At 67.0% G+C, this 55,279-nt stretch carries 55 protein-coding genes (2 of these 55 cut by a window edge); 28 read left to right on the top strand and 27 right to left on the bottom strand.

Annotated features, from left to right (window positions below; translation table 11 throughout):
- Both ACX9OW_RS13885 and ACX9OW_RS13880 read left to right on the top strand, forming a co-directional pair.
- Nucleotides 1-1,983, top strand: the 3' portion of a protein-coding gene (locus tag ACX9OW_RS13885; protein ID WP_459062403.1) for a TonB-dependent receptor. Its footprint begins 1,011 nt before the window's first position; only the last 1,983 of its 2,994 coding nucleotides appear in the window; the start codon falls outside the window, past its left edge; its stop codon occupies nt 1,981-1,983.
- A 552-nt stretch (nt 1,984-2,535) separates the two neighbouring features.
- Complete coding sequence (locus ACX9OW_RS13880; RefSeq protein WP_111187243.1) at nt 2,536-3,144, top strand: DUF998 domain-containing protein; 609 nt, start codon at nt 2,536-2,538, stop codon at nt 3,142-3,144.
- Between the two features lie 93 nt (nt 3,145-3,237).
- Here ACX9OW_RS13880 and arr read toward each other — a convergent pair whose 3' ends face one another.
- Together arr and ubiK are read right to left on the bottom strand one after the other, a co-directional pair.
- Nucleotides 3,238-3,672 (bottom strand): NAD(+)--rifampin ADP-ribosyltransferase, encoded by a 435-nt coding sequence (gene arr / locus ACX9OW_RS13875; protein ID WP_459062402.1) that lies wholly within the window; start codon nt 3,670-3,672, stop codon nt 3,238-3,240.
- 125 nt (nt 3,673-3,797) lie between these two features.
- Nucleotides 3,798-4,049 carry a ubiquinone biosynthesis accessory factor UbiK gene (gene ubiK / locus ACX9OW_RS13870; RefSeq protein ID WP_053518135.1) on the bottom strand — a complete coding sequence of 84 codons (252 nt, stop codon included), beginning with the start codon at nt 4,047-4,049 and terminating at the stop codon, nt 3,798-3,800.
- Between the two features lie 154 nt (nt 4,050-4,203).
- On the opposite strand from ubiK, the gene ACX9OW_RS13865 reads away from it, so the two are divergent.
- The gene (locus tag ACX9OW_RS13865; protein ID WP_005411374.1) at nt 4,204-4,542 is read left to right on the top strand and encodes a P-II family nitrogen regulator; all 339 of its coding nucleotides are present in this window, start codon (nt 4,204-4,206) and stop codon (nt 4,540-4,542) included.
- 147 nt (nt 4,543-4,689) lie between these two features.
- Here the strand turns inward: ACX9OW_RS13865 and ACX9OW_RS13860 are convergent, their stop codons facing one another.
- Complete coding sequence (locus tag ACX9OW_RS13860) at nt 4,690-5,349, bottom strand: RIO1 family regulatory kinase/ATPase domain-containing protein (RefSeq protein ID WP_053518133.1); 660 nt, start codon at nt 5,347-5,349, stop codon at nt 4,690-4,692.
- 447 nt (nt 5,350-5,796) lie between these two features.
- Between ACX9OW_RS13860 and ACX9OW_RS13855 the strand changes: the two genes are divergently transcribed.
- A complete protein-coding gene (locus tag ACX9OW_RS13855; protein WP_065181515.1) occupies nt 5,797-6,702 on the top strand; it encodes an aspartyl/asparaginyl beta-hydroxylase domain-containing protein in 906 nt (301 codons plus the stop codon).
- Between the two features lie 80 nt (nt 6,703-6,782).
- Here ACX9OW_RS13855 and speE read toward each other — a convergent pair whose 3' ends face one another.
- Nucleotides 6,783-7,637: a polyamine aminopropyltransferase gene (speE, locus tag ACX9OW_RS13850; protein WP_053520374.1), complete on the bottom strand. Its 855-nt coding sequence runs from the start codon at nt 7,635-7,637 to the stop codon at nt 6,783-6,785.
- A 206-nt stretch (nt 7,638-7,843) separates the two neighbouring features.
- On the opposite strand from speE, the gene speA reads away from it, so the two are divergent.
- A complete protein-coding gene (gene speA / locus ACX9OW_RS13845) occupies nt 7,844-9,733 on the top strand; it encodes an arginine decarboxylase (protein WP_459062401.1) in 1,890 nt (629 codons plus the stop codon).
- A gap of 43 nt (nt 9,734-9,776) precedes the next feature.
- A complete protein-coding gene (locus ACX9OW_RS13840; RefSeq protein WP_065174355.1) occupies nt 9,777-10,097 on the top strand; it encodes a DUF6122 family protein in 321 nt (106 codons plus the stop codon).
- A 27-nt stretch (nt 10,098-10,124) separates the two neighbouring features.
- On the opposite strand, the gene ACX9OW_RS13835 is transcribed toward ACX9OW_RS13840, so the two are convergent.
- From ACX9OW_RS13835 to ACX9OW_RS13825, 3 genes are read right to left on the bottom strand one after another with little or no spacing between them, the layout of a single operon-like run.
- Nucleotides 10,125-11,468 carry a sensor histidine kinase gene (locus tag ACX9OW_RS13835; RefSeq protein WP_459062400.1) on the bottom strand — a complete coding sequence of 448 codons (1,344 nt, stop codon included), beginning with the start codon at nt 11,466-11,468 and terminating at the stop codon, nt 10,125-10,127.
- Complete coding sequence (locus ACX9OW_RS13830; RefSeq protein WP_053520370.1) at nt 11,465-12,124, bottom strand: response regulator transcription factor; 660 nt, start codon at nt 12,122-12,124, stop codon at nt 11,465-11,467. The genes ACX9OW_RS13835 and ACX9OW_RS13830 overlap by 4 nt, the downstream gene beginning before the upstream one ends.
- Entirely contained in the window at nt 12,124-12,414 is a 291-nt protein-coding gene (locus tag ACX9OW_RS13825; protein WP_053520369.1) for a PepSY domain-containing protein, read from the bottom strand. Before ACX9OW_RS13825 ends, ACX9OW_RS13830 begins: the two co-directional genes overlap by 1 nt.
- Before the next feature lie 147 nt (nt 12,415-12,561).
- On the opposite strand from ACX9OW_RS13825, the gene ACX9OW_RS13820 reads away from it, so the two are divergent.
- A complete protein-coding gene (locus tag ACX9OW_RS13820) occupies nt 12,562-12,996 on the top strand; it encodes a PepSY domain-containing protein (RefSeq protein WP_368866058.1) in 435 nt (144 codons plus the stop codon).
- 77 nt (nt 12,997-13,073) lie between these two features.
- Here the strand turns inward: ACX9OW_RS13820 and ACX9OW_RS13815 are convergent, their stop codons facing one another.
- The 3 genes from ACX9OW_RS13815 to ACX9OW_RS13805 all read right to left on the bottom strand — a co-directional run bounded on the left by ACX9OW_RS13815 (nt 13,074) and on the right by ACX9OW_RS13805 (nt 15,394).
- Entirely contained in the window at nt 13,074-13,556 is a 483-nt protein-coding gene (locus ACX9OW_RS13815; protein WP_074900053.1) for a hypothetical protein, read from the bottom strand.
- A gap of 125 nt (nt 13,557-13,681) precedes the next feature.
- Nucleotides 13,682-14,890: an NAD(P)/FAD-dependent oxidoreductase gene (locus tag ACX9OW_RS13810; protein WP_164151940.1), complete on the bottom strand. Its 1,209-nt coding sequence runs from the start codon at nt 14,888-14,890 to the stop codon at nt 13,682-13,684.
- 9 nt (nt 14,891-14,899) lie between these two features.
- Nucleotides 14,900-15,394, bottom strand: coding sequence for a lipocalin family protein (locus ACX9OW_RS13805; protein ID WP_053520408.1), 495 nt, complete (start codon nt 15,392-15,394; stop codon nt 14,900-14,902).
- A gap of 182 nt (nt 15,395-15,576) precedes the next feature.
- On the opposite strand from ACX9OW_RS13805, the gene ACX9OW_RS13800 reads away from it, so the two are divergent.
- Nucleotides 15,577-15,825 carry a hypothetical protein gene (locus ACX9OW_RS13800; RefSeq protein WP_053520409.1) on the top strand — a complete coding sequence of 83 codons (249 nt, stop codon included), beginning with the start codon at nt 15,577-15,579 and terminating at the stop codon, nt 15,823-15,825.
- A 113-nt stretch (nt 15,826-15,938) separates the two neighbouring features.
- Nucleotides 15,939-18,359, top strand: coding sequence for a DUF3772 domain-containing protein (locus tag ACX9OW_RS13795; protein ID WP_263176248.1), 2,421 nt, complete (start codon nt 15,939-15,941; stop codon nt 18,357-18,359).
- 419 nt (nt 18,360-18,778) lie between these two features.
- On the opposite strand, the gene ACX9OW_RS13790 is transcribed toward ACX9OW_RS13795, so the two are convergent.
- Both ACX9OW_RS13790 and ACX9OW_RS13785 read right to left on the bottom strand, forming a co-directional pair.
- Nucleotides 18,779-20,884: a phosphoglycerol transferase I gene (locus tag ACX9OW_RS13790; RefSeq protein ID WP_459062399.1), complete on the bottom strand. Its 2,106-nt coding sequence runs from the start codon at nt 20,882-20,884 to the stop codon at nt 18,779-18,781.
- 282 nt (nt 20,885-21,166) lie between these two features.
- Entirely contained in the window at nt 21,167-22,810 is a 1,644-nt protein-coding gene (locus ACX9OW_RS13785) for an ABC1 kinase family protein (protein WP_227255316.1), read from the bottom strand.
- Between the two features lie 210 nt (nt 22,811-23,020).
- Between ACX9OW_RS13785 and ACX9OW_RS13780 the strand changes: the two genes are divergently transcribed.
- A complete protein-coding gene (locus tag ACX9OW_RS13780; protein ID WP_111186575.1) occupies nt 23,021-23,947 on the top strand; it encodes a DUF808 domain-containing protein in 927 nt (308 codons plus the stop codon).
- Between the two features lie 52 nt (nt 23,948-23,999).
- Here ACX9OW_RS13780 and ACX9OW_RS13775 read toward each other — a convergent pair whose 3' ends face one another.
- A complete protein-coding gene (locus ACX9OW_RS13775; protein WP_053519859.1) occupies nt 24,000-25,538 on the bottom strand; it encodes a GGDEF domain-containing protein in 1,539 nt (512 codons plus the stop codon).
- A 105-nt stretch (nt 25,539-25,643) separates the two neighbouring features.
- On the opposite strand from ACX9OW_RS13775, the gene ACX9OW_RS13770 reads away from it, so the two are divergent.
- The 3 genes from ACX9OW_RS13770 (at nt 25,644) to ACX9OW_RS13760 (ending at nt 27,495) form a co-directional block, all read left to right on the top strand.
- Nucleotides 25,644-26,279 carry a Rossmann-fold NAD(P)-binding domain-containing protein gene (locus ACX9OW_RS13770; protein ID WP_065174362.1) on the top strand — a complete coding sequence of 212 codons (636 nt, stop codon included), beginning with the start codon at nt 25,644-25,646 and terminating at the stop codon, nt 26,277-26,279.
- Nucleotides 26,279-26,986 (top strand): helix-turn-helix transcriptional regulator, encoded by a 708-nt coding sequence (locus tag ACX9OW_RS13765; protein WP_459062398.1) that lies wholly within the window; start codon nt 26,279-26,281, stop codon nt 26,984-26,986. The genes ACX9OW_RS13770 and ACX9OW_RS13765 overlap by 1 nt, the downstream gene beginning before the upstream one ends.
- A 122-nt stretch (nt 26,987-27,108) precedes the next feature.
- Nucleotides 27,109-27,495 carry a VOC family protein gene (locus ACX9OW_RS13760; protein ID WP_065181521.1) on the top strand — a complete coding sequence of 129 codons (387 nt, stop codon included), beginning with the start codon at nt 27,109-27,111 and terminating at the stop codon, nt 27,493-27,495.
- Nucleotides 27,496-27,665: 170 nt separating this feature from the next.
- On the opposite strand, the gene ACX9OW_RS13755 is transcribed toward ACX9OW_RS13760, so the two are convergent.
- Genes ACX9OW_RS13755 through pdhA form a run of 4 tightly spaced genes read right to left on the bottom strand, consistent with a single transcriptional unit; the run spans nt 27,666 to nt 31,545 of the window.
- The gene (locus tag ACX9OW_RS13755) at nt 27,666-29,051 is read right to left on the bottom strand and encodes a dihydrolipoamide acetyltransferase family protein (protein ID WP_459062397.1); all 1,386 of its coding nucleotides are present in this window, start codon (nt 29,049-29,051) and stop codon (nt 27,666-27,668) included.
- Nucleotides 29,048-29,401, bottom strand: coding sequence for an SH3 domain-containing protein (locus ACX9OW_RS13750; RefSeq protein ID WP_053519854.1), 354 nt, complete (start codon nt 29,399-29,401; stop codon nt 29,048-29,050). The genes ACX9OW_RS13755 and ACX9OW_RS13750 overlap by 4 nt, the downstream gene beginning before the upstream one ends.
- A 1-nt stretch (nt 29,402) precedes the next feature.
- Complete coding sequence (locus ACX9OW_RS13745; protein WP_053519853.1) at nt 29,403-30,470, bottom strand: alpha-ketoacid dehydrogenase subunit beta; 1,068 nt, start codon at nt 30,468-30,470, stop codon at nt 29,403-29,405.
- Entirely contained in the window at nt 30,463-31,545 is a 1,083-nt protein-coding gene (gene pdhA, locus ACX9OW_RS13740; RefSeq protein WP_053519852.1) for a pyruvate dehydrogenase (acetyl-transferring) E1 component subunit alpha, read from the bottom strand. Before pdhA ends, ACX9OW_RS13745 begins: the two co-directional genes overlap by 8 nt.
- Nucleotides 31,546-31,880: 335 nt before the next feature.
- Here pdhA and ACX9OW_RS13735 point away from each other — a divergent pair, with 335 nt between their 5' ends.
- The 4 genes from ACX9OW_RS13735 (at nt 31,881) to ACX9OW_RS13720 (ending at nt 36,322) form a co-directional block, all read left to right on the top strand.
- The gene (locus tag ACX9OW_RS13735; protein ID WP_053519851.1) at nt 31,881-32,756 is read left to right on the top strand and encodes a tryptophan 2,3-dioxygenase; all 876 of its coding nucleotides are present in this window, start codon (nt 31,881-31,883) and stop codon (nt 32,754-32,756) included.
- A 179-nt stretch (nt 32,757-32,935) separates the two neighbouring features.
- Nucleotides 32,936-34,435 carry a peptide MFS transporter gene (locus tag ACX9OW_RS13730; protein ID WP_053519850.1) on the top strand — a complete coding sequence of 500 codons (1,500 nt, stop codon included), beginning with the start codon at nt 32,936-32,938 and terminating at the stop codon, nt 34,433-34,435.
- Nucleotides 34,436-34,451: 16 nt separating this feature from the next.
- Complete coding sequence (locus tag ACX9OW_RS13725) at nt 34,452-35,051, top strand: thioredoxin family protein (protein ID WP_053519849.1); 600 nt, start codon at nt 34,452-34,454, stop codon at nt 35,049-35,051.
- Between the two features lie 131 nt (nt 35,052-35,182).
- Complete coding sequence (locus tag ACX9OW_RS13720) at nt 35,183-36,322, top strand: hypothetical protein (RefSeq protein WP_459062396.1); 1,140 nt, start codon at nt 35,183-35,185, stop codon at nt 36,320-36,322.
- 43 nt (nt 36,323-36,365) lie between these two features.
- Here the strand turns inward: ACX9OW_RS13720 and ACX9OW_RS13715 are convergent, their stop codons facing one another.
- Nucleotides 36,366-36,860: a MarR family winged helix-turn-helix transcriptional regulator gene (locus tag ACX9OW_RS13715; RefSeq protein WP_065174367.1), complete on the bottom strand. Its 495-nt coding sequence runs from the start codon at nt 36,858-36,860 to the stop codon at nt 36,366-36,368.
- 129 nt (nt 36,861-36,989) lie between these two features.
- Between ACX9OW_RS13715 and hppD the strand changes: the two genes are divergently transcribed.
- Nucleotides 36,990-38,102, top strand: a complete 1,113-nt coding sequence (gene hppD / locus ACX9OW_RS13710; protein ID WP_227255313.1) for a 4-hydroxyphenylpyruvate dioxygenase — start codon at nt 36,990-36,992, stop codon at nt 38,100-38,102.
- A gap of 83 nt (nt 38,103-38,185) precedes the next feature.
- Nucleotides 38,186-39,484: a homogentisate 1,2-dioxygenase gene (gene hmgA / locus ACX9OW_RS13705; RefSeq protein WP_459062395.1), complete on the top strand. Its 1,299-nt coding sequence runs from the start codon at nt 38,186-38,188 to the stop codon at nt 39,482-39,484.
- Nucleotides 39,485-39,487: 3 nt separating this feature from the next.
- Here the strand turns inward: hmgA and ACX9OW_RS13700 are convergent, their stop codons facing one another.
- Nucleotides 39,488-40,012 (bottom strand): hypothetical protein, encoded by a 525-nt coding sequence (locus ACX9OW_RS13700; protein ID WP_459062394.1) that lies wholly within the window; start codon nt 40,010-40,012, stop codon nt 39,488-39,490.
- Between the two features lie 121 nt (nt 40,013-40,133).
- Between ACX9OW_RS13700 and ACX9OW_RS13695 the strand changes: the two genes are divergently transcribed.
- Nucleotides 40,134-40,790, top strand: coding sequence for a hypothetical protein (locus tag ACX9OW_RS13695; RefSeq protein ID WP_279941867.1), 657 nt, complete (start codon nt 40,134-40,136; stop codon nt 40,788-40,790).
- Between the two features lie 73 nt (nt 40,791-40,863).
- Nucleotides 40,864-41,829, top strand: a complete 966-nt coding sequence (locus ACX9OW_RS13690; protein ID WP_053515544.1) for a sodium:calcium antiporter — start codon at nt 40,864-40,866, stop codon at nt 41,827-41,829.
- Nucleotides 41,830-41,893: 64 nt separating this feature from the next.
- On the opposite strand, the gene ACX9OW_RS13685 is transcribed toward ACX9OW_RS13690, so the two are convergent.
- The 8 genes from ACX9OW_RS13685 to ACX9OW_RS13650 all read right to left on the bottom strand — a co-directional run bounded on the left by ACX9OW_RS13685 (nt 41,894) and on the right by ACX9OW_RS13650 (nt 49,663).
- Nucleotides 41,894-42,283 carry a Na+/H+ antiporter subunit G gene (locus tag ACX9OW_RS13685; protein ID WP_053515546.1) on the bottom strand — a complete coding sequence of 130 codons (390 nt, stop codon included), beginning with the start codon at nt 42,281-42,283 and terminating at the stop codon, nt 41,894-41,896.
- Nucleotides 42,280-42,564: a K+/H+ antiporter subunit F gene (locus ACX9OW_RS13680; RefSeq protein WP_053515548.1), complete on the bottom strand. Its 285-nt coding sequence runs from the start codon at nt 42,562-42,564 to the stop codon at nt 42,280-42,282. Before ACX9OW_RS13680 ends, ACX9OW_RS13685 begins: the two co-directional genes overlap by 4 nt.
- Entirely contained in the window at nt 42,561-43,067 is a 507-nt protein-coding gene (locus ACX9OW_RS13675; protein WP_180875583.1) for a Na+/H+ antiporter subunit E, read from the bottom strand. The genes ACX9OW_RS13680 and ACX9OW_RS13675 overlap by 4 nt, the downstream gene beginning before the upstream one ends.
- A complete protein-coding gene (locus ACX9OW_RS13670; protein WP_053515551.1) occupies nt 43,064-44,599 on the bottom strand; it encodes a monovalent cation/H+ antiporter subunit D in 1,536 nt (511 codons plus the stop codon). The genes ACX9OW_RS13675 and ACX9OW_RS13670 overlap by 4 nt, the downstream gene beginning before the upstream one ends.
- Complete coding sequence (locus ACX9OW_RS13665) at nt 44,596-44,973, bottom strand: Na+/H+ antiporter subunit C (protein ID WP_053515553.1); 378 nt, start codon at nt 44,971-44,973, stop codon at nt 44,596-44,598. The genes ACX9OW_RS13670 and ACX9OW_RS13665 overlap by 4 nt, the downstream gene beginning before the upstream one ends.
- Complete coding sequence (locus tag ACX9OW_RS13660) at nt 44,973-47,801, bottom strand: monovalent cation/H+ antiporter subunit A (RefSeq protein ID WP_346480338.1); 2,829 nt, start codon at nt 47,799-47,801, stop codon at nt 44,973-44,975. Before ACX9OW_RS13660 ends, ACX9OW_RS13665 begins: the two co-directional genes overlap by 1 nt.
- A 331-nt stretch (nt 47,802-48,132) precedes the next feature.
- Nucleotides 48,133-48,618, bottom strand: a complete 486-nt coding sequence (locus tag ACX9OW_RS13655; RefSeq protein ID WP_053515557.1) for an Mpo1 family 2-hydroxy fatty acid dioxygenase — start codon at nt 48,616-48,618, stop codon at nt 48,133-48,135.
- A gap of 118 nt (nt 48,619-48,736) precedes the next feature.
- Entirely contained in the window at nt 48,737-49,663 is a 927-nt protein-coding gene (locus ACX9OW_RS13650; protein WP_053515559.1) for a phosphoribosylaminoimidazolesuccinocarboxamide synthase, read from the bottom strand.
- 141 nt (nt 49,664-49,804) lie between these two features.
- Between ACX9OW_RS13650 and ACX9OW_RS13645 the strand changes: the two genes are divergently transcribed.
- From ACX9OW_RS13645 to trpD, 7 genes are all read left to right on the top strand, one after another.
- The gene (locus ACX9OW_RS13645) at nt 49,805-50,134 is read left to right on the top strand and encodes a J domain-containing protein (RefSeq protein ID WP_005411327.1); all 330 of its coding nucleotides are present in this window, start codon (nt 49,805-49,807) and stop codon (nt 50,132-50,134) included.
- Nucleotides 50,135-50,163: 29 nt separating this feature from the next.
- Nucleotides 50,164-50,841, top strand: coding sequence for a ribulose-phosphate 3-epimerase (gene rpe, locus ACX9OW_RS13640; RefSeq protein WP_065174373.1), 678 nt, complete (start codon nt 50,164-50,166; stop codon nt 50,839-50,841).
- A gap of 12 nt (nt 50,842-50,853) precedes the next feature.
- Entirely contained in the window at nt 50,854-51,336 is a 483-nt protein-coding gene (locus ACX9OW_RS13635; RefSeq protein WP_065174518.1) for a GNAT family N-acetyltransferase, read from the top strand.
- Between the two features lie 206 nt (nt 51,337-51,542).
- Nucleotides 51,543-52,472 (top strand): lipid kinase YegS, encoded by a 930-nt coding sequence (gene yegS, locus ACX9OW_RS13630; RefSeq protein WP_459062393.1) that lies wholly within the window; start codon nt 51,543-51,545, stop codon nt 52,470-52,472.
- Between the two features lie 175 nt (nt 52,473-52,647).
- The gene (gene trpE / locus ACX9OW_RS13625) at nt 52,648-54,123 is read left to right on the top strand and encodes an anthranilate synthase component I (RefSeq protein WP_065174375.1); all 1,476 of its coding nucleotides are present in this window, start codon (nt 52,648-52,650) and stop codon (nt 54,121-54,123) included.
- A 108-nt stretch (nt 54,124-54,231) separates the two neighbouring features.
- Complete coding sequence (locus ACX9OW_RS13620; RefSeq protein WP_065181530.1) at nt 54,232-54,819, top strand: anthranilate synthase component II; 588 nt, start codon at nt 54,232-54,234, stop codon at nt 54,817-54,819.
- 18 nt (nt 54,820-54,837) lie between these two features.
- Nucleotides 54,838-55,279, top strand: the start of a protein-coding gene (trpD, locus tag ACX9OW_RS13615) for an anthranilate phosphoribosyltransferase (RefSeq protein WP_065174377.1). 590 nt of this gene lie beyond the right edge of the window; 442 of the gene's 1,032 nt are visible here — the first part of the coding sequence; the start codon lies at nt 54,838-54,840; its stop codon lies off the right edge, out of view.

Here is a 55,279-nt window from a genome sequence, read left to right as displayed (position 1 = left end):
TGGTACGCCAAGCTGGACTGGAACATCACCGACAACCACCTGCTGGAACTGACCGGAGCCTCCAGCCGCAATGTCTTCCGGGGCGATAGCTTCGCTTACGACTACGACACGCTCACCCGCGGTGCGCAGCGTGGCAAGGAAGACACCACCAAGACCGGTGGCGACCTGTGGACGGCCAAGTACACCGGCTACCTGACCGACCGGCTTACCGTCAGCGCGCAGTATGGCGAAATGCGTACCGATGACTACATCGGCAACCCGGCCTACGACGGCAGCCTGACCTACATCAGCAGCGCCACGCTTCAGAATCCGGCGCTGAACGGTGGTACGCCGATCACCAATGCGCAGACCACGTCGCTGCTGGTCAACCCGGATCGCGGCAACCGCACCAACAACCTGCGACTGGATGCGAACTACAGATGGGGCAACCACAGCATCACGGTCGGCATCGACAACCAGAATGCCCGTGCGCTCAACCGTGGCTCGGTGGCCTCTGCCGACGGTTACTACTGGATCTATGGCCAGTCCAACCCGAACGTGCCCCTCAATACCGGCCTGGGCGTGCCGGCCACCGGCGGCATCCGCAATGGTGAGGAGGGTTATTACGTGCGCCAGTACATCTACAGCGCACTGGCGTCGGTACGCGCCTCGCAGCGGGCGCAGTACATCGAGGACAACTGGCAGGTGACCGACCGCCTGCTGTTGAACCTGGGCCTGCGCCTGGATCAGTTCACCAACTACAACCGCGATGGCGACGCCTACATCAAGCAGACCAGCGGGCAGTGGGCGCCGCGGCTGGGCTTCAGCTGGGACGTCGACGGCGACGGGCGCTTCAAGGTGTTCGGCAACGTGGGTCGCTACTACCTCGCGCTGCCGCTCAACCCGGCCTTCAACGCGGCGGGCGCGACGCTGGCTACCTCGACGTACTACACCTATGGCGGCATCGACAGCAACGGTTATCCAACCGACCTCACCGCGTTCTCCGGCGCGGTGTCGGCCAACAACTACTACGGCGTGCTGCCCGATCCGAAGACGGTGGCGACCTCCGGCATCGAGCCGTCCTACCAGGACGAGTTCATCCTGGGCTTCAGCAGGGCGCTCGGCCAGAACTGGGTGTACGGCGCGAAGGCGACCTATCGGGTGCTGCGCAGCGGCGTGGATGACTACTGCGATATCGGCGCGGTGCTGGCCAAGGCCGACAGCCTGGGGTATGACGTCACCAAGGACAGCAATCCGGTCAGTTGCTGGTTGATCAATCCTGGCCGTGCGAACACCTTCAATCTGGTCGATACCAGCGGCAACTACGTAAGCGTGCCGCTGACCAATGCCGAGATGGGCTTCCCCAGGTTCAAGCGCAACTACTACGCGGTGAACCTGTCGCTGGAGCACCCGTTTGATGGCCGCTGGTATGGCCGGGCGGACTACACGTGGTCGCGCAGCTATGGCACCACCGAAGGCCAGCTGCTGTCGGGCATCGGCCAGACGGCGGTGTCGACCACGCAGGCCTGGGATTACGCGCAGCTGATGGAACACACCAACGGGCCGCAGAGCAACGACCACACCCACCAGTTCAAGCTGCATGGTTACTACCAGTTGACGCCGGAATGGCTGGTCTCGGCCAACCTCAAGGTGATTTCCGGCGCGCCCTTCAGCGCGTTGGGTTCGTATGGCCCGAACTTCGAAGACCCCTCCGGCTACGGCATCGCCTACCACTTCTACAACGGCCAGCCCGCGCCTCCGGGCAGCCAGGGGCGGCTGCCCTGGCTGAAACAGCTGGATCTGGGTGTCTCCTACCGGCCTTCGGTGGCGGCTGGGCGGCTGGGCTTCAACCTGGATGTGTTCAACGTATTCAACCGCCAGGTGGCGTTGTGGAAATCGCCGTACTCCGAACTGGATCCGGGGCAGCCGGACCCGCTGTACGGCGCAGCGACGGTGCGGCAGGCACCGCGCTCGCTGCGCGTCAGCGTGAGCTACGACTACTGAGGGAGTGCGCCGGCACGGGCCGACATGAGCTGCCAGCGGTAGGGAGGCGGACGATGCGTGGCTCGAAAACCGGGTTGTGTTGGGCCGGCGGGCACGGAGGCCCCCACGCACCGCCCGCCTTAGCCGGCAGGCGTAGACTTCATCACAACGGCGGGTTTTCGAGGCCCGGCCACCGATGCACGGTGGCGGAGCAACGCTTGCCCGCCGTTGTGGGGAGTGCCAAGGGATCGGGCCAATGCGGCCAGGCCCGAGACGTTTCCGGCATTGTCGTATAGGGAGGAGTGGCGCGAGAGGCTTGAACGGCGGGGCTTTCGGTACTTCTGCGACGGCCCCGTCAGATTCGTCTGTTGGAGGGAGAAGAGTGCGTTGATTGCGACAGCGTGCGGCGCGCGTCTGCGAAGGTGCGAGTGACTTTCCACCTATTGACCGTCCAGCGCGCCACGGCGAGTCTGACTGCCGCGGCAGTCACTGGGATGTAGCTGCCCGCAGGACGAGAAGTGGCGTTTGAATGGATTCGCCGACCCGTGCAGACCCCGACAAGGATCATTGCAGATGTTGCGCCACAGCCGACCTCTTCTTTTCGCGGGTCTGATACCCCTGCCATGGTTCCTGTTCTGGACCACCGTTGCTGCGATGCTCGCACCCGGTTACAACCCGATTGCACAGCACGCCAGCGAGCTGCTGCAGGCACCCGCGCTCGCAAGCCTGTGCGGACGGATCGCCGCCATCGGCTGCGGGCTGGGGTTCGTACTGTTTGCCATCGCGCTATGGCGGGAATCCGGTCGCCGGATCGCCGTGGGTGCCGCCTGCTGGATGATCTTTGGCGTCTCCATGTTGACCAATGGGCTCTGGCCCATGGGTCATCCGATGCACGGCTTCTACGCCATCGGTATCGCGAACATCATTGCGCCGGCGATGTCGCATATCGAACTGAGGGCCTGGTCGGCCAGCCGAAGGGCCTATGCCGTGACTGCCGTGGTGAGCATCGCGGCAGTGGTCTATCTATGGTTGAACCTGGTGGGCGCGGATCCGCAGGGTTTCAGGGGGCTCACCCAGCGCCTGTTCTCTTCCATCAACTCCCTGTGGCCCTTCCTGGTCGCGCTGTACCTGCTGCGCAACGGCCCCAATGCACTGCGGACGCCGCCCGAGCAGCGCCTCTAAGGCCATCACATCAGGTTCTGATGATGGAAGCACGCTACGTACATGCGCGGCTGTTGGAAGACGCCGACGTATCGCGTCGGCGTCTTCCAACGATCAGTTGATGATCTCGCCACTCCCCGATGCGACGAATTCCCTCAACTGCCGGATGAAGTCCGCATCGTAGGGTTCCCACTCGGTGATCTCACCGACAATCCGCAACGGCTGTGCACTGCGATACGACCGTGTCGGGTTCCCGGGAAACTTCTTGTTGGTGACGTTCGGATCGTCCTCGAACGGCCCGGTCGGTGCCACCACGTACACACGCGGCGGTCCCTCGCCCCGGGCCATCTCCGCGGCCAGCCCGGCGCCCTTGGCAATCGTGGTGAAGTAGATGTGGTTCATCACCACGCCATCGCGATAGTTGGATCCGTAGCCGGTAACCAGCAGATCGCCCGTGGCCAGGTCGGCCCGGGTGCCGTGATAGAACGGCCCGGCGACCTGATCGCAGGTGTCCTGCGAAACGGGTGTCCATTCGGTGTCCTGCGTCATCGCGATACCCCCAGGTTGTCCTGCCGGATCGACAGGCCGGCGAGTCTAGGGGGCCAGGTGGGCCTTGCTGCAAGGCCCCATCCGGGAAATAATCTGTAAGTGGGAGGCGCAGCGCGCCTCCTTTTTCATTCTGCGGCGCGGCGCCCTTCCAGCTCGCGCACCGCTGTTTCCAGCGCATCCAGCTTCTGGCGGGTCTTCAGCAGCACCGCGCGCTGCACTTCAAATTCCTCGCGCGTGACCAGATCGAGCTTGGCCAGCCCAGCCTGCAGCGCGCTCTTGAAGGTGGCCTGCAGTTCCTCGCGTGATTCGCGCAGGCCCGGCGGCACCAGGTCGCTGAGGCGGCGGGCGAGGTCATCGATTTGGTTCAGGTCGATCATGGGGTGCTCCGTGGGTGGCGCCCGCGCATCAGGCGCGGGCAGGCCGTTCAGCCACAAGGATACTGCCGGCGCGCGCTGCCCGGACAGGCAGCCGCGGCGTCGCACCGGGCGCGTTCAGGCGCTATCCTCCACGCCGGAAGACAGGAGATTGACGATGAAGATGGTCATGGCGGTGATCAAGCCGTTCAAGCTCGACGACGTGCGCGAAGCGCTGGCCGAGCGTGGCGTCACCGGCATCACGGTGACGGAGGTCAAGGGCTTCGGCCGCCAGAAGGGGCATACCGAGCTGTACCGTGGCGCCGAGTACGTGGTCGACTTCCTGCCGAAGGTGAAGCTGGAAGTGGCGGTGACCGATGACCAGGTGGAGGCGGTGGTGGAAGCCATCGTCAAGGCGGCCGGTACCGGCAAGATCGGCGACGGCAAGGTATTCGTGTATGACCTGGGCAGCGTGGTGCGTATCCGTACCGGCGAGCTGGACGCAGACGCGCTGTAAGCCGTCCGGCGGGATGTTGTAGAGCCGAGCCGATGCTCGGCTGCCGTTCCGCCGTTACGTAGAGTCGAGCTTGCTCGACTCTACAAAGAGCAGCCGAGCATCGGCTCGGCTCTACAAGGAGCGGTAAAGCGGTGAGCGGAGCGACGCTTACCGGCGCTTCGCCCACTTATAGAACCGCTTCCAGCCCTGGCGCACTGCGGCCACCCAGCCGGGGTCGGCCACCAGGGCGGCCTGGGTGGCGCTGGGCGCCTGCCCGGTCACGCGCTGGCGGATCTTCAGCAGGTTCTTCATGTCGCTGCGGCGCATCTGCCGGGTCAGCGGATTGCGGCGCAGCCAGCGCGGTGCGCGCCAGGCCGAGGTGAAGTCCAGCAGCACCGGTACGCCGCCGCTGACCACCACGTTGGTGCCGTGCAGATCGTTATGGGTGATGCCGGCCGCATGCAGGCGGCTGAGTGCGTGCTGCAGCTGCTCGAACACTTCATTGCCGACTGCCTGGGCGGTGCTGAGGGTCTGGCCGGGAATGAACTCCATGCCCAGTGCCAGGCCTCCCAGTGTTCCCAGCAGCGCCGGCGCGTGCTTCCAGCCGCCCAGGCGCTGCAGCATGCGCGCTTCACGGCGCACCATCAGGCGTGCGACCAGCGACAGCGGCGTGCCGCGATAGCGGGAGTAGTCCTTGATGACGGCCTCGCGGCCATCCAGGCAGGTGCGATAGACATCGGGAGCCAGCAGGCGTTCGCCACGCTTGAGCAGCAGGGGCGTGGTGGCGTCATCGCCGCAGGTCTGGCAGGGGGAGGCAGGAAGGGGCATGGCGGGGTCTCGGACGACCCGGTGGGCGGCGCTGAAGCGTCAAGCGAACCGGTGAGGCGGGGGAAACTGGCTAAACTTTCGTTAAGTCAATTTTAGTACCGGCAAGTTCGCTAATCCACGTTCTGTCGGAGAAATGTCGGGGCCGTGGCTGGAACAGTTCGTCGCGCACGGGCGGACAATTTCGTCTCACTCTCCGGTTTGGGGCATTGAAAATCAATAAGTTGAAGAAGAAATCCACCCGTTCAGCCAAGCGTCGCTGAACATGGCGCACGTGTGGCTTGACCCCGGCGCACGGCCTGCCGACCATAAGCTGTTCATCCGCGACATCGGCGGCCGCCCCGTTCCGGCACGTCCCCGTCCCCTGCCGCGTTGCCACCGATGCCGGCCGCCTGCGCCGTGCATCGCCCCCTGATTCCCGTTCCGGCTGCCGCCGGAGGAAAGTTTTTGATGATCAAGATCGTACTGGCAGTGCTGTTCGTGGCCTGCGTGCTGTACATCCACTTCCGTGGCAGGGTCCGCGCGCGCTGGTCGCGCCAGCTGCTGGACCACTCCAGTTTCATGGCCCCGATCAACGTGGTCATGTACATGTTCTCGAAGGTGCCGACCACGCCGTTTCTGGACCCGGGCAAGGAGTTCCCGCAGCTGGAACCCCTGCGCCAGAACTGGCAGATGATCCGTGACGAGGCGCTGGCGCTGCGCGATGCGCAGAAGATCGCTGCGTCCAGCAGTTTCAACGATGCGGGCTTCAACTCGTTCTTCCGCCGTGGCTGGAAGCGCTTCTACCTGCGCTGGTACGGCCCCTCGCACCCGTCGGCGAAGACGCTGTGCCCGAAGACCGTGGCCCTGATCGAGTCGATTCCGGATGTTCGCGCAGCGATGTTCGCGCAGCTGCCGCCGGGCAGCGAGCTGCGTCCGCACCGCGATCCGTTCGCCGGTTCGCTGCGCCTGCACCTGGGCCTGAGCACCCCCAACGATGATGCCTGCTACATCGAAGTGGACGGCATCCGGAAGAGCTGGCGCGACGGCGAGTGGATGATGTTCGACGAAACCTACATCCACCACGCGCATAACGAGACCGAGCAGGACCGAGTGATCCTGTTCTGCGACATCGCGCGCCCGCTGCGCTTCGGCCTGCCGGGCCTGTTCAACCGTGCGGTGGCCGCCACGCTGCTGGCCGGTGGCGCTTCGCCGAACCTGCCAGGTGATCCGACCGGGGGTGTCAACAAGGCATTCGGCAGCCTGTACAAGGTGCGCCTGAAGGCCAAGGCGCTGCGCGAGCGCAGCGTGGTGGCCTACCAGGTCATCAAGTGGGGCCTGGTGGCGGCGGTGATTGCCGGAATCTGGGCGATCTGATCGAACGGCCGCCGGGCATGGCCCGGCGCTACCGGAACACGAACAACCCGCGCTGCTGCCAGCGCGGGTTTTTTGTTGGATCAGCTCTTCAGTGCCGCCTGCACGAACGGCGGGGTCACCAGCACGCCGGTGTGCAGCGCGGCGGTGTAGTACAGGGTCGTGAAGGTCTTGGCGGCCGAATCAGCCTGGCGGAAGTCGAAGCTGCTGTCGCCCTTGCGCGCCATGGTCACGCTCCACCAGCCGGTCGGGTAGCACGGCTGCGGGAACGGCAGGGTCTTGAACGAACCGAAGCCGGCCTTGCCCATCTCGGTACGCATCTCGTTGATCAGTTCCAGCTGCATCAGCGGCGATTCGGACTGCTGCACCAGGATGCCATCGTCCTTCAGCGCCTTGAAGCAGCTCTCGTAGAAGGCCTTGTTGAACAGGCCTTCGCCCGGGCCGACCGGGTCGGTGGAGTCCACGATCACCACGTCCACGCTGCCGGCCGGGCAGTTGGCCATGTAGGCCACACCGTCGTCGAACAGCAGTTCGGCGCGCGGATCGTCGTTGGAGTCGCACAGCTCCGGGAAGTGCTTGCGCGCCATCACCGTGACCTGCTCGTCGATGTCGCACTGGGTCACGCTCTCCACGCCCTTGTGCTTGAGCACTTCGCGCAGGGTGCCGCAGTCGCCGCCACCGATGATCACCACGCGCTTGGGGGCGGCGTGGGTGAACAGCACCGGGTGGCTGATCATCTCGTGATAGAAGAAGTTGTCCTTGCTGGTCAGCATGATGGCGCCATCGATGGTCATCAGGTTGCCCCAGTCGGTGGTCTGGAAGATCTCGATCTTCTGGAAGGGCGACTGCACCTCGTCCAGCTTGCCGGTGATGCGGTAGCCGATGGCCGAGCCGGTGCGCTCGAAATGCTCGATGTACCAGTTGTTGCTGTCAGTCATGGGACGTGTCCTTCTGGGGTCCTGTTCGGAGGGGGTAGAGCCGGGTTGGCGGCACGGGGCCGCGTGGCGCAAGCCACATCCGGACGGATCGGCCTGTTCAGGTCCGGCAGGAGCCGGGTCACGGGCGCGGGCGCGCATGATAACGAACCTGTGGGCATATAGGCGTTATCATGCCCCCCCTTTTATTGCCAACAAGGCCGACTGAAATGACCGATTGGTCCCTCGACCAAGCCCGCAAGACCTACTCGATCCCGCATTGGGCGGATGGTTACTTCGACGTGGATCAGGCCGGGCACATGGTGGTGAGACCGACCGGGGCGGACGGCCCGGTGGTGTCGCTGCCCAAGGTGGTGGACGCCGCCCGCGAGGCGGGCGCCAAGCTGCCACTGCTGGTGCGCTTCCCGGACATCCTCGGCCAGCGCCTGGGCAAGCTGCAGGCGGCATTCGCCCAGGCCCAGCAGGACTGGGATTACGCGGGTGGTTACACCGCGGTGTACCCGATCAAGGTCAACCAGCACCGCGGCGTGGCCGGTACCCTGGCCAGCCACCACGGCGAGGGCTTCGGCCTGGAAGCGGGCAGCAAGCCGGAGCTGATGGCGGTGCTGGCACTGTCGCGCCCGGGCGGCCTGATCGTCTGCAACGGCTACAAGGACCGTGAGTACATCCGCCTGGCCCTGATCGGTCGCAAGCTGGGCCTGCAGACCTTCATCGTCATCGAGAAGCCGTCCGAGCTGAAGCTGGTGCTGGAAGAGTCCAAGGCGCTGGACGTGAAGCCCGGCCTGGGCGTGCGCATGCGGCTGGCGTCGCTGGGCGCCGGCAAGTGGCAGAACAGCGGGGGCGACAAGGCCAAGTTCGGCCTGTCCCCGCGCCAGCTGCTGGACCTGTGGAAGTCGCTGCGCGATACCGAGTACGCCGATTGCCTGAGCCTGCTGCACTTCCACATGGGCTCGCAGATCTCCAACGTGCGCGACATCGCCAACGGCATGCGCGAAGCCACCCGCTACTTCGTTGAACTGTCGCAGCTGGGCGCGAAGATCACCCATGTGGACGTGGGCGGCGGCCTGGGCGTTGATTACGAAGGCACCCGTTCGCGCAGCTTCTGCTCGATCAACTACGGCTTGAATTCGTATGCCAGCAACATCGTGCAGCCGCTGGCCAACGCCTGCGAAGAGTACGGCCTGCCCCCCCCGCGCATCGTTACCGAGTGCGGCCGTGCGATGACCGCGCACCATGCAGTGCTGATCGCGAATGTGTCCGAAGTGGAACAGGCGCAGGAAGGCCGCGTGCCGGACCAGCACGATGACGAGCCGGCTTCGATCCGTCATCTGCGCGAGATCCACGAGGAACTGGACGTGCGCCCGGCGGTGGAACTGTTCCAGGAGGCGCAGCACTTCCATGCCGAAGGCCTGTCCAGCTACGCGCTGGGCCAGATCGACCTGCCGCAGCGTGCGCGCATCGACGACCTGTTCTACGCCATCGCCCACGGCGTGCGTGCGCGCCTGAGCTATGACGAGAAGAGCCACCGTCCGGCGCTGGATGAACTGAACGAGCGCCTGGTCGACAAGTACTTCGTCAACTTCAGCGTGTTCGAATCGATTCCCGACGCGTGGGCCATCGACCAGGTGTTCCCGATCGTGCCGATCGAGCGGCTGGACGAAGTGCCGGACCGTCGCGGCATCATTGCCGACATGACCTGCGACTCGGACGGCATGGTCAAGACCTATGTCGAGAACGAGAGCCTGGACAGTTCGCTGCCGCTGCACGCGATCAAGCACGGCGAGAGCTACCGCATCGGCTTCTTCATGGTCGGTGCCTACCAGGAGATCCTGGGCGACATCCACAATCTGTTCGGTGACACCGACGCGGTGGAAGTGGTGGCCGATGCGGACGGCTACGCGATCACCCAGCAGCGTCGTGGCGACACCACCGACGTGATGCTGGACTACGTGGGCTACCGGCTGGACGACCTGCGCGCGGCCTATGCCCAGCGCGTGGCTGCCGCCGGGCTGTCGCCGGAGCGTGCGCAGGAACTGTCGCAGGCGCTGGAGGCGGGCCTGACCGGCTACACCTACCTGTCCGACGAGCCGCTGGTCTGATGCCTGCGGCAACGCCGGGCATGGCCCGGCGCTATCGGTCCTGATGAGCGCCCGCGCGATCTTCCACCTGTTCCTGCATGCCGCCGTGCCGGCCCTGCTGGCATGGCTGTTCTGGCGCAAGCGCTTCGCTTCGGCCTGGTTGCTGATGCTGCTGGGCTGGATCATCGACCTGGACCATCTGCTGGCCGATCCGATCTACGCGCCGAACCGCTGCAGCATCGGCTTCCACCCGTTGCACACCGCGCCGGCGATAGCGGTGTATGCCGGGTTGTGCGTGCCGAAGAAGACCCGCCTGGTGGGCATCGGCCTGGTGATCCACATCGTGCTCGACGCCATCGACTGCTGGTGGATGCATCACCGCTGAGGCGGGTCGTGCAGCGCCGGGGCGGCTCTACCGGGGAGGCGGGGCGTCCGTCGGGGCCAGCGGCAGTTCCAACCGTGCGCGCAGTCCCGGGTTCTCGTTGGAAAGGCGCAGTGAGCCGCCGTGGCTGGCGGCGATCTCCGCGGCGATCGCAAGGCCCAGGCCGCTGCCTTCCACTCGTTCGTCCAGGCGTACGCCACGCTGCAGGACACTCTCCAGCTTGGCTTCGTCCAGCCCCGGGCCGTCATCGCGCACTTCGATATGCAGCCGGTCCTGTTTGGCCAGGGCCCGCAGGCGTACTTCGCTGGCGGCCCATTTGCCGGCGTTGTCCAGCAGGTTGCCCAGCATCTCCTCCAGGTCGGTGGCTGCGCCGGCGAAGGCCAGCCCGTGTGCCACGTCCATCTGGAAGCGGATGCGGCGGCCGGCATGCACGCGGGTCATCAATCGGCACAATGCCTCCACCGCGGGCGCCACATCGCTGCGCTGGTGGTGGTCCACGGCCAGGCCGGCGGCCAGGTAGCGGTCGATGCTCGCACGCATGCGCGCGCCCTGTTCGTGCACCGTGCGCCGCCAGCCGCGTCCTTCACCCTCCGCTTCGGCCGCCAGCACGCTCAGCGGCGTCTTCAGCGCATGCGCCAGGTCCTCGGCGCTGCTGCGCGCGCGCGCGACCATGCGCTGGTGGTGATCGAGCAGGGCATCGAGCTCATCGGCCAGCGGCGCGATCTCCAGATCCAGCCGGCTGCGGTCGATGCGCTCGGCATCGCCACGGCGGATGCGTTCCAGCTGCTGGCCCAGGCCGCGCAGTGGGCGCAGGCCGAAATGCACCTGGCTGGCCAGCACCGCCAGCCAGGCCGCGACCAGCAGGCCCAGCGCGAGCGCGCTGCGCTGACGGAAGGCGGCGGTGTCCGCGTCCAGCGCGCTGCGATCATGGGCAACCAGCGCAATGTAGGGCTGCGATGCACGTGGCAGGCGCACCTGCTGCACACGGGCACGCAGCGATTGCTGCATCGGCCCGCTCAGATTGCGCTCGGTCGGGCCGGTGGCCGTGACCGGCAGCGTCTGGTCCCACAGCGAGCGCGACTGCAGCAGCACCTTGCCGTTGCGGTCGGTGATCTGCCAGTAGGCGCCGGAGAACACACGCTGGAAGCGCGCGTCGTTGGGTTCCTGGCGCAGCCGCAGCTGTCCGTCGGGATCGATCTCCGCCTGCGCGAGCAGAGTCAGCATGTCCTGCTGCAACTCGCCGTCAAGACGGTCGCGCGCGCTGCGCTTGAACAGCTCGCCCAGCAGCACGCTGGCCAGCACCGACACCAGCACCAGGCCGATGCCCCCCACCAGCAGCAGCCGCCGCCGCAATGAAGGCTGGCGCGCGCTCATGCCTCGGCCAGCCGCCAACCCTGGCCACGCACGGTATGGATCAGTTCCACGCCCAGCTTGCGCCGCACCCGGCCAAGCAGCACGTCCAGCGCGTTCGAGTCCGGATCGTAACCGCCTTCGAAGACCTGTTCGCCGAGGCGGTCGCGGCTGATCACGCGGCCGGCGTGATGGATGAAGTAACTCAGTACGCGGAACTCCTGGGGACTCAGCGGCAACGGTTGCCCGTCCAGTTCAAAGCGACCGGCGTTGACGTCAAGCTGCAGGGGGCCGCACTGCAGGCGCGGGCTGGCGTGGCCCCGGCTGCGGCGGATCAGGGCACGCAGGCGCAGCACCAGTTCATCGGCCTGGAACGGTTTGGTCAGGTAGTCATCGGCGCCTGCATCGAAGCCGGCCAGCTTGTCGTGCCAGCGGCTGCGTGCGGTCAGCACCAGCACCGGAAAATCGCGGCCATGGGCACGCCAGCGCTCGATCACGCTCAGTCCATCCAGGCCGGGCAGGCCAAGATCGACGACCGCGGCATGCAGGTCCTCGATCTGGCCGATCTCTTCCGCACGACGGCCATCGGTGGCCACATCGACCACGTAGCCGGCCTGCTCCAGCAGGGGCTGCAGGCGTTTGGCCAGCTCGGTGTCATCCTCGGCAAGCAGGATCCGCATCAGTCGTCCAGTTCCATCTTCAACAACGTCCCGTTGCGCGCATCATAGTCCAGCTCCACCACTGCGCCGTCGTCACGCAGGATCTCCACCTCGTACACCGCGTCGTCCAGCTCCACCTCCAGCAGTTGGCCGGGCTGGCGCCTGAGCGCGTCGCGCACCACCTGTTCCAGGGGCACGTAACGGCCCTGCTGCACGGCGCGGCGCGCGACCTGCTGCGCCGGGTCCGGCGCAGGGCCGGCAGCGGAGCCCGGAGTGGCCAGGGCCAGCAGCAGGGGCAGGGAGACCAGCATCGGTGACGGATCCTCGGGCGATGGCGACAGGCGCGAGCATGGCACCGCTGACTAACAGCCGACTAACGATGGCCGCTAAGGGGCTGTTAGCCGACCGCGGCATCGTGGTGCTGCCGGAATGGTCCGGCCACGAACAGGAGAACTCCCATGCTGAAGTCGCTCACCCTCGCCACCGTCGCCGTGCTGGCCATCGCTCCGGCCGCGCACGCTGCACCGCTGGGCATGGCCCAGGCCGAGCAGGCCCTGCGCAAGGCCGGCTACACCCAGATCCACGAGATCGAACGCGATGACGGCCTGTGGGAAGCCGACGTCAGCCGCGCCGATGGCCGCTTCAGCGAGGTCTACGTGGACCCGAAGACCGGCGAGATCTTCGATGAGCACAACGGCCGCGCGCTTCTCCCGACCGAGCAGGTGCTGGCCAAGGCACAGTCGCAGGGCCTGCGCGAGATCCACTCGCTGGAGCGCGATGGCGCCATCTGGTCGCTGGAAGCGCGCAATGCCCGCAACCAGAAGGTCGAGGTGCGCCTGAGCGGCTATGACGGCCGCATCCTGCACAGCGAACGCGACGGCTGGCTGGATTGAGCGCCTCGGGCAGCGCCGGGCCATGCCCGGCGGCCTGATGCATGCGCTGCGCTCGCCGGGCATGGCCCGGCGCTGCTTTACCAGCCGTAGGGCGGCGGGTAGTCCCAGTAGCCGGGGCCGCGACCGTAGTAGCCGCCATACGGGCCGAAGAAGCCCGGGCCCTCGCCTTCGCTGACGTGGATGTTGAGGTTCACCCCGCGGGTCTTGCCCTCGTCGGTGGTGTAGTTCTTGCTCAGATTCAGCGTGGCGGCGTTGTAGTGGCTGTTGCCACCCCGCTTGGAGTACCCGATGCCGGTGGTGAAACTGCCGGAGACCTTCACCTTGTCGTCCTGCACGTCGGCGATGCGGGCATCGTCGTGCACGCGTGGGCCACTCTTGTCACCGTAGTAGGTGCCCGGCGGGTCCTGCTGCAACGTCGGATCGTTGAGGTAACGCATCGGCGCCTGCGGCAATGTCAGGTCCAACCCGGATGCCTGCGGTGCGGTGGCGCCGGCAGCGGACTGGGCGAGCACGGTCCCGGGCAGGGCCAGGCACAACAGCAGGGTCAGGGGGCGGATCATCTTGGCGCTCCAGCGGACAGGGACCACGCCACACGCGGCGTTACAGGCCGACGCTAGCAGGGCGTGCTTGAATGATGCCTGTCGGCGCCGGATTGGGGTAGAGCCGGGCCATGCCCGGCTGCAGGTCACAGCCGCCCGAACCCGAACAGCTCCGCCAGCGGATGCTTGCGCCGCTCGATGCGGGCCCGCAGCAGCTGTGCGCCGATCATGGAATAGGTGATGCCATTGCCGCCGTAGGCCATTGCCAGGTGCACGCGCGGCCCCCACTGTTCATGCGGGCCGAAGAACGGCAATCCGTCGGCGGTCTCGGCGAAGGTACCGGCCCATGAGAATGCCGGCACCGGGTCGAGCTTGGGGAACCAGTGCAGCAGCTGCTTCATGAGCTTGTCCGCCTTGCCTTCCACCCGCCGGTCGCGCCGTGCCGGAATATCGATGGCATCGTCCAGCCCGCCCACCAGCAGGCGACGGTCGCCGGTGGCCCGCAGGTACAGATAGGGGCGCGCGCTTTCCCACACCATCGTGCGCTGCAGGGGGCCCAGCACCGCGGCATCGACAGGGTCGGTGATGAAGGCATAGCTGCTGCGGTTGCGTGCGACGCGCTGCGAGAGCCAGCGCTGGTTGGCGTATCCCATCGCCAGCACCACGTGGCCTGCGCGGATCGTCGCGCCTGATTCGGTCTGGGCGGTTACGCCCCGTGTGCCTGGCGTCAGCGTGTGCAGCACGGTGCGATCGTGAATGTGGCCGCCGCGCTGGCGCACCCGCTTCAGCAATCCATAGGTGAGGCAGTAAGGGTCGACCCGCGCTGCCTGCCGGGTCAGCAATGCGCCGCCGGCGTCCACATCGAAGCGCTCCGCCAGCGCCTCCGGGCCCAGCCAGCGGGCGTCCAGGCCGGCGCTGCGGCGTGCCTGGCCCTCGGCCATGAGGCGGGGCACGTCGCGGTGGCGACTGGCCAGGTACAGGCTGTCCATGCGCCGGAAGTCCACGTCCTTCAGGCCACGCGCCACTTCGCCCAGTGCCGGGATCGCCTCGGCACAGGCCCGGTAGGCCAGCGTGGCCGCGTCGTGGCCATAGCGCTGGGCCAGTTCCAGCAGATGGGTGTCGATCTCGTACTGCAACAGCGCGGTGCTGGCGGCGGTGCTGCCCCAACCGATGTCGCGCTGCTCGATCAGGGCGACCTCGTGACCGTGACCTGACAGCTCATCGGCGATCAGTGCGCCGGTGATGCCGCCGCCGACCACCAGCACATCGCAGCGCAGGTCGCCCTCCAGCGGGGGAAATGCCTGGATCAGGCCATTGCGTACGGCCCACCAGGGATAGCCACTTTTCAGGTCCATGGTGATGGGTCAGGCGGTGGGATGGCCGGTGTGCGGCGTGTGGATCAGTTCGGACAGATCGAAGCCCTGCAGCCGCGCCGTGGCCAGATAATGGTCCCGCACGGTGGCGTCCAGCTTCGGCTCGCGTGCCAGCAGCCACAGGTAGCGGCGATCGGGGCTGCCAACCAGCGACACGCTGTAGTCCGGAGCGATCTGGATGACCCAGTAGTCGCCCTTGGCGAAGGGCAGCCAGCGCAGGCCCTTGGGCAGGAAGCTCACTTCCAGGCGCGCGCTGTCGTTGTCGACGGGGCAGGCTTCGCCGCTGGCCTCCTCGACCTGGCCGTCCATGCGGCAGCGGTTGTGGACACTGACGTTGCCGTTGTCGAGCAGGCTGTAGTGCGCCGAGACATCGGTGCAGCCTTCCGGCTCGTGGCGCATGGGCAGGCGCGCGATCTCATACCAGGTGCCCAGGTAGCGGGGCAGCTTGAGGTCGGCGACGGTCTTCAGTGGCAGCTGTTCGGTCATCGGCAGGCGCAGCGGGAACGGGCCTCCACGATGCCGACGGCCTCGCCACGAGCGGGTGAAGCCGGAGCGATGGCGGTGTCCAGAACATTGCGTCGCCGCGGCGTCATTCCCGCTGTCATCGGCGCGGCGGTATCCTGCCGCCAGCGCCGGGTGTTCCGATCCAACCTGAAGTGGAGGTGCCGATGTACCAGGTGATCCTGTTGAAGAGTGAAACCGCGTTCGCGCGCGAGCAATGGCCGCAGGTCGACGATCTGGTGGACTATGAGGGCGTCAGCTACAGCCTGCGCGCCGGTCCGCGCCAGCCGCTGCCGACCGACCACGACTGGCCTCCGGTGGCGGTGTACGCCCCGGACGAAATCACCGAGGAAGAGTTCCAGGACTGGTATGCGCTGCAGCAGCCGACGGTGGAGGAGCTGCGGTTGAAGTACTGAACCGCGGGGGCGGGTGCTGCGGGCGAGGCCGCCCCGGGCATCCGACCTTGACCGGTCGTGCCGTATAGTCGCGCGCAGGCGCGGTGGTCCGCGCGAACCGGTGTGCATCTGGCGTGTCTTCTTTCCTGCAATCGATCCGCACGCGCGGGCCCTGGCTGGGCCTGCTGCTGGGCGCCGCCCTTCTGCTGTCCGCGCCGGTGTTCGCCCAGGATGAGGCGCCTACGCCGAAGCAGCAGCTGGCACAGATTGACAGCACGCTGAAGGAGATCGCGCGCAAGCGCGACGACGCCGAAGCCACCGAAACACTCGGCACGCTTTCAGAGGACGCCTCGAAGGCCAAGCGGGATGCAGAGGCGCTGGAAAAGTCCCTGCAGCCACAGCTGGACCAGCTCAAAGAGCAGCTGGCTCAGCTGGGTGAAGCGCCGCAGGGCACCACCGAGCCCCCCGACCTGGCCGCGCAGCGACGTACGCTCAGCCGCGAGAGCGATGCCCTGGCCGCCTCGGTGGCCCAAGCCAAAGCCATCGCGGTGCGTGCCCAGCAGTTGAGTGCGGACATCGACAAGCAACGTTCCGCGCAGATCAGCGAGGAACTGGGCCGCAAGGTCGATTCACCGCTGTCGCCGTCGCTCTGGCGGCAGGTGGCCGATCAGCTTCCCGATGACATCGCCCGCGTGCGCCCGTTGGCGCAACAGGGGCGTGACACCCTGGCCAAGGCCATCGACACCCACGGCTGGGGCACCCTGCTGCTCGGCCTGGCCGCAGCACTGGTGATGATGTTCCCGCTGCGCCTGTGGCTGCGCGCGCTGGGGCGCCGGTTTGCCGCCTCGGAACGCGCGCCGGACGGCCGCCTGCGCCGTTCCGGCCTGGCCATGTGGCTGCTGCTGGTGGGCACCCTGCTGCCGGGCTATGCGGTGGTGGTGCTGGTGGCTTCGCTGAATGCCATTGGCGGCATCGCCCCGCGCCTGCAGAACGTGGCCGATGGCCTGGTGGCGGCGACCTTCGCTGCAGCCTTCATCGCCGCGCTCAGCGCGTGCCTGCTGATGCCCAGGCGCCCCTCCTGGCGGCTGCTGAACCTGGATGACACCGCCGCGCTGAAGCTGCGCAAGTACGCCTGGGGTGCCGCTGCGCTGGCCTGGCTGAGCAACGTGCTGGTGGCCATCGACCGTGCCACCCGCACCAGCGACGTGACCACGGTGGCACTGGATGGCGTGATTGCGCTGACCTACCTCGGCCTGATCATGGCCATGCTGGTGACCCTGGCACGCCTGCACCGGCGGCAGACGGCTGAAGCCGAAGCGAAGCTGGAAGCGCAGGCCGATGGTCTCGGCGCACAGCAGCCGGTGCGCCGCAGTAGTTGGTTGGTACTGGCGCGCGTGGCTGGCAACATCGCGGTGGTGGCGGCGATCATCGCCACGCTGCTGGGCTATGTGAACTTCGCCAAGTTCGTGAACCAGCAGTTGATCGGCGGCAGCATCGTGGTGCTGGCAGCCACACTGCTGTTCAAGTTCGTCGATGATTTCTGCACCTGGCTGTTGAACGCCGACAGCAAGGTTGGCCAGACCATCCTGCTCAGCACCGGCCTGAGCGTCTCCAGGCTGGAGCAGGCCGGCGTGCTGCTGTCGGCGGTGCTGCGCACCTTCGTGGTCCTGATCGCGCTGCTGGCACTGGCCGCGCCCTTCGGCAATGTCGGCTCGATCGTGGAGCGCTTCGCGTCGCTGGCCAATGGCATTCCCATCGCCAAGGACCTGACGCTGGAGCCGGGCCGCATCGTACTGGCCATCGGCGTGCTGCTGGCCGGGCTGGGGGTGATGCAGGTGGTGCAGCGCTGGCTGGCCGACACCTACCTGCCCAAGACCGAACTGGATCTGGGCGCGCGCAATTCAATCAGCACCGTCGCCCGCTATCTTGGCATCATCATCGCAGTGCTGTGGGCCCTGACGGTGATGGGACTGAACCTGCAGAAGCTGGCGCTGCTGGTCAGTGCGTTGTCGGTGGGTATTGGTTTCGGCCTGCAGGCGATCACCCAGAATTTTGTTTCCGGCCTGATCCTGTTGGCCGAGCGACCGGTGAAGATCGGTGACTGGGTGAAGCTGGGTGACCAGGAAGGCGACATCCGCCGCATCAATGTGCGCTCGACCGAGATCCAGGTGGGCGACAAGTCCACGTTGATCGTGCCCAACTCGGAGCTGATCACCAAGACCATCCGCAACATGACGATGGGCAACAACCAGGGCCGCATCCAGATCCAGTTCGCGGTACCGACCAGCACCGACGTCGCCGGCCTGCGGCAGGCCATGCTGGATGCCTATGGCGCGCACACCAGCGTGCTGCAGACGCCCGCTCCGACGGTGTACATCGACGGCATTGCCGGCGGCCAGATCACCATCAACAGCTTTGCCTACGTGGCCAGCCCGCGGCAGGTGTACGGCACCCGCAGCGATCTGTATTTCAGTCTGTTGCAGATCCTGGCGGAGCGGAACATTCCGCTGTCCACGCCAACGGACATCCACATCACCCGCGACCCCCAGGAGTAGGGGATTCCCGGCAGGGCTGCGCCCTGCACCTGCCGAGGCCGGAGCAACAGCAACAGCAACACCAAGCATTCCATGGGATGGCGGGGTGGGTCCGGTTGCGGGGGCCGCTGCAAGTACGTCCATGTAAGCTCGGTCGCCGCATCCATGCGGCTCACGCCCCCGCAACCGGACCCACCCCGCCTTCGACAGATTTCCGCGATCTGCTGGAACTGCTTTTGGGGTCAGATCCGTTTTCTTCCGCAGAAAACGGATCTGACCCCAGATTGATTTCGATATCTGACAGAAGTGTCGACCAAGGTCGGCACCTACCTACGGCTGCCGGAAACCGCCCCGCCATCCCACGGAATGCACGCTGTTGCTGTTGCTGTTGCCTTTGCTCCAGCTTGCAGCAGGTGCAGGGCACAGCCCTGCAGAGAACCCTATCCCCGCGGTCGGCTGCGCGATGGCACCAGCGCGAAGGTATCCACGGCCAGCTTCTCGGCGTGATTCAACCAGGCGCGGATCTCCAGATCGTCCACTTCATGATCCAGTCCGAAGGACACATTGATCTTGCCGTCGGCATCAGGCTGGACCCACTGCTGGGCCAGCACCACCTTGCGCTGCGATGACACGGCCTCGATCCAGAAACCGCGGTCCGGGCGCGTGCTTGCCACCAGCTGCAGCATGTACTGGCCGGCGCGGGTGCGGCGGCCCTTCTGGGTGATCATGTGGGCCTGGCGCACGCTCGGGCGCGGTCCCTGGAACGCATCCAGCGGCGCGTCCACCGCGATGCCACCACGCAGGTCGTCGTCGCGGTACAGCTTGATGCCGTTGTCGCGGTTCACCAGCAAGGCGCACCAGTCGCCGTCGGCCGACCCATCCTCGAATGCGGTGCAGCGATCCACATAGGCCAGGGTGTTGTCCGGATCGGCATCGTCGAACTGGCGGGACGTGTTCTCCAGATACACCGACTTCAGGCCCCAGTCCTTGTCGTACTCCAGCAGGACCGGCGGCTGCACGTGCTGCATGCCCACCACCACCTGGTCGTCGTTGTCGATCCTCAGTTCGCGGGTCGGCTCGCCCAGCCACAGCGACCGGGCGAATGCCAGGTACTGCGGGTAATCGCGGCCGCCATCGCGACGCGCCGCGACGCTGGCACTGGGGGCACGCGTTTCGTCCAGCAGCGAGCGGCCGAAGCCCATCGTGCGCAGGCCCGGATCGAGCAGGCCCAGCAGGGTGGCGCCGGAGTCCAGCGTCGAGCCGTTCTCCGCCGCCAGCTGGCGCGGCGCCACGCCATCACCGAGGAACAGCAGCAGGTTCTCGCGCTTCTGCCTGGCCAGCACGTGACTGAGATCGTTGGGCATCGCCAGATGGTCCGAGGCGATCACGATCAACGTGTCCTTGCCGTACGGACTGGCCTGGATGCGCTGGACCAGCTGCGAGATCAGGCGGTCGGTGCATTTGAGCGCGTTGAGCAGGCCGATGTTGCCGTACTGGCTCTGGTAGCGTTCGCCCTTGCACGACACCGGCAGGTGGCCTGCGGGATGGTGCGTATCCATGGTCAGCGTGGTCAGCATGAACGGTGCGCCGGCGCGCGAGAGCTGCTCGAAGCGCTGGTAGGCGGTGTCCAGCAGCACGTCGTCGTGTACGCCCCATGCAGAGTAGTGAATGCGCCCGATCTTCTTCTGCTGCTTGAACCACGCCAGATCATGTACTTCGTCGAAGCCGTGACTGGCCAGGAACTGGCCCTTGCCGGCGAACTGGCCGTTGGCGCCGCCCAGATAATGGTTGGTGTAGCCCTGCTGCTTCAGGTAGTCGCCCAGGCACACGGCCTTGGGCAGGAAGCTGCCCATCCGGTCCATGCTGTTCTCATCGCCCTGCGAGGTGGTCAGCGGCACGCCGCACATCGATGCCACCAGCCCGGCGATGGTCCAGCCACTGCCTTCGGCCGATGCCAGGCCGCGCACATCCAACGACTTGGCGGCCAGACGATTGAGATTGGGCATCAACCCGGGGAACACGTTCTCGTCCAGATAAGTGCGTTCAAGACTTTCGCCGTAGATCCAGACGATGTTGCGCGGCCGCTGCAACGGCTGCGTAGGCACCTGGTATTCCGGCGCGATGCGCGCGAAATCCACCGGTCGCAGCTGCTGGTAAAGACGCTGGCCGTCGCGCGCCAGCGGACTGACCATGAGCGTGACCACCCATGCGACGGCGAAGCCGGCGAACCAGGCCGCACCCCGTCCGGGCCGATGCCAGCGGCGGACCCGCGTGGCGAACAGCGGTAGCAGCGAAACCAGGGCCAGCACGATGAAGCCGGCGATGTAGCCCTTGAAGTCGGCGACGCCGGCACCCTCCATGTCCGCACCCAGGTGGTACAGCGTGGCGGCGTTGAGTCCGTCACCGGAGAGCTTGTCGATCAGCCACCACGTGCTGAGCGCCAGCAACAGCAGTGAGAACGAACCGGCCTTCCACCACATCCATTTGTCGGAAGCGAGGAACAGCCAGACCAGCAGCAACAACGACAGCAGAAGGATCCAGAGCATAGGCGGCTTCGGCAGTGAACGGGGTGGTGCGATGGACGTCGTACCGACGCGTGTCCATCCGACCGGCGCTGCCGCTAGCATGTGTGCATGACAGGCCGATGACCCGATAGTGCATGCACGAACCTGACTGAAATGTTTGTTGATCGACCGCGTGCGGTAACAGCGCGATCAAGTAAAACGAGCGTGAAAATGCGCGTTGGATTGCATTAAGAACCGCATGAATGCGGCACTTCGGAGATGGACGTATGGCGCAGGTGCACATTCGCGCACCACGCACTCCGCTCATCGATGGCCGCGTTCCTCGCGTGCCCGCGCGCGCCGATCGAACAACAGCGCACTGGTGACGATGCCCAGCCCCAACGCCACGCCGATCAGCATCAGCACCAGCGCGATCGCCGGGTAACCGAACACATGCCAGCCGGTATCGAGCTTCATCATCAGCGATGCGGCGAGAATCAGCGCTGCGCTGATGATGCCCGCCGCCACGCGGTTGGCGATCTTCTGCAGGTTCTCCATCAGCCGTGATTCCTCCAGCCCGGTCACCTTCATCTGCAGGCGGTTCTCGGCCAGCAGGGCCATGATGTCCGACAGCTTGCGCGGCCCATCGCGCAGCAGCTGCTGCAGCTCCATCGCCTCGCTGGCGAGGTTGGCGGCCGACAGCGACTTCTTCAGGCGCGCGCGCATCACATGCTGCAGCTGGCGCTCGACGATGCGGCGCGTGTCCAGTTCGGGCGCGAGCAGGCGGCACACCGTCTCCAGGTTCAGCAGCGCCTTGCCCAGCAGGCTCAGTTCCGGCGGCGTACGCAATCCACAGGCCGTGGCGATGCGCACCATGTCCAGCACCACGCGTCCCTCGGAGAAGTTGCCGCTGGCGGCATAGCGCGCGATCAACTGGCCGGTCTCGCGCAGGTAACGCTCCTCGTCGAAGGCTTCCAGCCGGGTGCTGATGCTGATCAGATCGTCCGCCACTTCTTCGCCGCGGCCATCGACGGCGGCGAACAGGATCTTCAGCAGGCGCTCGCGCAGCCGCGGTGGCATGTGCGCGACCATGCCCAGATCGAAGATGGCGAGGCGACCATCGGGCATCACCCGCAGGTTGCCCGGATGGGGATCGGCGTGGATCTCGCCATGCACGAAGATCTGGTCCAGGTAGCCCCGGATCAGCGCGGCTGCCAACGGGTCCATCGACTGCTCGGTACGGCGTACGCCGGGTATCGCGTCCACGCGAACGCCGGTGGCCAGCTCCATGGTCAGCACGCGCTGGCTGCTGTAATCCCAGATCGGCTGCGGGACCCACAGGCGCCGGAAGGGCCGCAGATGGCGGCCGAAGCGGGCCAGGTTCTCGGCCTCGGCGTGGTAATCCAGCTCCTGCATCAGGGTCTTGGCGAACTCGTTGAGCCAGTCGCGCAGGCGGACCCGGCGGCCGACCTGGGTCAGGTGATCGGCGGCCAGAGCGAAGCTGCGCAACGCTTCCAGGTCCGAACGCAGCTGCGCGGCGACCTCCGGCTTCTGCACCTTCACCGCGACCTGCCGGCCGTCATGCATCACCGCACGATGGACCTGGGCGATCGAGGCGCAGCCCAGCGGCTCGGGGTCGAAGGCCGCGAACAGCTTGCTCACCGGTGCCCCCAGCTCCTGCTCGACGATGGCATGGATGCGTTCGACCGGAATCTCGGCCACCTTCTCCTGCATGCGCTCCAGTGCCGTGGCGAACTCCACCGGCACCATGTCTGGACGTGTGGACAGCATCTGGCCCAGCTTGACGAACGTCGGCCCCAGCGCTTCCAGGTCACTGACGAACTGCTCGGGATTGCCGTCGGCCGGCACCTCGGCCTGGCTGCCGGCTGCGTCCAGGTTCATGCCGGAGAACACCCCCGAATGACGGTAGCGCATCAGCAGGCGCAGGATCTGGCTGCGACGGCTCATGCCTTTTACCAGCGGTGGATTGCCAGTGGCGGTGGGCGGATTGTTCAAACGGCACTCCTTGTGGACAACGACCGGTAGTGCCGGGCCATGCCCGGCGGAACGGGATCACCTCGCCAGTCTGGCCGGGGCAGGGTAGGCACGCGGTGAATCCACTTCCTCCCGGGCCGTTGGATCGGTCAGAATCCGTCCATCCTCCCTCCTGGAACCCCCATGGCCGGTGCCAGCCTGTTTGCCCTGCTCGACGATATCGCGACGCTGCTCGATGACGTCTCGATCCTGACCAAGGTGGCCGCGAAGAAGACGGCCGGTGTGCTTGGCGACGACCTGGCGCTGAACGCGCAGCAGGTAACCGGTGTTTCCGCCAACCGTGAACTGCCTGTGGTCTGGGCGGTGGCCAAAGGCTCGCTGCTCAACAAGGTGATCCTGGTTCCGGCCGCGCTGGCGATCAGCGCCCTGGAAGCCTGGCTGCATGGTCGTGGCTGGAACGTGCCGCTGATCGTGCCCTTGATGATGATCGGTGGCGCATTCCTGTGCTTCGAGGGCGTGGAAAAGCTGGCGCACCGTTTCCTGCATTCGGCGGACGAGGACGCCGAGCACCAGGCCGAGCGGCGCAAGGCACTGGCCGATGCGCAGGTGGACATGGTGGCGTGGGAGAAGGACAAGGTGAAAGGTGCGATCCGTACCGACTTCATCCTCTCTGCCGAGATCATCGTCCTGACACTGGGCGTGGTTGCCGCCGCCTCGTTCTCCCAGCAGGTGCTCACCCTGGTGGTGGTCGCATTGGCGATGACGGTGTTCGTCTACGGACTGGTTGCCGGCATCGTCAAGCTGGACGACGCGGGCCTGTACCTCTCGCGCAAGGGCGGAGCGGTCGCAGCGTTCGGACGCGGCCTGGTCGCATCGGCGCCGTGGTTGATGAAGTTCCTGTCGATCGCCGGCACCGTGGCCATGTTTCTGGTCGGCGGCGGCATTCTGGTGCACAACGTGCCGGCGCTGCACCACGCGGTGCAGGCGCTCGGTGGCCAGGGCCAGTGGGGCTGGCTGATCGGCGCGGTTGCCAACATGGTGGTGGGTATCGTCGCTGGCGCCATCGTGCTGGCGGCGGTGACCGGCATCCAGAAGCTGCGCGGGAAGTAGCCGCGTCGCCGGACGGGCGGCGGTAGCGCCGGGCCATGCCCGGCGGAGCGCTTCAGCCCGCCTGCACGCGGTTCTTGCCCTGCCGCTTGGCCGCGTACAGCGCCTCGTCGGCCCGTCGCAGCAGCGCCTCGCTGTCATCGCCGGGCTGCCATTGCGCCAGTCCGGCACTGAAATGCACCGGCACGCGCCGGTCCTGCACGGTCAGTACCCGATGCGCCAGTGAGCGCTGCAGGCGCTGCACGGTGGCCATGCTGTCCGCACCGGGGGTCTCCGGCAGCACCAGCACGAACTCGTCGCCGCCCAGCCGCGCGATGCCATCGGTGGCGCGCAGCAGCAGCCTGCACACCGCCACCATGTGCTGCAGCAGCGCGTCACCGCCGGCGTGACCATGCGCGTTGTTGGTCTGGTGGAAGTCATCCAGATCGATCACCGCCACGCCCAGCGGCGTGTTGTTGCGTTCGGCGCGCGCCAGCTCGCGCTGCAGCAGTTCGTCCAGGCCCCGGCGGTTCAGTGCCTGGGTCAGCGGATCGATGCGCGCGAGGTCGCCGGCCATGCGCAGTTCCTGTTCCAGCTCGGCGATGCGTTGTTCAGCGCGCTCCACGTCCAGCCGTGCGGCAGCCAGGTGGTCGCGTGCCTGCGCGGCCTGCTGCTGCACTTTGCCGGTATCGCGCATCACCTCCTGCAGCAGCTGGTTCAGATCGGCGATGCTGCGCGCCTCGCGCAGCTGCAGTGCGTAGCTGCCGATACGGTCATGGTATTCACCGGTGCTGGTGGCCATGCCATCCATGCGTTCGATGAAATCCCCCATCAGTCCGCGCATCGCCGCCTTGGAGTCGTCGATGCCCTGGCGCAGCAGGCCCTGCCGGTAGATCACCTCGCGCAGCTCGGCACGCGTTCGTTCAACGGCCTCGGCCTGCAGCGGGCCGGACAGCAGTTGCCGCACCGCCGCGATCTGGCCCTGCAGCCAGCTGCGATCGTCCAGCAGTTCGCTCACATTCTCCAGCAGCAGTGCGAACAGCTCCAGCAGCAGCGCCTGCTGTTCCTGCCAGCTGCCGGCACGCACGCCGATCTGATGGCCGAGCTCGCGCACACCCTGCTCGATCGGCTCCAGGGCGCTGCCCGGCTGCCAGTGGCGCAGGCGAAGGGACAGCGCCTGCGCCTGCTCGCGCAGGTCCGGGTCGTGCTGCAGCAGCGCCACTACCGCGCCGCCCAGCAGCAGGCGCAGCTGTTCGGACAGGCGCAGGCTGTCGGGCTGCCCATCCGGTGAATGCTGGTCGATGGTGCGGATGTACTTGTCGATCAGTTGCCGCATCGCCCGCCCGTAGCGTGGCCAGTCGGCGCTGGCCTGCGCGGACTGCAGGCGATCACCCATGTCGCCCAGTTCGCCCGGCAGCGTCGCCATGCCATTGGCGAACGCGGCCAGCAGCGGCTCCGGCGCATCGGCACCGGCAAAGAGCCGTTGCAGGCTTGCGCTGCTGCCGCCCTGCAGGACCACGCGCTCGCCCTCACCCGCGTCGGCAACCGCGCGCACGCGTGCCGGCGGACCGAGGGCGGTGCCGGGGGCGGGGCGCGGATCGGGGTGGTCCGTCATGGAGCGAATCCTGGGGCTGGCAGGGTCTGGTTCCAGCATATCGGCGCGGCTGCCGATGGCTTGAACGGCTAGGATGGGCGACAGGATGCCGCACGGGAGGTGGTGATGCGCGTGATGTTGCTGGGGGCGACCGGCCTGGTCGGCGGGCTGACACTGCCCGGGCTGCTGGACGACCCGCGCTGCAGCGCCGTGATCGCGCCCACCCGGCGTCCGCTGGCGTTGACCCATGGGAAGCTGGAGAACCCGGTGCTGGCCTTTGACGCGCTGCCGGCCTCGCCTGAGTGGGCGCGCGTGGACGCGGTCATCTGCGCGCTGGGCAGCACCATCGCCCAGGCCGGCAGCCGCGAGGCCTTCCACCGCATCGACCATGACTATCCGCTGGCGTTCGCCCGCCTCGCACAGGCACAGGGCGCGAAGACCTATGTATTGAATTCCGCCGCCGGTGCCAACCCGCAGTCGTCGATCTTCTATAGCCGGGTGAAGGGTGAGCTGGAGCGTGACCTGCGCGCGCTGGGGTTTGCTTCGCTGACCCTGGTGCGGCCTGGACTGATCGGCGGCGAGCGCACCGAGGTCCGTCGTGGCGAGCGTTTCGCACTGGCGGTGCTCGGTGCCCTGGGGCCGGCACTGCCGCGGGCATGGCGGATCAATCCAGCCGTCGAGATCGCCAGGGCACTGACCGGAGCCGCGCTGGCCCCGCAACCGGGTGAGCACGTGGTGACATCAAGCGCACTGGTCGGCTGATGTCGCGTGCGCTGCGCCTGACCCAGCTGCTGCAGCTGCTGCGCCGCCATCGACGGCCGGTGGCCGGACAGGTGCTGGCCGATGCGCTGGGTATCAGCCTGCGTACGCTGTACCGCGACATCGAGACGCTGCGCGGGCAGGGCGCTGAGCTGCGCGGCGAGGCGGGCGTCGGTTACCAGCTCGCGCCAAGCGACACGCTGCCGCCGATGACCCTGCCACCGGCCGAGATCGACGCGCTGGTGCTGGGCCTGCGCTGGGTGGCGGCCCGCACCGAGCCGGCGCTGGCCGAGGCTGCCCGTGATGCGTTGGCGCGCATCGCGCATGTGTTGCCCGCCGCCCGCCGCGAGGCACTGCGTGACAGCGGTCTGCGCGTGGGCCCTTCACGAACAGCGGCCAAGGTGCCGGCGGCCCGGCTCCAGGCGGTGCGCGAAGCCGTAAGCGCACAGCAGCGCCTGAAGTTCGGCTACGAAGATGCGCACGGCCAGCGCAGCGAGCGCATCGTCTGGCCCTTCGCGCTGGGCTACTTCGACGAAGTTCCGATGCTGGCGGCGTGGTGCGAGAGCCGCGAAGACTTCCGCCACTTCCGGCTGGACCGCATCCGCCAGGTGCGCGCGCTGGAGGATCGCTATCACGTGCCACGCGCGATCCTGCTGCGGCGCTGGCAGAAGGCCCAGGGCATCGCACCGGACTGGTTGGATCGTTCGTAGCATCGGGCTTGCTCGACGGCCTTCGAGCTTGGCGAACAGCGGGCGAACAATCGCGATGCTGCTGACAGAATCTGTCAGCAGGGCGGTACCACCATGAAGGCTCCCAACAACGGAGCGTCCCCATGTTCAGGCCCAGCACCCTGCTGCAGTACGCAAGCGATGTCGCTGCCAGCGCCGCCTTCTACAGCGGCATCCTCGGCACACCCCCCGTCGAGCAGTCGCCCGGCTTTGCCCTGTTCCTGCTCGGCGACGGCGCCGCGCTCGGCCTGTGGCAGCGCGATGACGTGCAGCCGCCGGTGTCCACGCAGGCCGGCGCCGCGGAACTGGCGATGGTGGTCGCCAACCCGGAGGCTGTACAGCAGATGCACGACGCGTGGCGCGCACTCGGCGTGCAGATCGTGCAGGCCCCGGTCACCCTGGAATTCGGGCATACCTTCGTGGGTGTTGATCCGGATCGGCACCGCCTGCGTGTGTACAGCCGCGCCGAGGGCCTGCCCGCGCGCGGTTGAAATGAGGGGAGCCGGTACCTGCCGGTTCCGCTGTTCCCGGATGTGGTTCCGCCCACCTTCGGTTGACCAGCAGGAAGCTGCCGAGCATGGGCTCGGCTCTGCCGTAGAGCGCGCACAAAAAAACGCCGGGCACTGCCCGGCGTCTTCTGTGTTTCAGAGGTGGTGGTCGATCAGCTGGCCAGGGCCAGGTCGTCCATCATCACGCGCAGGAAGCGGGCAGCTTCGCCGCCGGTGGCTGCGCGGTGGTCGAAGGTGACCGACAGCGGGATGACCTTGTGCGCTTCCACGCCGCCCATCACCGGGGTCATCTGATGGCGGGCACGGCCGGCACCGACGATGGCCACGCACGGCGGCACCACGACCGGGGTCGCGTAGCGGCCGGCGAACATGCCGAAGTTGGACAGCGAGATGGTGTAGCCACTCAGTTCCGAGGCCGCGATCGAGCGCGCTTCCACCTGCTCGCGCAGGCGGTTCACGCCCTCGCGGATGCCACGGGCATCCAGCATGTCGGCGTTGCGCAGGGCCGGCACGAACAGGCCGTCATCGGTGTCCACGGCGATGCCGATGTCCACCTGCGCGTGCAGGGTGCGGGTCAGCGCTTCGCCATCGAACCAGGCGTTCATCGCCGGCACCTTCTGCGCGGCAACCACGATGGCACGCACCAGGCGGGCGGTGACGTCGTTGCCGGGCAGCCAGGCATGGATGTCGGCGTCGTCGTTGAGCGTGGTCGGTACGACCTTGCTGTGCGCATCGGCCATCACCCGCGCCATGTTGCGGCGCACGCCCTTCAGCGGTTCCGGCTGGCCCTTGGCGACCACGCCCGGCGGTTGCGTGCGCATCGGCTTGCCCGCCGCAGACAAGGGGGTGCGGGTTTCGTTCTGTACCGGCGCAGACACCTGCGCCGGGGCCGGCGCGGCATAGGCCGCAGCGGCAGCCGGGGCCGGCGCGGCGCCGAGCTTGGCGGTGCCGTTGGCGGCGGCCTGCTTTACGTCGGCCATGGTCACCGCGCCATCGCTGCCGGTGGCGCGCACGCGGCTCAGGTCCACGCCCAGCTTGCGGGCCATCGCACGCACCGCCGGTACGGCCTTGACGCCACCGACGGCCAGCGCCTGCTCGGTGTGCACGGCATTGGAGCTCTGCATCGCGCCGACCACCGTGCCGGCGTCATCGCGCTCGGCCTTGGCGTCCTCGGCGGCGGCCGGTGCCGGAGTCGGCAGCGGCGGCGGGGTCGGTGCTGCGGCCGCAGCCGGTGCCGGCGCATGGCCGTGGCTGTGGCCGGTGTCCTGGCCATCGGCACGCTGCGGCAGGTTCGGGTCGATCTCGAAGCTGGCCAGCACCGAGCCGGTCGGAATGATGTCACCGGCCGCACCGGACAGCTTCAGCACCTTGCCGGAGACCGGCGACGGCACTTCCACCACGGCCTTGGCGGTCTCCATCGACACCAGCGGCTCGTCCAGCTTGATCACATCGCCTTCCTTCACGAACCACTCGACGATGGTCGCGTCCGGCAGGCCTTCGCCCAGGTCGGGCAGGTTGAAATTCTTGGTCTGGCTCATTTGCAGTTCTCTTCCAGCAGTTCCAGTTCGCGGGCCGGCAGCCAGCCCGTCGCACCATTGGCGCGCTCGGACCACCACCATCCGCCGTGTTCGTGATGCAGCTTGACCATCTCGCCGCTTTCCACATCCAGCTCGCGGGCGTCGTAATCGCGCAGGGCTTCGGCGCGACCGTCGTCCAGCAGTTGCAGCCAGGCGACGGGCGCCCAGCCGGCGCGTCCATCGCTGGTGCGTACCCAGGCAAACGCCGGCCATTCCTCGTCACGTACGCCTACTTCGACGATCTGGCCGGTGCGGAACCGGAGCGGGTTGGGATACTGGCTGCGGTAAGCCCCAAGGAGGCGGGCCCGCATGTCAGCCTGCCGCCACCGCGCGCTTGGCCGCGGTCACGATCCGGTCCACGCTCGGCAGGTACTTCATCTCCAGGCGGAACAGCGGAATGTGGGTGTCGTAGCCGGTAACGCGCTCGACCGGGGCCAGCAGGTCGTACATCGATTCCTCGGCCAGGCGCGCGGCGATTTCCGCACCGAAGCCCGCGGTCTTCGGGGCCTCCTGCACGATCACGCAGCGGCCGGTCTTGGACACCGACTCGGCGATGGTGGCGAAGTCCAGCGGACGCAGCGTGGCCACGTCGATGACTTCGGCACTGATGCCCTCGCCGGCCAGCTTGTCGGCCGCTTCCAGCGCTTCCTTCACCTGCGCACCCCAGGCGACCAGGGTCACGTCGGTGCCGTCGCGCAGCACGAAGCACACGTCCAGCGGCAGGGCTTCGCCGTCGTTGACGACCACTTCCTTGTACTGGCGGTAGATGCGCTTGGGCTCCATGTAGATCACCGGATCCGGATCGCGCATGGCGGCCAGCAGCAGGCCATAGGCGCGCTGCGGGCTGGACGGCAGCACCACGCGCAGGCCCGGCACGTTGGTGAAGATCGATTCGTTGGCTTCGCTGTGGTGTTCCGGCGCGCGGATGCCACCGCCCCACGGCACGCGCAGCACCATCGGGCAGTGCAGGCGGCCACGGGTACGGGTACGCAGGCGCGCGGCGTGGCAGATGATGTGGTCGACCATCGGGTAGACGAAGCCATCGAACTGGGCTTCGGCCACCGGCTTCATGCCCTGCGCGGCCAGGCCGACGGTGAGGCCGGCGATGGTCGTTTCATCCAGCGGGGTGTCGAGGATGCGCTGCGCACCGAAGCGCTGCTGCAGGCCGGCGGTGGCGCGGAACACGCCGCCGTTGACGCCCACGTCCTCGCCCAGCACCAGCACCGACGGGTCGTGTTCCAGCTCCCAGGCCAGCGCCTGGGTGATGGCTTCGATCAGGGTGATGGGGGTAGCGGTCATTGCGATGTCTCCACCGGCGACAGCAGCGCTGTCGGCGGCATTGGCCTGGGAAGCGGAAGCGCCCGTCTTGATGTCATCCATGGCGCTGCTCCAGGGCAATGGCGGCCGCGCGCTGGGCCAGAAGATCCGGCGGCGGATCGGCATACAGGTAGTCGAACATCGCCTCGACCGGCTGCACCGGGGTATTGAGGTACTGGTTCACTTCCTCGTCGACCCTGGCGCCGCACTGCTCCACCCAGGCCTTTTCTTCATCCTCGCTCCACACGCCCTGGGCGGTGAGGTACTTGCGCAGGCGCAGCATCGGCTCACGGGTCCAGGCATCCTTCACTTCGGCGTCGTCGCGGTAGCGGCGCGCGTCGTCGGCGGTGGTGTGGTCGGACAGGCGGTAGGTCATCAGTTCCAGCACGGTGCCGCCTTCGCCGGCGAGGCCGCGCTCGCGCGCCTGTTCCATCGCCGCCAGCACCGCGATCAGATCGTTGCCGTCCACCTGCAGGCAGTGCAGGCCGCCAGCCAGGCCCTTCTGTGCCAGCGTTTCGGCGCCGGTCTGCGCCGAGCGCGGCACCGAGATGGCCCAGCCGTTGTTGACGATGCACAGGATCAGCGGCAGCTTGTAGGCACCGGCAGAGTTCAGTGCGGCATAGAAGTCGGTCTTCGAGCTGCCGCCATCGCCACACACCGCCACCGCGACCTGCTGCTCGTTGTTGAGCTTGAACTTCAGCGCGGCGCCGGCAGCGTGCAGGCACTGCGTGGAAATCGGCACGCAGAACGGGAAGTCCTTCACCGCATTGCCGGTGAAGTCGTTGCCGCGCTCGTCGCCGCCCCAGTACATCAGCACGTCGTACGGGCGCACGCCACGCATGAACATCGCGCCGTACTCGCGGTAGCTCGGGCCGAGCACGTCGCCTTCGCGCATGCCGGCGCCGATGCCCACGTGCGCCGCCTCATGACCCAGGCAGGCGGCATAGGTACCCAGCTTGCCGGTGCGCTGCAGGGCGATGGATTTGCTGTCGAACGTGCGTACGTACAGCATCTGCTTGAACAGCGGCACCAGGACGCGCGGATCCTTCAGGGATTCGGGCAGGTCGTCGCGGACGAGCGTGCCGTCCGCATCCAGATACTGCAGGTATTCGATCTTGAATTCAGCGGCAACCGTCATCGCGTACTGCACCTTCGACAGAGAAGTTACAAATGATATGAATCGCCATGTTAAGGAACGCGTACGAAATAGCCTTCCTGCGGCGCAACACGGCGATTCCCCGTTGTACCCCTGCCGGCGGGTGGAGGGCCAATAACAACAACGTATTCAGTCGTTGCTGCATAGCATCAGAATACGCCTCCGGCTGACTGCCCGCGCAACGTCGCAAACGGTTCCACGCGCGGGCCCGCCATTGCCGGGTGATCCACGGCTCACCGCACGGCCCGGTATGGATCCTCCGGCTGCCAGCGCGGCGGCAACGCGCTACCCTTGCCGCCCCCGATCTGGTCCCGCTCATGTCCGTCGACAACAACCAACGCGATCTCGAAGCCGGCATCCACACCGACCTGCACGGCCGGCTGACCTACGGCGGCTACCTGCGGCTGGACCAGCTGCTCAGTGCCCAGCAGCCGCTGTCCAACCCGCCGCACCATGACGAGATGCTCTTCATCATCCAGCACCAGACGTCGGAGCTGTGGTTGAAGCTGCTGGGGCACGAGCTTGGCGCGGCGATCGGCTTCCTGCAGCGCGATGAAGTCTGGCAGTGCCGCAAGGTGCTGGCCCGCAGCAAGCAGGTGCTGCGCCAGCTCACCGAGCAGTGGTCGGTGCTGGAAACCCTGACCCCGTCCGAGTACATGGGCTTCCGCGACGTGCTGGGGCCTTCCTCGGGCTTCCAGTCGCTGCAGTACCGCTACATCGAGTTCCTGCTGGGCAACAAGAACGCGCAGATGCTGCAGGTGTTCGAGCATGATCCGGCCGGGCAGGCGCAGCTGCGGAGCGTGCTGGAGGCACCCAGCCTGTACGAGGAATTCCTGAAGTACCTGGCCCGCTTCGGCCACGCCGTGCCGGCGATGTACGAGACCCACGACTGGACCCAGCCGCATGTGGCCGACGACGCCCTGCAGCCGGTCTTCGAGCGCATCTACCAGGACACCGACCGCTACTGGCGCGAGTATTCGCTGTGCGAGGACCTGGTGGACCTGGAGACGGCCTTCCAGCTCTGGCGATTCCGCCACATGCGTACGGTGATGCGGGTGATCGGCTTCAAGCGTGGTACCGGAGGCTCGTCCGGGGTCGGCTTCCTGCGCCAGGCGCTGGAGCTGACCTTCTTCCCCGAGCTGTTCCAGGTGCGGACCACGCTGCAGGCCGCGCCCCCGCCGGAGCTGGGCTGATCCCCATTCATCCGGATCCCGGCCGGCGGCTGGATCGTTTCAGATGCAAGTTCAGCGAGCAGGCGGGCACCTGCCTCAAACGGCGTGTATTTGACGTGAACGCCACAAGTCGGTGATCCTCGCGCGTTGCTCCATTGCACATCGGACGTGCTCGTCATCCACCGAACCAGGAATCCCGCATGAGCGTAAACGCCACTGCGAACACCCCGGAGCCGGCGCTGCCGGACTTCAAGACCACGCTGGGCCACCCGCGCCCGCTGTGGATGCTGTTCATGACCGAGTTCTGGGAACGCTTTGCGTTCTACGGCATCCGCTGGGCCTTGGTGCTGTACATCGTCGCCCAGTTCTACAACGGCAACGCCGCCGGCGAGGGCGATGCCAGCCGCATCTACGGTGCCTACCTGGCGCTGGTGTACGCGGCGGCGATCTTCGGCGGCTACGTGGCCGACCGGGTGCTGGGCTACCAGCGCTCGATCCTGACCGGCGCGATCATCATGGCGGCCGGCCTGTTCATGATCTCGCTGCCGGAAGAGCATCTGTTCAAGCTCGGCCTGGCCACGATCATCGTGGGCAACGGCCTGTTCAAGCCGAACATCTCCACCATGGTCGGCAAGCTGTATGGCCTGAAGGACGAGCGCCGCGATTCGGGCTTCACCATCTTCTACATGGGCATCAACATCGGCGCGATGATCGCCCCGGTGCTGACCGAGTACCTGGCCCGCAAGGTGTTCGGCACTTCGGAAATGCCGTCGTACAAGGTCGTGTTCATCGCCTCCGGCGTGGGCATGCTGATCTCGCTGGTGTGGTTCTACATCGGCCGGGCCGGCCTGAAGGGCATCGGCGCACCGCCGGCCGGTGCCGAAGGCTTCGGTCGCATCGTGATGGTGCTGGTAGGCGCGCTGGTCGCCATCCCGGTCGCCTACTTCCTGCTGGCGACCGGCGCCACCGCGCTGGCCTGGATCCTGGGCGTGATGTTCGCTGCGCTGGCCGTGCTGCTGCTGGTCGAAGGCATCCGCGAGGGCAAGGTGCAGCGCGACCGCGTGATCGCCATGCTGATCATCTTCGCGTTCAACGTCATGTTCTGGATGTTCTTCGAACAGGCCGGCAGCTCGTTCACCTTCCTGGCCGAGAACATCGTCAACCGTGACTTCGGCAACTGGACCTTCCCGACCGCGTGGTTCCAGTCGGTGAACTCGGTGGCCATCATCACCCTGGCGCCGCTGATCGCCTGGATCTGGGTGGCCCTGGGTCGCGCCAATCCGTCCATCCCGCGCAAGTTCGGCCTGGGCCTGCTGTTCAACGGCGCGGCCTTCGCCCTGCTGATGTTTGCCCTGTCGCAGATGGTCGTGGACGGCAAGATCCCGTTCTGGACCCTGTTCATGGTCTACGTCATCCAGTCCGTCGGTGAGCTGTGCCTGTCGCCGATCGGCCTGTCGATGGTGACCAAGCTGGCCCCGGTCCGCCTGGTCGGCTTCGGCATGGGTGGCTGGTTCCTGTCCACCGGCATCGGCAACAACCTGTCGGGCATCTTCGCCGGCGCCGTCAGTGGTGAAGGCGGCATGACGATCGATTCGGCACTGAAGGGGTATACCTTCGGCTTCTGGGCCCTGATCGGTTCCGGCGTGGTGCTGTTCCTGATCGCCCCGCTGATCAACAAGCTGATGCACGGCGTCAAGTGATGAGAGGGTAGCTGGCATGCGTACGAAGCTCGGTGGTGCGATGGGGATGGTCTGTGCGGCGCTGATCGGCGCGTGTTCGCAACCCCCGCCACCCGCCGCCACCGGGCCGACGCAGCCACTGGATACCCGTCCCACCGAGCCACCGGTCGCTGACCCCAGCGAACCGGTGGCCTCGGGCAACACCCCGGTGGCGGCGGATATCGCCGCCATCGCCGGGCTCAGTGCACAGTTCGACCCGGCCCGCGACCCCGCCGACGATCTGGCCACCGCCAAGGTGGAAGCCCAGCGTGGCAAGAAGCGCATCATCCTCGAGGTCGGCAACGCCGGCTGCGACCGCTGTCATGCGCTGGACCAGATCGTGGAGGGGGATGGCGACCTGCGCCGTTTCCGCGATGCCCACTACGTGTGGGTGAAGGTCAACGAGAGCGACGAGAAGCCCAACAGCGCTTTCCTCGGCCAGTTCCCGGAGATGGGCCGCGACTACCCCTACCTGCTGGTGCTCGATGCCGACGGCACCCTGTTGGCACCGCAGGCAACGGCGGCAATGCGCAGGGGCGAGACCTACCTGCCGGCGCAGGTGATGGCCTTCCTCAAGCAGTGGGCGCCTGATCGGTAGCGCCGGGCCATGCCCGGCGGATGCGCGCGCCGTCACATTCCCAGCATCGCCGCCTCAATTTCATCGCACGCACGCCGTTACCGGCAAGGCTCCCGGTCGACCCGACGTCGACGCACCCTACCGGAACGCCCATGCACAGCGACCACGCCGAACGATTGCCCGATCCTGCCAGCAGCCTGGGCGAGTGTGGTGCTGGCGAGGGCGTGACCCTGCCGGCACAGGACGCACTGCTGGATGACGTCGGCATCGGCGACAGTGCCCCCGAAGCGGCCCCGCCGCACCATCGCCTGCCGCAGATCGCGCTGCCTGACAACGTCGTGCTGAAGGGCGCGGTGCAGACGCTGGTGGAACAGAAATCGCGACTCGATGCGCTGGCGTCGCAGGGCCAGCTGGCCGGCCTGCTGCCGCCGGAATGGCAGGGCAACGGCGTACGCGCCATCGAGCTGTCCACCTTCATCCAGGGCGTGCTGCCGTTCCTGCAGCCGGGAGAACGTGGCGAGACCGCGGCCGCACGCCTGCCGGTGCGTCATGTGCTGGGCGACGACAGCCGTTGGGGCCTGCCGGATGTGGCCGAACCGAAGTCGCTGGCGTGGTACCTGGCCAGTGACGAACGCGCCACTGCGGGCGGCAGGGACGTGGCCGAAGCCTTTCTGGTCGGGGCGCTGGGCGTGGCGTGGATGCAGGAGGGGCGCAGCCGCGCGGGCTTCCTGCGTGCCGTAGGGCAGGACAGCCTGGCCGCGCGGGTGACCATGCTGGGCTATCCGGCGGCCACCGAGCTGGCGCTGTACAGCGTGGTCGCGCATGGCCAGTCGCAGGTCTGGTGCGTGCACGCTCGCCGTCGCATGCGTCCACTGGTCGCGCCATGGCTGAGCGTGCCGCTGTTGACGGCGTACGGGGTGCCCGCACCGGTGCCATGGCCGTCCGCTTTCCCGCCCGTGGACGCCGTTGCCGAGGCGCTGGCGACCGCGCGCCAGGGACGCGCGCTGCCCGAGGTGGATCTGGGCAAGGTGGTGGCGAAGATGGCCGAAGACGCAGCCGGCGAAGCATGGCAACCGGTCAGCCTGCTGCAGCTCAACACGTGGTCGCCGCGCTGGCATTTCTTCCTCGGCACCTTCGTCGGCGTGCCGTCCCTGCTGCTGGTGGCTGCCGCGCTGGCTCTGCCGGGGGCGGTCGAAGCGGCCACGGTTGCCGCGTCGCTGGGCTTTGCCGGTGGCGCGATCGGTGCACTCGCAGTGCCGTGGATCCATGCGCGGCGCAAGCACCTGAGCTGAACCGTGCTGTCCTGAGACCGGGGCCGAGCCCCGGCGGCACGCCTCAGACGCCTTCGCCCATCCGTTCCAGGCCATCGCCCGCCAGGCGCAGGATCAGCGTCTCCAGCAGCTGTTCTTCCTCCTCGCTCAGCACCGACATCAGCTTGCGGGTAATCTCGATCACCAGCGGCGCGATGGTCTCGTACACCTCGAAGCCCGCTGCCGACAGGGCCAGGACCGAGCGGCGACGGTCGTCGCCATGGGTCTCGCGCTTGATGAAGCCACGCTCGAGCAGGCGCGCCACCGCGCGGCTGACCGCCACCTTGTCCATCGCCGTGCGGTCGGAGACCTCGCTGGCCGACGACCCGGGATACAGCGCCAGGATGGTGATGACCCGCCATTCCGGAATGGCCAGACCGTAGCGATCACCGTACAGCTTGGCGATGTTGCCGCTGACCCGGTTGGACAGCACGCTCAGCCGGTAGGGCAGGAACTGTTCCAGGTCGAGCAGGACGTGCGATGCACGCAGGCGTGTCGAAGCGGGATCGGCGGGGCTCATGTTGCGGTGCACCTTGCTGGTGGTTTCAAGTGTAACTATAAGGGTTGGGTCCAGACCCTGCATTCTCGCCGGGTCGTTACCTGCCCGCACCTGGTTTGTACCGATGCGGTACCGATTCGGAGCCCCGCCATGAATACCGCAGTCCAGCCCTCCTCGCATCCCAATCCGGGCATGCAGGTCACCACCTTCGAGAACCCGATGGGCATCGATGGTTTCGAGTTCGTCGAGTTTGCTGCCCCGGCCGGCCGCGGCCAGGAGCTGCACGACTACTTCCGCAGGATGGGCTTCACGGCGGTGCTCAGGCACAAGCAGCGTCCGATTACCGTCTATCGCCAGGGCGACGTCAACTTCCTGGTCAATGAAGACCCGGATTCGTTCGCTGCCGACTTCGCCGAAAAGCATGGTCCGTGCGCCTGCGGCTTCGCCATCCGCTTCAAGAAGCCGGGCCAGGAGGTCTACCAGACCGCGCTGGGCAACGGTGCCGAGGCCATCGGCTTCAAGCCGGACAGCAAGGCGGTCGGCGCGCCGGTCATCAAGGGCATCGGTGACTGCATGCTGTACCTGGTCGACCGCTATGGCAGCGCCGGCAGCATCTACGACGGCGACTACGAGCCGATCGCCGGCGTCGATCAGCATCCGGTGGGCTTCGGCCTGACCTTCATCGACCACCTGACCCACAACCTGTACTTCGGCAACATGCAGCAGTGGTCGGACTACTACGAGCGGCTGTTCAACTTCCGCGAGATCCGCTACTTCGACATCAAGGGCCTGAAGACCGGCCTGGTGTCCAAGGCCATGACCGCGCCGGATGGCATCGTGCGTATCCCGCTCAACGAATCGTCCGATCCGAAGAGCCAGATCAACGAATACCTGGATGCCTACAAGGGCGAGGGCATCCAGCACATCGCCTGCTTCACCGAGAACATCTACGAGACCGTCGAGGCGATGCGTGCGCAGGGCGTGGATTTCCTCGACACGCCGGACACCTACTTCGACGTGATCGACCAGCGCGTGCCGAACCATGGCGAGGACGTGCCGCGCCTGGCGAAGAACAAGATCCTGATCGACGCCGATCCGGAAACCCACCAGCGCAAGCTTCTGCAGATCTTCACCCAGAACTGCATCGGCCCGATCTTCTTCGAGATCATCCAGCGCAAGGGCAATGAAGGTTTCGGCGAAGGCAACTTCACTGCGCTGTTCGAGAGCATCGAGCGCGACCAGATCCGCCGCGGCGTGCTGTAACGTTTCAGACCTGCACCCTCAGCGGTAGCGCCGGGCCATGCCCGGCGGCTTTCCGTTCCGGCCTTGCCGTTCCAGGAGCCCCCATGTCCACCTCCATCACCGCCCGTGGCTACCAGTCCGGTTTCGGCAACGAATTCGCCACCGAAGTTGTGGCCGGCGCGCTGCCGGTCGGGCAGAACTCGCCGCAGAAGGTGGCCCATGGCCTGTATGCCGAGCAGCTGTCCGGCACCGCCTTCACCGCGCCGCGCGGCAGCAACCGGCGCAGCTGGCTGTACCGGATCCGCCCGGCGGTGACCCATGGTGAGTTCACCCCGTTCGCGCAATCGCGCCTGCAGTGCGATTTCGGCTCGCAGCCGGCCTCGCCGAACCAGCTGCGCTGGAGCCCGCTGCCGCTGCCGGAACTGCCCACCGACTTCGTCGAAGGGCTGTACACCATGGGAGGCAATGGTTCGCCGGATGCCCACGCCGGCGTCGGCATTCATCTGTATGCCGCGAACCGGGACATGGTTGGCCGCTACTTCTACGATGCCGACGGCGAACTGCTGATCGTGCCCCAGCTGGGTGGCCTGCGCCTGCTGACCGAGCTGGGCGTGATCGAGATCGAACCGCAGCAGATCGCGGTGATTCCGCGTGGCGTGCGCTTCCGCGTCGAGCTGCCTGATGGCCCGAGCCGGGGCTACATCTGCGAGAACTACGGCGCCCTGCTGAAGCTACCCGATCTGGGGCCGATCGGCGCCAACGGCCTGGCCAATCCGCGCGACTTTGAAACCCCGCATGCGGCCTTTGAGGACCTCGACGGTGAGTTCGAACTGATCGCCAAGTTCGAAGGACGCCTGTGGCGCGCGCCGATCGACCATTCGCCGCTGGACGTGGTCGCCTGGCACGGCAATTACGCGCCGTACCGCTACGATCTGCGCCGCTTCAACACCCTCGGTTCGATCAGCTACGACCACCCGGACCCGTCGATCTTCCTGGTACTGCATTCGCCCAGCGACACAGCAGGGACCAGCAACATGGATTTCGCCATCTTCCCGCCGCGCTGGCTGGTGGCGCAGAACACCTTCCGGCCACCTTGGTTCCACCGCAACATCGCCAGCGAGTTCATGGGCCTGGTGCACGGTGCCTACGATGCCAAGGCCGAAGGCTTCGTGCCGGGCGGCGCCTCCCTGCACAACTGCATGAGCGGCCACGGACCGGATGCACCGACCTTCGACAGGGCCTCCAGTGCCGATCTGTCCAGGCCCGACGTGGTCAAGGACACCATGGCCTTCATGTTCGAGACCCGCGCGGTGATCCGCCCGACCGCCCAGGCGCTTGATGCCGGGCACCGGCAGGCCGATTACCAGCAGTGCTGGGCAGGGCTGCGCAACAACTTCCGATGAGCCTCATGCGGCATCGGTGAAGGCGTCGCAGTGCTCCAGCGGCAGGACTTCCAGCAGCCGCTGCCGTACGCGTTCGCAGTAGCCTTCGGAGGTCAGCGTGGGCAGTACCTGCAACGCCGAGTGCAGCACCTGCAGCACATCGGTCTGCGCGCGTGCCTGCTGCAGGTCGCGGAACAGCGCCGCTGCCTGCGGATGCCGCTGCATCTCCAGGATGCCCAGCAGATAGATCCGTGAGGCGACCAGCGAGCGGCGCCGTTCGATCGGCGTGGCCGCAGGCGCGGGTGCCTGCGGCCGGGCAGGTGTGCGCCCGGATGCCGCCGCCGCGGGAGGCGGGGCGTCGGTTTCCAGATAGCCGGCATGGATCAGCTGGATCAGCATGGCCGGCGTCTCCTGGCCCATCAGCCCGCTCAGCTCGGTGACGCTGCGCTGGCCATCGCACAGGATGAGCAGCCGGCGCTGGCGCATGTCCAGCGGCGCGCGGTGCGCCTGCAGCGCGGTTCGGGCGAGATCGGTCTTGCGCGGTTGCATGGATGGGACAGCCAGGACGGTGCACGCCGAGCCTGAACGAAGGCGATGAAACAGCGATGACAATGCAGCGCCTGCACGCGGCCTGCGGTAGCGTCCGCCCATCCCTCCTGGAGCGATACCGATGAAGCTGCTGCCATTGGCTGGTCTGATGCTGCTGTCCCTGACCGCCTGTGGCGGTGGTTCGGACAAACAGGGAGCGGCCGGCAGCGGCAGCGACTCGCCGGCCGAGACCGCCAGTGCCACCGGCCCGGCACAATCGGCCGATCCGGACCTGGCGTCACGGCCGGCCAACGATGCCCGCGCCGACAGCCCCGCGCGCCTGGACGGTTTCGGCGGGGTGGCGCTGGGTGCGGGCATCGCCGAGGTGCGCAGCGGCTTCGGCGCGCCGCTGCAGGGGCTGGGCAGCGATGCGGCAGGCAGGCCATTGCCGGCCGACGACGGCAACGAGGACTGCTATTTCCTGCGTCCGCAGCAGGCCGATGACCCACGCCTGATGATCGAAGGCCGCAAGCTGGTCCGCTATGACGTGCGCAGCGCCGCCATCACCGCGCCAGGCGGCGGCAGGGTCGGCATGACCCTGGGCGAGTTGCAGGTGCTGTATCCGGAGCGTGCCGATGTCGGTCCCGACAAGTACGACGACAAGGCCCAGCACCTGCGCGTGCGTCCGGCGCAGGAAGGTGCGGCGGTGATCGATTTCACCCTGGGGCCCGACGGCCGGGTCAGCGCGTGGCGGGTCGGCCAGACCCCGCAGGTCGATTACACCGAAGGTTGTGGCTGATCCTTGATGCAGCGCCCAGCCTCGCGGCCGGGCCAAGCGTAGAATCGCGCGACGACCGCTGGGGGAGTGCTCGATGATCGCCATTGCCATCGCCTGGTTTCTGCTTGGCCTGCTGCTGCTGGGGCTCGGCGGAGACTCCATCGTCAAGGCCGTTTCCGGCCTGGCCCAGCGCTTCGGTGCCCGCCCGTTCACGGCGGGTCTGCTGCTGCTCGGCGTGGCGACGTCGATGCCGGAGCTGGTGGTCAACGCCCGCGCGCTGGCCGTGGGCCAGCCGGAACTGGCGCTGGGCAACGCGGTGGGCAGCAGCATCGCCAACCTGGGCCTGACCCTGGCGATCGCGGCGATCGCGGCCCCGTTGCTGCTGCGCGCGCGCCTGCAGGCCGTGCTCTGGTGGTCGCTGCTGGGGGCCGGCGTTCTGTTGATCCTGTTCGGGCTGGATGGCCGCCTCGCGCGCTGGGAAGGTGTCGTGCTGCTGGCCGGCTTCGTCGTCATGCAGGCCGTGCTGATGCGCCGTGGCCGCAGTGAAACCGCCGATGTGCAGGCGGCCATCGCACGATCGGCGCTGAGCCGCACCAGCCTGCCGTTGAATGTGCTGCGTGTGCTGGTGGCCGTGGTGGCCCTTTACTGGGGGGCGCGGCTGGTCGTTGGCGCGGCGGCCGACTTCGGCGTCGCACTTGGATGGACGCCGCTGCTGGTCGGCCTGCTGCCGCTTGCGATCGGCACGGCCTTGCCGGAGGTGGCCACCGCCATCGCCGCTGCGCGGCGTGGCCATGGCGACATGGTGCTGGGCCACGTGCTCGGCTCCAGCGCGGTCAATCTGCTGCTGGTGATCGGCGCGATGGCGGCGCTGCAGCCGCTGGCCCTGCCGGCATCGTTCGTGCGCCTGGAACTGCCCGCGCTGCTGGCCTTTGCCCTGGTGCTGTATCCGATGCTGCGTGGCGACCTGAAGATCAGCCGTGGCGAAGGCGTGATCCTGCTGGTGGCGTTCGTCGGCTGGTTCGTATTGGAACTGCTGCTGGTGGGTGCACCGGCACTGTAGCGCCGAGCCCATGCACGGCTCGGCAGCAGATCCCCGCCCTGAGTGGATGCGGGGAGCCGTGTGATCAGCGTGTCGGGCTCTGCTCTTCTTTCCGCGCCGGCTCCGGCGGCGGCAGCTGCTCTTCGGCAGCCCGTTCGTTGCCGGGCAGGGTAGGACGGGTTTCCATCAGCAGCGACAACGCGGCCTTGGCCATCATGTGCGCGCTGATCGGCGCGGTGATGAACAGGAAGACGGTGATCAGCAGCTCGCGCGGCTGCGGATCCTGGCCGAGGAAGATGTGGTAGCAGACCGAACACACCAGCACGCAGCCCACGCCCAGCGTGCTGGCCTTGGTCGGCGCATGCAGCCGCTTGAAGAAGGTCGACAGCTTCACCAGGCCCAGCGCACCGACCAGGATGAAGAAGCAGCCGAACAGCAGCAGGACCGACAGGCCGATCTGGATCGCGGTGATCATTCGACGATGTCCCGGCGCAGCACGAACTTGCTCAGCACCACGGTGCTGCCGAAGCCGAGCATGGCGATCACCAGTGCGGCCTCGAAGTAGATCGGCGAGTTGAGGTACATGCCGAACAGCATCAGTTCGGCGATGGCAGTCACTGAAAGTGTGTCCAGGGCGAGGATGCGGTCGGGCACGCTCGGGCCGCGCAGCAGGCGCCAGGTCGCCAGCAGCATGGCCAGTCCGACCACGTGCATGCATACCACCAGGGTGGTCTGGATGACTTCAAAACCGGTCATGGGAAGATCTCCATCAACGGGGCTTCGTAACGTTGCTTGATCGTGTCGATCAGCGCCTGTGGATCCTCCAGGTGCAGCACGTGCACCAGCAGGAACCTGCGGTCGTCGCTGAGTGCCGCCGACACCGTACCCGGGGTCAGGGTGATCATGCTGGTCAGCGCGGCGATGCCGTGGATGTTGGCGATGTCCAGCGGCAGCCAGATGAAGCCCGGATGGATGTTCTTCTCCGGGCCGAGCACCTGCAGGGCCACCCGGATGTTGGACATCAGGATGTCCCACAGGGTGACGCACAGCAGCTTCGGTACCGGGCGCAACGTACCGATGCGGGCGAACTCGCGATCCAGGCGCGCGGCGAACAGCGGCACGACCACGCCCAGCACAAGGCCCAGCAGGATCTGGCCAAGGTTGAAGCTGTCGGACATCAGCAGCCAGAACGCCACCACCATCATGCTCAGTGCGGGCGACGGTACCAGGCGGCGGAACAGGGGGCGTTGCGCGGTCATGGCTGGCGGATCTCCGGTGTGGTCGCGCGCAACTGCTGCACGTACTCGCCCGGCTGCAGCAGCTGGGCGGCGGTGGCGTCGGTATGGCGCATCAGCGGGGCGGCGGCCAGGGTCATGCCGATGCCGTAGGCCAGCAGGATGCAGGCAGCGAACAGCTCGACCCTGCGCAGCTTGGCCTTGCGGGGCGGCGGCGCGTCCGGCTCGGGCAGCGGCACGCGCCAGAACAGGCGGATGCCTCCTCGGGTCAGGCCCATGATGACCAGCAGGCTGCTGACCAGCACGGCCGTCCATACCGCGCCGGTGTACTGCGCCGGCATCCCGGCCAGCAGGGCGGCCTTGGCCAGGAAGCCCGACAGCGGCGGAAGTCCGGCGACCGACACGGCGCCGATCAGGAACAGTACCGCCGGCGTTTCCTTGCCCGGCATCGGTGCGATCACTTCCTTGCGGTCGCTGGCACCGCCGCGTCGGCGTCGGATCAGGTCGGCCACCAGGAACAGCGCGGCAGCGACGAAACTGCTGTGTGGCAGATAGTACAGACCGGCGGAGAGCACCTTCGGCGTGCCCACCGAGAAGGCAATGAACAGGGTCGCGGCCGAGACGATCACCAGGTAGGAGATCAGCACGCGCAGGCGCGCGGCGGCCAGCGCGCCCAGGCCGCCCAGTACCAGCGTGGCCACGCCGGCCCACAGCAGCCAGTCGCGTCCGTATCCGGCCATCGCGCCGGCGTCCTCGCCGAACCACAGCATCTGCACGCGCAGCACGGCGTACAGGCCGACCTTGGTCATGATCGCAAACAGCGCAGCGACCGCAGCAGGTGCGCGCGCGTACGATTCGGGCAGCCAAAGGTACAGCGGCATCAGGGCGGCCTTGGCGCAGAACACCAGCAGCAGCAGGCCCATCGTGGCCTTCACCAGGGTCAGCTGTGCCGGCGGAACCTCGGCGATGCGCTGCGACAGCTCCGCCATGTTCAACGAGCCGAGCGAGGCGTACAGCAGGCCGAGTGCGATCAGGAACAGCGTCGATGCGGTGACATTGAACACCACGTAGTGCAGGCCGATGCGCATGCGCAGGCCACGGCCGCCGCTCAGCAGCAGGCCGTAGGAAGCGATCAGCATCACCTCGAAGAACACGAACAGGTTGAAGATGTCGCCGGTGAGGAACGCACCGTTGAGGCCGACCAGCTGGAACTGGAACAGCGCATGGAAGTGCGGCGCGCGCCGGTCCCAGCCCGAGCAGGCATGCAGCAGGCAGGGGATGGCCAGCAGCAGGGTGGTCAGCAGCATCCACGCCGACAGCCGGTCGGCCACCAGCGCGATGCCCAGGCGCGAGGGCCAGTCACCCAGCAGGTAGACGCGGATGTCACCGCCTGCCGTATCGGCGAACAGCAGCCCGACCACCACGGCCAGGGCCGCCAGTGCCGTCCAGGCCACAGTCCGCTGTACCTTCGGACCATAGCGGCGATGCTCGACGAACAGTGACAGTGCGGCGCCGAGCAGGGGAACCAGGATCGGCAGGATCACCAGATGGTTCATGCGCGGTCCTCGCCCTGGCGCGGCGGCGCATCGTCATCGGGCTCGTGCGCGTCCACGTGGTCGCTGTGGTTGTCGCTGCGGCTGCGCATGGCCAGCACGATGCTCACTGCGGTCATCGCGAAGGCGATCACGATGGCAGTCAGTACCAGCGCCTGTGGCAACGGGTCGGTGTAGTTGCCCAGGTGGCTTTCGACGCCTTCCTGCAGTACCGGTGCCTTGCCCTGCACCAGGCGCCCACCGGCAAAGATCAGCAGGTTGGTGGCGTAGGACAGGAAGGTCATGCCAAGGATCACGTCGAAGCTGCGCGCCCGCAGCAGCAGGTACACGCCGATGGCGGTCAGCACGCCGATCGCGGTGGCCAGGGCCAGTTCCATCAGTGCATCTCCCCGGTGCGGGCCGAACGGCGTTGCAGATCGATCTCGCCCTTGCGGGCGGTGCGGGTTCGAGAGGGCTTGACCGTGCCCATCATCGACAGCATCAGCATGGCGCCACCGAACACCACCAGGTACACGCCGATGTCGAAGCCGATCGCGCTGGCCAGCGGCACGTCGCCGATCAGCGGCAGGTGCAGGTCGAGGTGCCCGCTGGTCAGGAACGGCACGCCGAACAGCATCGAAGCACTGCCGCTGAGCAGCGCGATCAGCAGGCCGGTGCCGATGCACCGGATGTAGTCGAAGCCGAAGCGCGACTCCACCGACGCCGTACCCTGGATCACGTACTGGATCAGCAGCGGCACCGCCAGTACCAGGCCGGCGATGAACCCGCCGCCCGGGGCGTTGTGACCGCGCAGGAACAGGAAGATGGAGACCGTCAGCGTCAGCGGGAACATGATCTGCGCCAGGTCGGCCGGTACCGGCAGCTTGATCGGCGGCCCGGGCATGATCTGCTCCGGGGCCATCCGCGTGCGGCGCAGCAGCGCGTGCACCACCAGCGCGGCGATGCCGAACACGGTGATCTCACCGAAGGTATCAAAGCCGCGGAAGTCGACCAGGATCACATTGACCACGTTCTGGCCATACGCTTCGGGCAGGGCACGCGCCACCAGCTCACCGGCCATGGTGTTCGGTGGCAGGGTCATCGCGGTATAGGCCAGCGCGCCGAGACCGGAACCGGCGATGACCGCGATCAGCGCGTCGCGGCGCTTGCGCCAGCGCGGCCGCTCCGGTCCGGACTGCGCGGGCAGATAGTTCATCCCCAGCAGCATCAGGACCAGGGTCACCATCTCCACCAGCAGCTGGGTCAGTGCCAGATCCGGTGCCGACAGGAACACGAAGGTCAGCGCCACCATCAGGCCGACGCCGCCCACCAGCAGCACCGCCAGCAGGCGCTGCTTGTACACACGCAGCGTGGCGATCGCGCAGCCCATCATCACCAGCCACAACGCCCAGCCCAGCAGTGGAATCGGCTGCGGCGCGGTCCAGTTCGGGGACGCCGGGTTCGCCACGAACGGCGCGGCGGCCACCACGATCGCGACCAGCACCAGGCCCAGCAGCATCCGCTGCAGGCTGCCGTTGGCAATGCCGTTGGTCAGGCGCATGGCCAGTGCGGAAACCGCATCCAGCTGCGCATGGAACACGTTGCGGCCGGTGGTGGTATTGGTCACGGCGTGCAGGTTGATCAGCTTGCGCAGGCCGAAGTACAGGGCGATGCCGCCCACCACGCCGATCGCGCTCATCGCCAGCGGCAGGTTGAAGCCATGCCATACCGACAGGCTGTACTCGGGCATGGCGCTGCCGAGGATGGAGGCGGCAGCGGCATGCAGGACCGGCGCCACCGTCAGCGCGGGCGCGATGCCGACTGCCACGCAGACCACCACCAGCAGTTCCACCGGTACCTTCATCCAGCGCGGCGGTTCATGGGGAACGCGGTCCAGCCCGTGCGGGCCGGGGCCGAAGAAGGTGTCGTGCACGAAGCGCAGGCTGTAGGCCACGCCGAACACGCCGGCCAGCAACGCCGCGATCGACACCGCCATGCGCATGGTCTCGGTGCCGCCGGCGCTGATCGCCTCGGCGAACAGCATTTCCTTGGACAGGAAGCCGTTGAGCAGCGGAATGCCGGCCATGGCCAGCGAGGCGATGATCGCCAGTGCGCTGGTGAAGGGCATCAGTTTCCGCAGTCCGCCCAGCTTGCGCATGTCGCGGGTGCCGGTCTCATGGTCGATGATGCCGGCGGCCATGAACAGCGACGCCTTGAAGGTGGCGTGGTTGAGGATGTGGAACACGCCGGCGACCACCGCCATCGGCGTGGACAGGCCGAACAGCAGGGTGATCAGGCCCAGGTGGGAGATCGTCGAATACGCCAGCAGCCCTTTCAGGTCGTGCTGGAAGATCGCGTTCCAGGCGCCGATCAGCAGGGTGAGCGCGCCGATGCCGCTCACCGTATAGAAGAACAGGTCGCTGCCGGCCAGTGCCGGATGCAGGCGCGCCAGCAGGAACACGCCTGCTTTGACCATGGTGGCCGAGTGCAGGTAGGCCGAGACCGGTGTCGGCGCCGCCATCGCATGCGGCAACCAGAAATGGAACGGGAACTGCGCGCTCTTGGTGAAGATGCCGGCCAGCACCAGGAACAGGGCATAGGGATACAGCGCGCTGGCGCGGATCTGTTCACCGGCCGCCAGCACCACATCCAGGTCGAAGCTGCCGACGATGCGCCCGATCAGCAGCACGCCACCGAGCAGGGCCAGCCCGCCGCCGCCGGTGATCACCAGCGCCATGCGTGCGCCCTCGCGCGCGTCCTGGCGATGCGACCAGAAGCCGATCAGCAGGAACGAGCTGATGCTGGTCATTTCCCAGAAGATCATCAGCAACAGCAGGTTGCCCGACAGCACCATGCCGAGCATGGCGCCCATGAACAGCAGCAGGTAGCAGTAGAAGCGGTGGGCGTTGTCCTGCGCACTGAGGTAGTACCGCGCGTACAGCACCACCAGCGCGCCGATGCCCAGCACCAGGCCGGCAAACATCCAGGCCAGGCCGTCCAGCCGCAGATGGAAGTCCAGGCCGATCTGCGGCAGCCAGGGCAGCAGGGAGCGGACGATCTGGCCGTCGAGCACCGCCGGGGTGAGCCAGCCGAGAATGGCCAAGCCGCCCAACGGCGCCAGCGCCGCCAGCCAGGCAGCAGTCGAGCGCGAACTACGGGGGAAGGCCGCAACAGCCGCTGCCATCAGGAACGGCAGGGCCAGCAGCAGAGGCAGGCTGGGGAGCATGCAGGGAATCCATGATTCACGAGCAGGTCAGTGAGGATAACAGGCTGCGAAATGTCGCCGAAAGCCATCGAACGGCGATCAATTGCCTGTAACGTTCGCTGATTCATTTTTTTGCAGTGCAGCATCTACTCCGCGGTGCCGGCCAGGGGCTGCGGCCAGCTGCACCCTACGCCCGCGCACGGCGACCGCAGGCCCTGTCGCACAGGGGCTGCCGCTGCGACAGACGCCCCGGCAGAGGGGCAGAGCGTGCAGGCTGGCAGGCCGGCGGTGGACTGCAGGTGAGGAAACCCGCCCGTTCAGGAAGCGAGGGTGACGCTCGCCCGGAGGCGTGTCAGTAACGCCAGTCGAGCCTGCGATAGAGCTTGGCCATCACCCAGGCCGGGCCGATCAGCAGGTAAGTCAGGTCGGTCAGGAAGCTGGGCTTGCGGCCCTCGAACTTGTGCCCGATGAACTGCGCGATCCAGGCCACGACGAACACCGTCACCGCCAGCCAGAACAGGTTGTGCAGGCCGATCTCGGCCTCCAGCAGGCGGCACAGGCAGCCGAACACGAAGAACTGGATGAGCATGCCGATGCCCAGCGGACGCGACAGCTTGTTGTAGAAGCACCAGGCACTGAACATCGCGAACGCCGACCAGATGCCGTACTGGAACCAGGTGATCAGGGGGGGCAGGCACCACAGCAGGGCCACGGCCGACCACAGGATGGCCGGTACCGCGACCACGTGGATGCGCTGGTTGATCGTATTGCGGTGATCGTCGGAGTAGCTGGCGAAGTAGCGGTCGATCGGCCGCGCGAGCTCGGTGGTGGTCTGCATGCTTCTTCGCTTCCTCCGGTGAGGCCGACAGCATACTCCCGGGCGCCTTCGCACAGCGCCACCCTGGGCGCTGCCGGGCACGACGCCCCCGGTCGCTGCGACCGGGGGGCGCAGGGGATCAGTCGACGCTGATCCCGGCCAAACGCTGCAGCGCCTCGGCGTACTTGGCGCGGGTGCGCTCGATGATCTCCGCCGGGATGTTCGGGCCCGGGGCGGTCTTGCCCCAGTCCAGCGTCTCCAGGTAATCGCGCACGAACTGCTTGTCGTAGCTGGGCGGGCTGGTGCCCACTTCGTACTCGTCGGCCGGCCAGTAACGCGATGAATCCGGCGTCAGCATCTCGTCCATGATGTACAGGCGGCCGTCGGCATCGGTGCCGAACTCGAACTTGGTGTCGGCCAGGATGATGCCGCGCTCGCGGGCGTAATCGGCGGCGAACTTGTAGATGCGCAGGGTGGCATCGCGCACGCGCTCGGCCAGTTCGGCGCCGACCTGCCGCACCATCGCATCGAAATCGATGTTCTCGTCATGGTCGCCCACCGCGGCCTTGGTCGAGGGGGTGAAGATCGGTTCGGGCAGCTGCTCGGCCTGGCGCAGCCCATCGGGCAGGTCGATGCCGCTGACCTTGCCGGTGCGCTGGTAGTCCTTCCAGCCGCTGCCGATCAGGTAGCCGCGGGCGATCGCTTCCACCGGCACCGGCTTCAGCTTGCGGGTGACCACGGCGCGCCGGGCGTACAGCGCCGGGTCCACGCCTTCAGGCAGCACGCTGGCCACGTCGATGCCGGTCAGGTGATTGGGCATCAGGTGCGCGGTCTTGGCGAACCAGAAATTGGAGACCTGGCAGAGCATTTCGCCCTTGCCCGGGATCGGGTCGGGCAGCACCACGTCGAACGCCGACAGGCGATCGGTGGCGACCATCAGCAGGTAGTCGCCCGGCGGGGTCCCTGCAGGCAGCCGCTCGCGCGGGATATCGAACACATCACGCACCTTGCCGCGGTGGCGCAAGGGCAGGCCGGGGAGATCGGATTGCAACAGCGTGGTTGGCACGGGCACTCCTGGGGCGTTGTCGATACGGCTGCCCAACGGACCCGGCGGGCCCGCTGACCAGCGGGCGGCCTAGTGTAAAGCCGTCCGGGCCCGCTGTGACGTAAAATGAGCGTCCATTTCGTCGGTCGACCCCGGAGCGCCATGCGCTGGTACGGAAAACTGCTCGGATTCATCGCCGGCGCCCTGCTGTTCCGGCCCAATCCGCTGTTCGGCGCGGTGGTCGGCCTGCTGATCGGCCATGCCTTTGATTCGGATTGGTTCCGCCTGAACAAGGAGAACCCGTACCGGGAGCTGGGGCTGACCTCCGAGGCCACCGATGCCGAGGTCGAGCGCGCCTACCGCAAGCTGATCTCGCAGTACCACCCGGACAAGCTTGGCGGCGCCGCCCCCGAGCTGCAGCAGCAGGCCGAGCAGAAGTCGCGGCGCATCAACGCCGCCTACGACCGTATCAAGACCCTGCGCAAGCGCTGACCCCTTTCCCCTCGTTGCAAGGCCCGGCCATGTCCCACTGCCTCATCGCCCCCTCCATCCTGTCCGCCGATTTCGCCCGCCTCGGCGAGGAAGTCGACAACGTCCTGGCCGCCGGTGCGGACTGGGTCCACTTCGACGTGATGGACAACCATTACGTACCCAACCTGACCATCGGCCCGATGGTCTGCCAGGCACTGCGCAAGCACGGCGTGACCGCGCCGATCGACGTGCACCTGATGGTCGAGCCGGTGGACCGCATCATCCCGGACTTCGCCGAAGCCGGTGCCACCTACATCAGCTTCCATCCGGAGGCCAGCCGCCACGTGCACCGCACGATCCAGCTGATCCGTTCGCTGGGCTGCAAGCCGGGCATCGTGCTGAACCCGGCCACGCCGGTGGACATCCTCGACTGGGTGCTGGATGACCTGGACCTGGTGCTGCTGATGTCGGTCAACCCGGGATTCGGCGGCCAGGCCTTCATTCCTTCGGCGCTGGACAAGCTGCGCGTGGTCCGCCAGAAGATCGATGCCAGCGGCAAGGACATCCGCCTGGAAATCGACGGTGGCGTGAAGGCCGACAACATCGGCGAGATCGCGGCTGCGGGCGCCGACACCTTCGTCGCCGGCTCGGCCATCTTCAATGCCAAGACCCCTTACCAGGATGTGATCGCGCAGATGCGCGCCAACGTCGCTGCGGCGCGAGGCTGAGGCATGAGCACGGTGGCCGTGTTGAACATCCGCCCGGCCACTGCCGCCGACGCGGGCCTGATCCTGCGCTTCATCCGTGAGCTGGCCATCTATGAGCGGGCCGAGCATTCGGTGCAGACCGACGAGATCGGCATCGCCGAAAGCCTGTTCGGTCCCGACGCAACTGCCCGCGCGCTGATCTGTGAAGCCGATGGCGAGGCCATCGGCTATGCGGTGTATTTCTACAACTACTCCACCTGGCTGGGCCGCAAGGGCATCTACCTGGAAGACCTCTATGTCAGCCCGCAGCAGCGGGGCGCGGGCGCTGGCAAGGCGCTGCTGAAATACATCGCGCGGCAGGCGGTCGCCGAAGGCTGCGGTCGCTTCGAATGGTCGGTGCTGGACTGGAACACGCCGGCCATCGAGTTCTACACCGCAGCGGGCGCGAAACCACAGGATGAGTGGACCGTATACCGGCTGCAGGGCCAGGCGCTGCACGATTTCGCCAACGGCTGACGATCGCGCCCGGGTGCGACTTCAAAAAAAAGGCCACGCCCATCGTTGGCGTGGCCTTGCTGCATGCGTGGGAGGCTGATCCTGCCTCCATCCGTCGTCCCTGCTATGGCCTTCCATTCTCCGGGAGCTGAATGACACGCATGTGACATTCACTGCCGGCAAACGGTGCGTTGCTAGCCTGTGCCACCCCACACCGGAATCCCCGCATGACCGCACCGCGCTGGCGCCTGATCCTCAACGGCAAGTCCGCAGGCAATGACGAGCTGCGCGACGCGGTGCGCCAGTGGCGGGAGCGGGGCGTGCAGCTGGAGGTACGTGTCACCTGGGAAGAAGGTGACGCCGAGCGTTACGTGGCTGAGGCCATCGACCACGGGGTAGACGTGATCGTGGCGGCAGGCGGCGACGGCACGCTCAGTGCGGTGGCCGAAACGCTGGCCCACCGCGATGAATCCGCCGATGCCCTGCCTTCGCTGGCGTTGGTCCCGATGGGCACCGCCAATGACTTCGCCACCTCGGCGAACATTCCGACCGAGCCGGAGGCCGCGCTCGCGCTGATCGGGCAGACCACGGCACATGCCATCGATCTGCTGCGCGTGGATGCCGATGGCACGTCCTGGTGGTGCGCCAACCTGGCCAGTGGCGGTTTCGGCACGCAGGTCACCGTGGAAACCGATGCCGGCCTGAAGAAGATGCTCGGTGGCCTGGCCTACGTGATCACCGGCATCGCCAAGCTGGGGCGGATCGAGCCGATTACCGCGCGTCTGCACGGTCCGGACTTCGCCTGGGAAGGCGGCTTCATCGCGCTGGGGATCGGCAACGGCCGGCAGGCCGGTGGTGGCCAGCAGCTGTGCCCACAGGCACTGATCGATGACGGCCTGCTGGATGTCACCGTCGTGCCCGAACTGGAGGGGGAGGTGGCGTCGACGCTGGGGCAGATGCTGACCGGTGGCAAGGAAGCGGCGCTGGAACGGGTGGCCACCCGCGTCCGGCTGCCCTGGCTGCAGCTCGAGTCGGCGCAGCCACTGACCCTGAACCTGGACGGTGAGCCCGTGCAGGCGCGGCGGTTCCGCATCGACTGCGTGGCTGGCCGGGTGCGCCTGCATCTGCCGGCGGATTGCCCGCTGCTGGCCACGTAACGTGGCTGCCACGCCTGGCGCTGCGGGGTTCCACTCCCGTCCAAGCTGCGATACAGTCAAGGGGTGTCCAGCCTGACGACCCCGCATACCCTTTCTTCCGCACGCCGTTGGTGGCGATGGTGGCCCGTTGCCGTCGTCCGCCCCCATAACGCTGTGTCCCGGAAGGAAAGTCGTCTTGAACTCGCACGCTCAGTTTCAGCTGCAGGCCGCTGAAGGCCACACCCACATTCCCGTTGTCCGCGAAGTGCTGTCCGACCTGGACACGCCGCTTTCGGTCTATCTGAAGCTCGCCGACGGCCCCAATACCTACCTGTTTGAATCCGTCGAAGGCGGCGAACGCTTTGGTCGTTACTCGATCATTGGCCTGCCGGCGCGCCGCGTGTATGCCTTCCATGGCCATACGCTGACCGTGCGCGAAGACGGCCAGGTGGTGGAAACCCGCGAGGTGGCCGACCCGTTTGCCGAAGTCGAGGCGCTGCGCAGCGCCCACTCGGTGCCGAAGCTGGAGGGCCTGCCGGGCTTCACCGGTGGCCTGGTCGGCTGGTTCGGTTTCGAGTGCATCGGCTATATCGAGCCGCGCCTGGCACCGCCGGCCGGCCGCGATGAACTGGGCACGCCGGACATCCTGCTGCTGCACTCCAACGAGCTGGCGGTATTCGACAATCTCAAGGGCCGCCTGTACCTGATCGTGCACGCGGACCCGCGCGTCCACGGCGCGTTCGAGCAGGCGCAGGCGCGCCTGGATGCGCTCACCGCAAAGCTGCGTGCACCGGGTGCCGGCTATCCCGCACCGCTCAACAGCGATGTGCTGGATGAATCCGATTTCGTCTCCGGTTTCACCCGCGATGGCTTCGTCGATGCGGTCCAGCGCAGCAAGGAATACATCCGCGCCGGCGACATCTTCCAGGTGGTGCTCAGCCAGCGCCTGAGCGTGCCGTTCAAGGCACGCCCGGTGGACGTGTACCGCGCGCTGCGCGCATTGAACCCGTCGCCGTACATGTATTTCCTGGATGTCGGCGACCTGCAGGTGGTTGGCTCCTCGCCGGAAATCCTGGTGCGCCTGCAGGACGGCGAAGTCACTGTACGCCCGATCGCCGGCACGCGTCCGCGCGGCGCCACCGTCGAGCAGGACCTGGCACTGGAAGCCGAGCTGCTGGCCGATCCGAAAGAACGTGCCGAGCACCTGATGCTGATCGATCTCGGCCGCAACGATGCCGGTCGCGTATCAAAGGCCGGCACGGTGGAAGTGGGCGAGCAGTTCGTGATTGAACGCTACAGCCACGTCATGCACATCGTCAGCGAGGTGACCGGGCAGCTGCAGCCGGGCTTGAGCTATGCCGACGTGCTGCGCGCCACCTTCCCGGCCGGCACCGTCAGCGGCGCACCGAAGATCCGCGCGCTGGAAGTGATCCGCGAACTGGAGCCGATCAAGCGCAATGTGTACGCCGGCAGCATCGGCTACATCGGTTGGCACGGCGATGCCGATACCGCGATCGCGATCCGCACCGCGGTGATCAAGGACGGCCGCCTGTACGTGCAGGCCGGCGCCGGCATCGTCTACGACTCGGACCCGGACAAGGAATGGGACGAGACGATGAACAAGGGCCGCGCGCTGTTCCGCGCCGTCGCCCAGGCCGCCAAGGGCCTGTAAGGCACCCTGCGCCGTGGCCTGCGCTGCGGCACCTTCCGCTGTACCTGGCCCTCTCCCTGTGCGGCACCCACGTGTACGCCCACTCCCGATAAGCGACGGAACCCGACCATGTTGTGGATGATCGACAACTACGACAGCTTCACCTACAACCTCGTGCAGTACCTGCAGACGCTGGGTGCCGAGGTGAAGGTGGTGCGCAACGATGCAATGAGCGTGGATGAGATCGCCGCGCAGAAGCCCGAGCGCATCGTCATCTCGCCCGGCCCGTGCACGCCCAACGAAGCGGGTGTGTCGCTGCAGCTGATCGAACGCCTGGGCCCGACCACGCCGATTCTCGGTGTCTGCCTGGGCCACCAGGGCATCGGCCAGGTCTATGGCGGCACGGTGATCCGCGCGGGCAACATCATGCACGGCAAGACTTCGCCGATCCGCCATGAAGGCAAGGGCGTCTTCGCCGGCCTGCCGGATCGCTACCAGGCCACCCGTTACCACTCGCTGGTGGTGGACAAGAACAGCCTGCCCGATGTGCTGGAAGTGACCGCTTGGACGGAGAACGACGACGGCTCGATCGAAGAGATCATGGGCCTGCGCCATCGCCACTTCCCGGTGGAAGGCGTGCAGTTCCACCCCGAATCCATCCTCACCGAACACGGCCACGCCCTGCTGCGCAATTTCCTGCAGCGACCGGCCGCCTGAGTCCAAGGAGCAATCCCGATGAGCTTCTCCCCCCAGGAAGCCCTGCACCGCACCATCGAGCACCGCGAGATCTTCTTCGACGAGATGGTCGACCTGATGCGGCAGATCATGCGTGGCGATGTTTCGCCGATGATGACGGCAGCCATCCTCACCGGCCTGCGCGTGAAGAAGGAGACCGTGGACGAAATCGCCGCGGCGGCCACCGTGATGCGTGAATTCGCCCGGCCGGTGCCGGTGGCCGATACCTCCAACCTGGTCGATATCGTCGGCACGGGGGGCGATGGTTCGCATACCTTCAACATCTCCACCTGCGCGATGTTCGTCGCGGCGGCTGCCGGCGCGCGCGTGGCCAAGCATGGCAACCGCAGCGTGTCGTCCAAGTCCGGCAGCGCCGACGCGCTGGAGGCGCTGGGCGCGGTGATCGAGCTGCAGCCGGAGCAGGTGGCCGCGGCCATCGAGC

The sequence above is a fragment of the Stenotrophomonas genospecies 5 genome (assembly GCF_054473825.1).
This window is presented reverse-complemented; position numbering and strand designations above follow the sequence as displayed.

Coding starts and splice junctions, on each gene's coding strand:
- ACX9OW_RS13880 (WP_111187243.1), top strand. CDS start 2,536: ATGTTGCGCCACAGCCGACCTCTTCTTTTCGCGGGTCTGATACCCCTG.
- arr (WP_459062402.1), bottom strand. CDS start 3,672: ATGACGCAGGACACCGAATGGACACCCGTTTCGCAGGACACCTGCGAT.
- ubiK (WP_053518135.1), bottom strand. CDS start 4,049: ATGATCGACCTGAACCAAATCGATGACCTCGCCCGCCGCCTCAGCGAC.
- ACX9OW_RS13865 (WP_005411374.1), top strand. CDS start 4,204: ATGAAGATGGTCATGGCGGTGATCAAGCCGTTCAAGCTCGACGACGTG.
- ACX9OW_RS13860 (WP_053518133.1), bottom strand. CDS start 5,349: ATGCCCCTTCCTGCCTCCCCCTGCCAGACCTGCGGCGATGACGCCACC.
- ACX9OW_RS13855 (WP_065181515.1), top strand. CDS start 5,797: ATGATCAAGATCGTACTGGCAGTGCTGTTCGTGGCCTGCGTGCTGTAC.
- speE (WP_053520374.1), bottom strand. CDS start 7,637: ATGACTGACAGCAACAACTGGTACATCGAGCATTTCGAGCGCACCGGC.
- speA (WP_459062401.1), top strand. CDS start 7,844: ATGACCGATTGGTCCCTCGACCAAGCCCGCAAGACCTACTCGATCCCG.
- ACX9OW_RS13840 (WP_065174355.1), top strand. CDS start 9,777: ATGAGCGCCCGCGCGATCTTCCACCTGTTCCTGCATGCCGCCGTGCCG.
- ACX9OW_RS13835 (WP_459062400.1), bottom strand. CDS start 11,468: ATGAGCGCGCGCCAGCCTTCATTGCGGCGGCGGCTGCTGCTGGTGGGG.
- ACX9OW_RS13830 (WP_053520370.1), bottom strand. CDS start 12,124: ATGCGGATCCTGCTTGCCGAGGATGACACCGAGCTGGCCAAACGCCTG.
- ACX9OW_RS13825 (WP_053520369.1), bottom strand. CDS start 12,414: ATGCTGGTCTCCCTGCCCCTGCTGCTGGCCCTGGCCACTCCGGGCTCC.
- ACX9OW_RS13820 (WP_368866058.1), top strand. CDS start 12,562: ATGCTGAAGTCGCTCACCCTCGCCACCGTCGCCGTGCTGGCCATCGCT.
- ACX9OW_RS13815 (WP_074900053.1), bottom strand. CDS start 13,556: ATGATCCGCCCCCTGACCCTGCTGTTGTGCCTGGCCCTGCCCGGGACC.
- ACX9OW_RS13810 (WP_164151940.1), bottom strand. CDS start 14,890: ATGGACCTGAAAAGTGGCTATCCCTGGTGGGCCGTACGCAATGGCCTG.
- ACX9OW_RS13805 (WP_053520408.1), bottom strand. CDS start 15,394: ATGACCGAACAGCTGCCACTGAAGACCGTCGCCGACCTCAAGCTGCCC.
- ACX9OW_RS13800 (WP_053520409.1), top strand. CDS start 15,577: ATGTACCAGGTGATCCTGTTGAAGAGTGAAACCGCGTTCGCGCGCGAG.
- ACX9OW_RS13790 (WP_459062399.1), bottom strand. CDS start 20,884: ATGCTCTGGATCCTTCTGCTGTCGTTGTTGCTGCTGGTCTGGCTGTTC.
- ACX9OW_RS13785 (WP_227255316.1), bottom strand. CDS start 22,810: ATGAGCCGTCGCAGCCAGATCCTGCGCCTGCTGATGCGCTACCGTCAT.
- ACX9OW_RS13780 (WP_111186575.1), top strand. CDS start 23,021: ATGGCCGGTGCCAGCCTGTTTGCCCTGCTCGACGATATCGCGACGCTG.
- ACX9OW_RS13775 (WP_053519859.1), bottom strand. CDS start 25,538: ATGACGGACCACCCCGATCCGCGCCCCGCCCCCGGCACCGCCCTCGGT.
- ACX9OW_RS13770 (WP_065174362.1), top strand. CDS start 25,644: ATGCGCGTGATGTTGCTGGGGGCGACCGGCCTGGTCGGCGGGCTGACA.
- ACX9OW_RS13765 (WP_459062398.1), top strand. CDS start 26,279: ATGTCGCGTGCGCTGCGCCTGACCCAGCTGCTGCAGCTGCTGCGCCGC.
- ACX9OW_RS13760 (WP_065181521.1), top strand. CDS start 27,109: ATGTTCAGGCCCAGCACCCTGCTGCAGTACGCAAGCGATGTCGCTGCC.
- ACX9OW_RS13755 (WP_459062397.1), bottom strand. CDS start 29,051: ATGAGCCAGACCAAGAATTTCAACCTGCCCGACCTGGGCGAAGGCCTG.
- ACX9OW_RS13750 (WP_053519854.1), bottom strand. CDS start 29,401: ATGCGGGCCCGCCTCCTTGGGGCTTACCGCAGCCAGTATCCCAACCCG.
- ACX9OW_RS13745 (WP_053519853.1), bottom strand. CDS start 30,470: ATGGATGACATCAAGACGGGCGCTTCCGCTTCCCAGGCCAATGCCGCC.
- pdhA (WP_053519852.1), bottom strand. CDS start 31,545: ATGACGGTTGCCGCTGAATTCAAGATCGAATACCTGCAGTATCTGGAT.
- ACX9OW_RS13735 (WP_053519851.1), top strand. CDS start 31,881: ATGTCCGTCGACAACAACCAACGCGATCTCGAAGCCGGCATCCACACC.
- ACX9OW_RS13730 (WP_053519850.1), top strand. CDS start 32,936: ATGAGCGTAAACGCCACTGCGAACACCCCGGAGCCGGCGCTGCCGGAC.
- ACX9OW_RS13725 (WP_053519849.1), top strand. CDS start 34,452: ATGCGTACGAAGCTCGGTGGTGCGATGGGGATGGTCTGTGCGGCGCTG.
- ACX9OW_RS13720 (WP_459062396.1), top strand. CDS start 35,183: ATGCACAGCGACCACGCCGAACGATTGCCCGATCCTGCCAGCAGCCTG.
- ACX9OW_RS13715 (WP_065174367.1), bottom strand. CDS start 36,860: ATGAGCCCCGCCGATCCCGCTTCGACACGCCTGCGTGCATCGCACGTC.
- hppD (WP_227255313.1), top strand. CDS start 36,990: ATGAATACCGCAGTCCAGCCCTCCTCGCATCCCAATCCGGGCATGCAG.
- hmgA (WP_459062395.1), top strand. CDS start 38,186: ATGTCCACCTCCATCACCGCCCGTGGCTACCAGTCCGGTTTCGGCAAC.
- ACX9OW_RS13700 (WP_459062394.1), bottom strand. CDS start 40,012: ATGCAACCGCGCAAGACCGATCTCGCCCGAACCGCGCTGCAGGCGCAC.
- ACX9OW_RS13695 (WP_279941867.1), top strand. CDS start 40,134: ATGAAGCTGCTGCCATTGGCTGGTCTGATGCTGCTGTCCCTGACCGCC.
- ACX9OW_RS13690 (WP_053515544.1), top strand. CDS start 40,864: ATGATCGCCATTGCCATCGCCTGGTTTCTGCTTGGCCTGCTGCTGCTG.
- ACX9OW_RS13685 (WP_053515546.1), bottom strand. CDS start 42,283: ATGATCACCGCGATCCAGATCGGCCTGTCGGTCCTGCTGCTGTTCGGC.
- ACX9OW_RS13680 (WP_053515548.1), bottom strand. CDS start 42,564: ATGACCGGTTTTGAAGTCATCCAGACCACCCTGGTGGTATGCATGCAC.
- ACX9OW_RS13675 (WP_180875583.1), bottom strand. CDS start 43,067: ATGACCGCGCAACGCCCCCTGTTCCGCCGCCTGGTACCGTCGCCCGCA.
- ACX9OW_RS13670 (WP_053515551.1), bottom strand. CDS start 44,599: ATGAACCATCTGGTGATCCTGCCGATCCTGGTTCCCCTGCTCGGCGCC.
- ACX9OW_RS13665 (WP_053515553.1), bottom strand. CDS start 44,973: ATGGAACTGGCCCTGGCCACCGCGATCGGCGTGCTGACCGCCATCGGC.
- ACX9OW_RS13660 (WP_346480338.1), bottom strand. CDS start 47,801: ATGCTCCCCAGCCTGCCTCTGCTGCTGGCCCTGCCGTTCCTGATGGCA.
- ACX9OW_RS13655 (WP_053515557.1), bottom strand. CDS start 48,618: ATGCAGACCACCACCGAGCTCGCGCGGCCGATCGACCGCTACTTCGCC.
- ACX9OW_RS13645 (WP_005411327.1), top strand. CDS start 49,805: ATGCGCTGGTACGGAAAACTGCTCGGATTCATCGCCGGCGCCCTGCTG.
- rpe (WP_065174373.1), top strand. CDS start 50,164: ATGTCCCACTGCCTCATCGCCCCCTCCATCCTGTCCGCCGATTTCGCC.
- yegS (WP_459062393.1), top strand. CDS start 51,543: ATGACCGCACCGCGCTGGCGCCTGATCCTCAACGGCAAGTCCGCAGGC.
- ACX9OW_RS13620 (WP_065181530.1), top strand. CDS start 54,232: ATGTTGTGGATGATCGACAACTACGACAGCTTCACCTACAACCTCGTG.